Origin of the sequence: Microbacterium sp. (genome assembly GCF_003248605.1) — a bacterium.
Classification (GTDB): domain Bacteria; phylum Actinomycetota; class Actinomycetes; order Actinomycetales; family Microbacteriaceae; genus Microbacterium.
In genome coordinates this window covers 1-57469 of record NZ_QFPF01000001.1, presented here as the reverse complement: position 1 = coordinate 57469, position 57469 = coordinate 1, and the positions used below count along the sequence as shown (strand labels likewise).

Below are 57469 nucleotides of genomic sequence, written 5' to 3'. Positions count from 1 at the left end.
CCGGAGACGATGTCACGCTGCTCGTAGGTGATCTCGGTGACCGTCTCCGCTTCGGCACTGGCAGGCGCGGCCGCGGCATCCGCTGCGGCCGGCACGACGGCGTCTGCCGGCAGGGTGAGCACCCATCCCTCCTGCAGCCATCCCGACGCGGTCAGCGCTCCCCCATCGGCCTGCTGCACGCCGAGGTTGAGCGCGGAGATCTCCGCAGCGCGGCTGCGGTCGCCCAGCGTGCTCTCCGCGATCCGGGCGAGTGTGTCCGTGCCCGTCACCACGTACTGCGGGCCTGCCTCGACGACAGGGGCCTCCTCAGCTGCGGCCTCGGTGGTCGCGACCGAGACGACGGAGGCGCTCATGGACACCGAAGGCTGCGTGGGTACCTCTGACGCGAACGCGGCCGCAGGCGAGAACAGCGCGATGACTGCGGCGAGCAGACCGCCCATGACCTTCTGCTGGACGCCGAGGCCGGGGATCCGAGGCCGCGGCACACCGCGCAGCTGCGCGGGCAGCTCGGCGAGGAAGCCGACAGCGAAGGTCGCCCACGCGATCCACGCGACGATCGGCATGATCGTCCCGATCAGGAAGGATCCGGTGTAGTCGCGCATCGTGAACCCGGCCACGAGCTCGTCCCACGACGGCAGCGGGTTGCCGGCGAAGAACACGAGCCCGGCGGGGATACCGACCAGGAGCACGGCGAGCAGGATCAGCGACCCGAGGCCCTTTCCGATGCGGTTCATGATGCCTCCTTGGGGGTCAGGGGACGATGACCGTTTGCAGCTCGTTGACCTCGAGGTCGACTGCGCTGTTGGTGGTCAGGTTGATGGTGCCGCCGGGGCCGGCGAGAGAGGTCCACGTCACGGTCCAGTTCGTCGTGGCCGTGACCGTGAAGCGATCGCCGGGGTTCCGGCTCGATGTCGACGTGTACTGGTAACCGCAGGTCGGCGACGTCGTCATGCCGTAGCCGACGTTGTACGGAGTGCCAGTGTTGCCGCAGGTCGTCGACGCACCGTCGCCCATCTGCCAGCGAACGGACGTGGCCTGAGCTGTCGCCGTGATCGTCTGCCCACCCAGCGTCGCGGTCTCCGTGTAGGGGCCCCAGGTCAGCGGTTCGGGGTTGTTGACCCAGAGCCAGATCGGAACCCCGACGTAGCCGCGACGGTGACCCCATTCCGGGTTGACCTCGGGAGCCATGCCGATGTCGATGCCACGCAGCGCGAACGTGGAAATCAGCTTCTCGGCCGCGGCGCCAGGGGTGAGAACCTGCAGTCCCGGCGGAACAGTCTCGCTCCAGAAGGTTGATTCGCCGGGGAGATTAGGGGACCCGTTGGTGCCGGCCGCGAACATGATGCACCCGTAGTAGCCGGCCTCTTGCGAGTAGCCCGGCGGGCGAGCCGGCCAGACGCCGTCCTTCATGTAGACGTAGCACTGGCGTGTGTTCGACCAGTACGACGTCGAGCCGCCGCAGTCGATGATCGCGTAGAAGCGCTGGTAGGTGCCGCCGTCGAACACTCGAATGTCAGCCTCGGTCCACCCGAGCTGCAGAAGCGCCGACTGCGAGTTCTCATAGAAGCAAGTCGGAGCGCCAGCGGTCCACCCATTGCTGTCGGGGTTCGGTGCCGGGTCAGACGGGATGTTGGAAATCGTGAGGTAGCAGCGGCTCAGATCGTCGCAGTAGACGCCGTCCGCGGCCTGTGCAGGAGCGGGAGTAGACGCGACGAAGAGACCCGCTACCAGTGCAACGACTGCTACGAGTGCGGCTACCCCTCGCCTCAGCATGTGGTCCCCAGGCTGATGCGGTCGTTGACGAGCCAGCGCTGCGACTCGGCGTCGTAGATGACGTGGAACTCAACTTCATTGCGCGGCTCAGGGTTCGTCATGGCGGGCTTGCCATCGGCGGTCGTCGTGATCCGACCGGAACCATCGAGACATCCGGGGACGATGACGAGGCCGTTAGCGATTCCCTCGTACTCCTGCCCGTAGGCGGTCATGGGCTCGAAGACGAGCTTGCCCGTGACTGTGGCTTGTCCCTCGATGCTCTCCCCGTCCTCGTTGAGAATGGGGCCGTTTGCAGTGCGTGCGGCGTCGTTCTGGGCCTCCGTGAGTGCGCGACCAGTGGCGACGATGTCGAAGAGCTCGGGGTTGTTTCCACCTGTGGCGTCGACCTGCTCCCACACATCGAGGAGGAGCGTGATCGTCTGCTGTGCCTTGGTGATCGCCTCATCCTCGTCGGCGGGTGCTTCGCCGGTGATAGGCGTGACAGTCGGCGTGGGGGTCGGGGTGTTGGTGGGGCTGCCGGTGGGGGTCGGGTTGCCGGTGCCCGTGCATGCGGTCAGCGTCAGTGCGGCGGCGATGATGCCGGCGACGGCGAGGCGCTTGATGCTCATGGTGGGGGCTCCTATTGGGTGATCAGCTCTGCGGTGGCTGTGGCTTGGACGGGGAACGGCACGGGGAGGAAGGTGGCCGAGTAGTCGGTGTCGACGGTGACGGTGATGCGGTCGCCGCTGACGGCGACGCTTCCGCCGACGCCGGCGGCGGCGAGGTAGCCGTTGGCGGCGCTGACGGCTCGGCTGCTGTCGATCGCGGTGGTGCCGTCGATGATCGCTTGGCCGCTGACGGCGTTCGCTGCGGCGCGGGCGGCGCTGGCTGCGGTGGTGTAGGCCTGCTGGTTGGCTTGCACCTTGCCGGCGCCGTCGACGACGAGTCCGACGATCGCGAGGAACGCGACGGTCATGATGACGAAGTAGATCGTCGCGACGCCCTTGTCGTCGCGGAACTTGGCTCGGAGCCTCTGGACCATGGTGTTCATCGCCGCTCCCTGTAGGCGTCGACGGGAGAGGCGGCGGTGCCTGTGAGGACGCGGGTGCCGGGCAGGCCGATCATGGCGGCGTCGCTGAGTGCGACGGTGCAGGAGACGGTCGCGCTGACTCGGCCGGTGGTGCCGATCGGGGCGCTCAGGCCGGAGGCGTCGATGTTGACGGAGAGGGTCGTGCAGTTGACGCCGGACTGTTCCATCGAGATCCGCGCCATGTCTTCGGCTGCTTCCTGCGCCTGGGCCGTGGTGCGCGCGAGCGATGCTTCGCGGGCCGCGGCCGACGCTGCGGACTCGACGGCGTTGCCGGCCAGCGCGAGACGTCCGGAAGCTGCGAGCAGCACGAGCACCGCGGCGAGGGCCGGGGCGAGGATGGCGATCTCGAGGCCGGCGGAGCCGCGGTCGTCGCGGAGCTTGGCGATGAGGGTTCGGATGGCGCGCATGGTCAGTTCACCCACCTTTCGGTGGGGCCGGTCACGGTGACGTCGATGTTGGTGGTCAGTCCGGGGACGAAGGAGGGGGCGGTGCCGGTCACGGTCACGGTCACGGTGTTGGCGCCGCGGTCGACCGCGACGGATGCGCCGCTGATCGGTGAGCCGGACTGGTTGAGGACTGCGAGGCCGGCGGTGGAGCCGTCTGTGCCGCTGGCGTTGTAGGCGCGGGCGGCGTTGTAGGCGCTGGTGGCGGCGGCGTGGGCGAGGTTGTTGGCGTGGAGGATGATGCCCAGGTGCAGGAAGACCGCGAGGACGAGCAGCAGCACCGGGGCGATGATCGTGTTCTGCAGCGTGGCCGCACCCCGATCACCGGCGAGCGCTTCTCTGAGGCGCTGCCGGTGACCGGTGTTGGAGGTGCGGACCATCTGCGGGTGGCTCTTTCAGCCGGTGGGGATCTGGCCGGCGTAGGCGTTGATCGCGGTGACGATGATCGCCACGACGGCCACGGCGGCGAGCGCGATGCCGGCGGTCCAGATGACCTGCTCGAGGGTGATGGAGCCACGTTCGGGCTCTTCGGTGAAGCGAGCTGCCCGCCCGCGCATGCGGGACAGGAACTCTCGGCTCAGGGTCGACATAGGATCCTGGTTCCTTTCTCTCTCTGGGTGGGTGGTGCTTGGTCTATTAGGTATAGGCCTCGGTTTGGGGCCTTCGCGGACAATCGACTTCCAACGTCTCAGAAGAATGCGTTGAGCACGAAGGGAGTTCCGAGCAGAAGCATGAAGAGGACGCCGGTGAGGGTCATCGGGATGGTCATCTTGTTGGTCGCTTTGTTCGCCTCCGTCACTTCATCATTCAGAAGTCGGTCCCGGAGGTTCTGCCCCCGTGCCCTGAGTGTCTCATATACCGACGCTCCTTGCTCCCCCGAGAGCCTGATCACCTTGGCGATTTCACCCAGGTCGGGGACGTTGATCTCGAGGGAGAGCTGCTCGAGCGCGTCCCAGGGTGCGGTGCCGGCGTAGCGGGCTTCGGTGAGGGTTTGGCGGATTCGGACGAATGCCCAGTTGCGTCCGACCTGGGCGGCGGACTCGAGGGCTTTGCCGGGAGGGGCGCCGCTGATGCGTTCGGATCCGACGAGCTCCATGTAGACGGCGACCGAGCGGGAGAACTCCTTGCGGGCGGCTTCGGCCTGGTCGCGGACGAGCAGGTTGGGCAGGTACCAGCCGCCGATGGCGAGGGGGATGCCGAACAGCGCGGGGATGTAGAACGCGGTCAGGCCGAGGACTTGGAAGATCAGTCCGATCGCGATGGGGGCGATGAGGCCGAGGCCGGCGGAGAGCACCTTCTGGTACAGGAACCGGTTGACGCTCATGCCGATCAGGCGCAGATCGCGGGTGGGGATCTTGAGCGAGGGGCTGTCGCCGACGCGACGGAGGACGGCTGAGCCCACCCGGTTCTCGAGGGTGGCGGCGTAGGCGGGGTCGGCGGCGACGGTGGTGGTGCCGATCCGATCGAGCGCTGCGGAGAGGCTGGGCTGGGTGGGCACCAGTGCGGCGATGACCAGCGCGAAGCCGAGCCCCAGGACGAGGCCAGGGAGGACGATCAGTGCGAGGTTCACTTCTCACCAGCTTTCTCGGTGGCAACGAGCAGACGGGGTGCCGGCACGCCGCGGCTGATGCGTCGCATCCACAGCAGAACGAGGGCGTAGCTGACGAGATATGCGGCGAACAGGAGTTGACCGATCGGGGTGCCGTAGGGGGCGGAATACTGCTGGGCGAGGACCAGGAGTACGAGCAGCGCGACGGTGAAGTAGACGACGAACCGGGCCTCGTTGCGCGGGGTGGCGCGGTCGGCTTCGATCTGGCGGCGCATCTTGACCCGCTCGAAGATGCTCTTGGCGAGATCCTCGAGCGAGGCGGCGAGGCCGGATCCGCGGAGCTCGGCCTTGCGGAGAAGGTGCATCACGAGCACGTCCGCGGTCTCGTCGTTGAGGTCGTCGGCAAACGCCTGCAGCGCCGCGGTGGTGGTCCACCGGGCGTTGATGCGCGCGACGAGCTGCGTGACCTGCGGGCGGATCGCTTCGGGGCAGCTGCTCAGCGATGCGGCGATGGTGCGTTCGAGGCCGGCGCCGGAGACGGTGAGGCCGGCGAGGCTGCGGGTCCAGGACTCGAGGGCGTCGAGCTTGGCGATCGTGTTCTCCTCGGGGCCCTTCTGCAGCAGCCATGGCAGGCCGACAGCGGCGACGGGCACGGCGATCACGAGCAGCCACCATCCGGTGATCAGCGCGAACACCAGACCGACCGCGGCGCCGCCGACGAGCTGGATCTGCTGCGTGCGGGTGAAGTCGCGTGTCGCCTTCCCGCGAAGCGCGCTGCGCGTGGGCAGTCCGCTGGTGCTGGGCTTGTGGGCGGCGCCGAGGATGACCAGGATCGCGCCGGCGACCGCGACGATGATGCACAGGGCGAGGGTTGCGGTAGTCATCTCACACTCCCAGGTTCGCGGGATCGAAGCCGTAGAACTTGAGCTCCTCGAGGAGCCGCGGCGATGGCATGTCAGCGGTGATGAGGCTGCCGCTGGATCGGTCGAAGCGGAACACCTGAGAGGCCACGGGGCGGGAGTTGTTCTGCTCCTCGCCGGGCAGGATCTCGGCGATCTCGGTGACGACGCGGCGGGGCTTGCCGGTCGCGGGGTCGATGATCTTCGAGATCTGCACCACGATCTTGATGTTCTGCTCGATCATCCGGTAGGCGTACACGGGGGTCGTGTTGTTGCCGCGGGACAGCATCAGCGCCGACATGCGGTCGATCGAGTCGTCTGCGCTGGCGGCGTGCAGGGTGGACAGCGACCCGACACCGGACTGCATGGCCTGCATCATGGCGTAGATCTCAGGGCCACGGACCTCGCCGACGATGAAGCGCTGGGTGTCCAGTCGGAGGGTGTCGTAGACCAGGTCTTCGGGGGTGATCTCACCGGGCAGCCGACCATCGGCGCCACGCTCCCCCTCCCCCGGCTTCGCCTCGAGTGAGACCACTCGCGGGTGGCGGTCGTTGATCTTGTGAAGGTAGAGCTCACGCTCCATCTCGATCGTGACGATCTTCTCTTCGGCCGGGATGCAGTCGGCGAGTGCGCGCAGCAGTGTGGTCTTGCCTGCGCCGGGGAAGCCGCTGGTGACGACGGAGACCCCGGCGATGACGGCCGCGCGGAGGAAGGCTGCCGCCTGGCGGGTGATGGTGCCGCGCTCCACGAGCTGGTCGAGGGTGACGTCGACGAGGCGGTGGATACGGATGACGATCGTCGGTCGGGTGGCGACGGGTTCGGCGATCGCTGCCAGACGCGCCCCGCCGGGCAGGTCCATGTGCAGTCGCGGCCGGGCGCTCGTGAACGATCGGCCGCCCTCCCCCGAGCGGGCGGCGAGCAGGTTGATCTCTCGCTCGAGCTCACGGTCGTTCTCGGCGATCGGGTACTGGTACTTGACCACGCGGCCGTCCGCGTAGGAGATCCAGACGTCGTCGAACCCGTTGATGTGGATGTTCTCAACGTCGGGCTCGTCGACGAGCGGCTGCAGCCGACCCAGGCGGAACAGCTGGTCGAAGACGGCCTGCCGGATGGCGGTCTGCATCGGGGCCGGCCAGCGCCCCTCGCCGGGGCGGCGGATCTGGTCGTCAACGCGAGCTCGGACCCGGTCAACGATGTGGTCCTGCGCTGTCTGTTCGCGCTGCTCAGCGGTGATGTCCATGGACTCGCTGAACACTGCGGCGAGCTCACGGGAGACCTCGTCGCGAATGGCGGCGATGTCGGCCCAGGGCAGATCGCTGCGCGCGTCGAGGGTGGTTGGCGGGGTGACCTCGGGTGCCGGCCGCTCGGGGATGGTGGGCGGTGCCGGCACGATCGGAGCTGCGGGTGCCGTGGGGACTGCCTCGGCCGGGGCGTTCCGCTGTGCCGCGCGGGTCAGGTGCGCGGCGGCGTGGCCCAGGTTGCGCAGGCCCGTGTCGGCCGGTGCGGTCGTCGGCGCCTGCGGGGTGGCCGGTGCCGGCGCGGTGAAGAACGGGATGTTTCCCAGGTCTGCGGGGTCGGGCGTGGGGTCGCTCACTGCTGTCCCTCCCAGTCGGTGGTCGTGTAAGTGCGGGTGTTGAGGACATCGCTGTAGCTGTGCAGCAGCGCGCCGATGGCCCGCGCGTAGGGGGTGCGCTGGGCGCCGAGGGTGGGTGCGCCGACCGAGTAGATGGCGGCGCCCTTCGGATCCCAGGGGATGGTGCCCAGCAGGTTCATGCCGATCTGCTTGGTGACGGTCTTGAGAGGCCAGGTCTCCTGCGTGGTGGGGCGTTCGGTGACGAGGAGATCGACGTAGCTGGCGTGCCCGATCTCGTTGAGCGTGTTCAGCAGCCACTCGGGGACGGTGTTGCGGTTCTCGTCGAGGGAGCGCCAGTGTGCGAGCACGGCTGCCACGGAGGGCAGCGTGCGATCGGTGAACAGGGTGATGCTGTCCGCCTCGCGCAGCAGCGGGAGGCGAGGGTCGTTGACGTGGAGGCGCCCGCCGTCGACGAGGATGTCGTACCCGGCGGACTCGTAGGGGCGCAGCGCGTCGAGCAGTGCCCGCCAGAAGTGGGGGCCCGCGCCGGCGGCGCCCTGCAGACTCTTGAAGCCGGGGATGAGCACTGAGCGGGGGCTGAGCTCGACGGTCTGTTCCCAGAGCTTGTCAGGGGTCAGAGCGCCGTACTGGTCGGCGACGGCCGCTTCGGTCAGTCCGGTGCTGTGGTAGACCTGCCCGCGGATGAGTCCGGGGATGATGCTGCTGGTCTTGGTGGTGTCGGCCTCGACGAGGATCACGGGCTTGGACCAGTTGAGGGCCAGGGCGCCGGCGGCGGTGGTCACGCCGGGAGCGCCGGACGCGCTGGCAAGGAAGATGATCGCCATGCGGGGTCACTCCCCCGTCGAGTCGATGACCAGCGCGACGCGGCCGGTGGCGGCACGAGCGGCGATGTCGGGTGCTTCACGGTTCGGCACGACCAGGTCGACAACCCACACCTGGGTCTCAGTGTCGTAGGTGGCGGTGAACACCGTGGCGTTGAAGCTCTTGGGGGTCTCGACGGGCGGGTCTCCCTGAGTGACGGGGGTCTCAACGACACGGACCTTGTCGCCTGCTGCGAGCTGGTAGCCGGGCATCTGCGCCTGGGTGAGCGTGACGCCCACGATCGAGGAGCCGGCCGGCACCGCGAGGGTGTCGCCGGTGTTGGCCGACGTGATGAGGGTGCCGGCGGGCAGGTCGACCAGCGCGGTGGTTCCGACGAGGTCGGCGGCATCCGCGGCGGAGACCGCGTCGACCTGCTGCCCGCCGGCGAGCTGGATGGTCGTGAGGTCGTCCGTGGTGATCGTCTCCCCGCGCGAGACGTCGACGCTGGTCGCCATGACGCTGACGGTGCGGGTGAGGTTCGTGGTGACCCACCACACGCCGATTCCGCCGAGGAGGACAAGCGCGATGCCGAGGGCGATGATCGCGGGGCGCCGGCGAGACTTCGTCGGCTGCAGGACTGCAGGAGTGAGTCCTTGCTTCTGCTCGCCCGGCTCGGTGGTCTCTTTCGTGCGCTTGCTCTTGCGGTCAGTGGTGGTGGTCATTGGAGGTCAGTCCTTCATCGTGGGGCGGATGTGGGGTAGGTGTCTAAGCAGTCCGGTGAGTGTCTCATATACCGCTGTAGCGACAGCTGGTCTTCTGCTGTAGCTGGACACCGCACCGTCTAGTCGAGAGGCGGAAGGAATGCCTCGTAGGCGGTGATGATGACGAAGTTCCGGGAGGGAGCATCGAGTTCAGCGGTGACGCGATCGAGGATCGCGCGGTATGACGGGGCAACGCGCACGGTGTGCTTCACGCGGGGCCCCGCGTCGGAGACGGGGGCGGGACGCTTCTGCCTGTTGAACAGATCCGTCCAGTCCTCGTCAGTCTCTTCTCCGCCGGCGGTGGCCTGGCGGATCAGTTCAGGAAGACGCTTATAGGTAGCCGAGACGGCGTCCAGGAGGACCGTCTGGTGGCTCTTGCGCGTCTTGGCCATGTACGCCTGCAGGCGGTCGTTCAGCGGGACCGGAAGGTGGACGGGGACGCCCTTGGTCGCGGTCTCCCGCTCCTCCCCCTCTCCCCCGTCTTCGTCCTCCGTGCGGGTCGTGCGAGTCGGCTGCTTGCGCGGCGCCTGCTTCTTCGCAGGAGCGGCCGCGGGTTCGACCGCCGCTGCAGGGGCGGGCTCCGGGGGCGGAGCCTGGTCGACGGGGGGCTCCACGGGTTCTGCGGGAGCCGGCGTCGGCGCGGTGCGGCGGGTGAGTTTTCCGAGATCCTGACGAGCCATGTCAGGCCTCCTTCATCTGGTTGGCCCACAGCGACGTGAGCTCCAACGCGACACTGGTGTAGTCGGAGATCGCTGCTTGGTTCTTGCGGGAATCGGTGTACTGCGTGACGACCTTGCCGTCGAAGGGAGCGTCCTCGACGCTCGCGGACAGACGAATGTGACGCTGGAAACGCGGGAGTCCGATCTGCCCCTCGATGAACTCGACGGTGTCGAGCTGCTCTTCCCAGTCCTCGAGTCGCCGACCGCCGCGGCGGGTGTCGATCTTGTTCAGCAGGAGTCGGTAGGGCACCCCGGTCGGGATGATGTGCTCGACCAAGGTGTCCGCGACCGACTCGATCGCCATGGTGGCGGCTTCCAGCGGCAGGACGATGAAGTCGGCGACCTGCAGGACTGCGGTGAGGACGCCGGTGTTCTCATGGCTGCCAGGCGTGTCGACGAGGACGATGTCGTAGCCGTCGAGGTCACGCAATCCCATGATGTTGTTGGGATCGACGTCGGCTGCGAAGTCGAACGGAAGGTCATCCCCCGCTCGCTCGGCCCAGCGTGCTGCGGACTGCTGCGGGTCGACGTCGACCACGAGCACATTGTTGGCGCGGGACAGCGCGGCCGCGAGGTTCATGACGGTGGTGGTCTTGCCCACCCCGCCCTTCTGGTTGCAGACGCCGATGATTCTCACGATCGGCCTCCACGGATGAGGGTGTTGACAGCGGTCGCGCCAGTCGAGCGCGCGATGTGCGGATGTGTGGCGCGGGTATGGGGCAACTGTGGCGGGTTCATGGGCGCCAGTATAGCGTCACATTCACGCCTATATGCAACAACAATCGCGCGTGTCGTGCGCGACGCATGCGCTAGAGGTTGCGATTCAGTCGCGCTAGAGCCGTGCACTAGGTGCGCGCTAATGGAGCAATGACCGCGCATGCAGTGCGCACGTACTTGCGCTCTATCTGCGCGATGGCCCGCGCCAGAGTGGCGACGTACAGGCACAGGCCAAGCGCAATCAAAGGGCTGTACAGGCGACAGACTCGCGCTAGTAGTGCGCAGGTTAGAGCGCAACATCATGCGCGGGTAGGGCGATGTGCTAGCGCGAGTATTGCGTATGTTATTGCGGATGATTAGCGCGGGTGTGGCGCGGGGGTGGCCCAGCGTATCGCGCGAGTGATGCGGTGATCTGGCGGGGGAGTGGCGGAGGCTATCGCGACGTTGCTGCGAGGGTACAGCGCAGAGCATTGCGGCGGGGTAGCGCGTGTGTGGCGCCGCGCTGGCGATGGTGGAGTGCGCCATGTCGCGAGGGCTGGTAGGGGAGTCGTGGCGGGGCATCCAAACGATGGATGCGGGCGTAAGCGGGCCCGTGCGGCCTGCTGAGGCGATTTCGGCCATGAGGAGGGCTCCGAGTGAGGCGGAGGGGAAGACAGGGCCCCTGGGGGCCATCCAGAGGCCCTGTCTGTCTGGGGGGGCGGAGCGGTGAGTGTGCTCCGGCCTGTGGGGCGCGCTCGACTCGTCGACTGCGCTTCCCCCTGGATGGCGGGTTGGCTCAGCTGCGGCGCGGGGCGTAGGAGACCTTGGCCTCCATGTCGCCGCTGACGGCCTGCATGAGCTTGGTGCGGATTCGGCACACTCGGCGGTTGAGCGTCTCCCGGCTGACGCCGAGCTCGGCCGCTGCTTCCTCACGCGCCACACCGGGGTCACCCTCTGCGAGCTCGATGCGTGCAAGCAGCTGGACCTCGTCACGGCGGAGGGTGCCGGAGTCGATCGCCCAGGTGAGGATCGTCACCAGATCCCGGAAGACGTCGTCGCTCTCGTCGGGGCCTGCGATCTTCTCGAGCAGCTCGTCCTCGATCGGCATCGCGTCAACGCTGTGCTCGCTGCCGAACCAGACTCCGAGGTTCTTGATCGTCTCGAGACGGATGTTTCCGGAGACGGAGCGGGAGCGCTCGAGCGGGTAGGTGTGAATGACCTCCCAGAGCACGCCGATCGTCGCGGTGCGGGCGTCGGCGGGGGAGTGCTGCCACAGGCTGCGCATGCTGCTGCAGCTGCTCGGCAGCCGCAGCGCGAGAGGCATGAACGACTTGAGCAGGACGCGGCCGGCGAAGGTATCGCCGGCGTGCTCGCGGGTGAGCAGCTCGAGCAAGAGCGCGTCGCGCTGTTCGGGAGCTTGCGGCTGCCGGATGAGGTTCACGGCCTCATCGCCGGTCAGCTCGCCGAGCGTTCCGAAGTGGTGAGTGGTGTGGGAGTGGAAGCTGTTCCACTCGTCGAACAGCTGGTCGGCAAGAGGTGATGTCTTCGCCCAAGCAGTCATGAGAAATGGCCCTTCGTCGTGACGTCGGTTGACGAAGGGCCACGTTCCTCAGCACCCCTGGTTCAGATCCTGGAAAGTTCCGGCCGGGCCGCAGAGTGCCCGGCCGGCGGATGCTGGCTTCGGGGGGTCTGAGTCACGATCCGATGCTGTAAACGCTTGGTCAGGGGTGGTTTCCATGCCTCGCTGCATGGGCGCAATATCCACGCAAGATTTCTTCGATCCGCGATGTCCGCGAAGGGCCGAAAACCCGGCCTATACAGATATGCCCCCGTTGGTCGGGAGGCATCAGGACTCCGCGGAAGGGACAGAAACGTGAGCGAGAGCAGCACCGCAGACAGCGCCGACGACGCCATGTGGGAAGGATTCAAGCCCGACGCTGCACGCGCGATCCGTGCGCGCCAGGGGTTCGAGGAAGCGGTGGCGAGCACCCTCGACGCACCCTTCGACCCCTCCACGCATGGCCGCGTGGTGAAGGCGGTTGAGGAGCTCTCGGCAGCGGTGCCGGCAGCTCTGCGGGTGGCGCAGCTGCGAGTGGGAGGAGCTGCATAATGGCGCGCCGCGAGAAGACGTCGAAGCCAGCCAAGGAGACGAAGACCGTCCCGGCACAGGGGAGCAGCTGGACCCACGGTCGGCAGCTGGGCGGCAAGGTGCTGTCCGCACTCCTGTTCGCCGCGATCGCGTGTGGACCCATCGCGCTGTTCGCCGCGGCCGCACGTCCGGCGCCCGTCGTTGCCGCAGCGCCCGAGGCGCAGGCAGCGGGGCTGAGCACGCAGCAGCAGGCTGCCGGCGGTTACGCGGAGGGCTTCGTCTCCTCGTGGCTGAGCGCGACAAAGGACGCGCCGGGCGACCTGGCTACCTACGTCGACCTGGCGGCGCTGCGGCAGCTCTCGGTCACGGCCTGGGAGTACCGCGACCTGTCCGTGGTCTCCATCACGCCCGTCGACGGCTCGGACTTCGTCAACGTCGTCGTGGCGGCGAACATCAAGGAGCTGTCAGTGACGGACACCGACGACACCAGCACGACGAGCTGGCCGCGCCGCTACTTCCAGGTCGCGATCGCGGTCAACGGAGACACGGTGCGGGCAGTCGGTCTCCCGGCCCAGATCTCCGCTCCCGTCCAAGGCAAGACGACGTCGCTGGTCTACAAGCAGACCATCGGATCCTCTGACCCGTCCGCGGAGACGGTGTCAGCGTTCCTCGGCGCGTACCTTGCCGGCTCGGGCGACCTGTCCCGATACAGCGCCCCGGACACATCCTTCGTGGCGATCTCGCCCGCCCCCTACGTGATGGTCAACGTCGAGGAGCTGCGGTCAGACCTGACGCCCACGAAGAACCCGAGCGACGGCGACACCCTCAAGGTGCTCGCGACCGTCTCACTGCTGAGCCCGCTGGACCAGCAAGTGACCTCGACATACACACTCACCCTCACCGCGCGTGCCTCCCGCTGGGAGGTCAGCGCCATTGATCTTGCACCGCAAGCGGTCTCCGACAAGGGATCGACAACCCCCACGCCGACACCGTCCGGTAACGGCAACTAAGAAAGGAACACCAACCATGTTCGATTGGATCAACGGGATCACCGCTGATGCGACGACTGCTTTCCGGGCGGTCGTGTTTCTCGCAGCAGCAGTGATCTTCTTCGTCGTCGCCGCCAAGGTGCGGTTCGCCATGGCGACGACCATCATCACCGGCATCGCGTGCGGCCTGGCCATGTTCCTCGCCGCCGGCGGTGGCGAGTGGGTCATGGGCCTCATCCAGACCGAGACTGTCGACGCCATCGGAGTGACGATCCACCAGATCGCAGCTCCGGCGGACGTCCTGGTGCTCAACGAGACCACCACCGCGGCCGGCGACACGGTCTACCGGCTGGTCGCGTAAGGGGCGAACGTGGCCGATCGCGACGAAGAGAGAGAGGTTGCGCGCTTCTACACGCGCAGCCGCCGGTTCCCAAAGTTCATCGGCCGTCTCCACGACGGCACGAAGATCCCCGGGGGCCCCTACACGCTGACGCAGGGCGTCGTCCTGGCGATCGTCCTGGTCGTCGCGCTGATGACGCAGAGCGTGTGGGGGACTGGCTCTCCGATCGTCGACATTCCCGTCGCTGCCTTCGTGTCCTGGGGAGCAGCGTGGGGAGCCGGAAGGATCCCGGCCACACGCCGGAACCTGCTGAGCATCATCACCAGCGGCATGTCCGCGATGACCCGCCCCGCAGCCGGCCGCTACCGCGGAGTGACCATGCGGGTTCGCCCACCCCACTTCGCAGGCGGCGGAACAACGATCGCCGAGCCGGTCGGAGCCACGCTCGCCCGCCCTGACAGCGAGAACACCGCACCCGCACCGGAAGCGCCCGTCGTGGCGCAACCGGTCCTGCAGCCGCGCTCGACGCCGCTGCCGACGCACGCACCCGCACACGCGGTCAGCGGCGTCGAGCGCCTGCTGCAGCAAGCCCGAGGAGGCAACTGACCATGAGCTACTCAGCCCTCCTCCCCATCCTCGGCGGCACGCCGATCACGGCACCCCTCAGCGGCGGTCGCGATCTGCTGCTGGCCACGCCGACCGACTGAGAAACGAGACGACGATGCAGATTCCGGCAACAGCGATGACGAGCAACCTGATGTGGACCCGCTCGGGCGTGGTCTGGGCAACGTGGCGGCTGCAGCCGCTCCCGTATGCCTACGCCACCGCGGCCGCAAAGCAGCTCGTCAAGGCGCACCACCAGGCACTTTTCCAGGCCCACCGGGGCGAGGGGCTGCTGCTGGGGCTGTGCGCTGACCTGGACCCGGTGTCGATCGTGGAGCGGATGCTGGACGGGGTTCGCATCGACGAGTGCCCCGACTGGGCACGCGAGGTCGAGCTGACCCTGGACGCGCTCGAGCAGATCCCGCTCGGAACGCGCGCGTTCTGGTTCTCGGTCCCGCTCGCGGCCGGTTCGATGAAGGCGCGCGCGATGTCGGCACTGCGCGCCGCCGACACCAAGCTGCGAGACACGTTGGCTCTTCCCCGTCAGCTGCCTACCGACTCCGAGATCGCCGCGGCTGCGCGGATGGCCAAGGAGATCGAGGTCCGCATCCCCGCCGCGTTCCAGCCGACCTGCGCAACGCCCGCCGAGCAGATCTGGATCGCCCTTCACTCACAGCAGCGCGGCCTCTCCGCAGACCTCGCCGCCCCTGTCCCGCCCGCCGAGGGTACCGAGGACGGATTCGGCGCCGACGAGCTCGCGCACTTCCAGATGCCTTCCGCGATGCCGAACCCATGGCTCGACGAGGGCGGGCAGAGTGACATCGCCCCCAAGTCCGGGCAGCAGTTCCTCCCGTTCAAGCGCCGCTACCTCAAGGTGCACAGCCCCTACGCGGACGAAACGTCGTCCTACCAGGTGGTGCAGGCCATGGTCGCCGCGCCCAAGGCCGGCTGGGTCTCGCCCGGCGTCGAGTGGATCTCACACGTCGACCAGTTCCCCCTCGACGTCGACTGGGGGATCCGTTTCACCGTCACCGGCGCCGACGAGGTCAAGCGTCGCAACAAGAAGGCCGAAACCGCCCTCGAGGAGCAGTACAAGCATCAGGAGGGCACTGCCACGATCACCGGCGGCGGATCCGACCTCGGCGAGATCGCAGAGACCCTGGCGGCGTACCACGCCTCCCTCAACCGCTCCGACAAGGAGGTCGAGGTTCAGGCGACGGTGCTGTTCGCTGTGGGGGCGGATACCGCCGACCTCGCGAAGGCCAAGGGCCGATTCGTGGCAGACGAGTACAAGCGCGCCGACTTCCTCCTCGAGGCACCCCTGGGCGGTCAGGAGGAGCTCTGGTGGGCGATGATCCCCGGCACACCCACTGGGCGCATCGTCCGTGAGCTCACCCAAATCACGACCGGCCGGGAGTTCGCGACCGGAGTGCCGCTTTCCAGCAACGAGCTCGGAGACGAGAAGGGCGCCCGCTTCGGCGAGAACATCAGCACCGCACGCCACACCCCGATCCTCCGCGACGCGGACGGCAGTATCCAGGCCGACACCAGCGCCAGCTTCGGCGTGGTCGCCGAGCTCGGCGCCGGTAAGAGCGTGCTCCTCAAATGCGACATGGGCGACACGGTCGACCGCAACGGCCGCGTCGTCGCGATCGACCGCACAGAGACCATGGAGTATGCGGCCTTCGCCCGCAGTCTGCGCCCCGACTCGACGACCGTCGTTGACCTGATCGCCCCCGAGTACTCGCTGGACCCGCTGCGGGTCTTCGGACCTCGGGTCGGTGCCCGCATGGTGCAAAGCCTGTTCTCCACGATGCTCGGCATCCGCGCCCGCGACAGCCGCGGTGTCATGTTGGGTCGCCTCCTCGAGCCCGACTACGCCGCCGAGCACGGGCTGACCAGCCTCCGAGCACTGGAGAAGCATGTTGCCACCTTCAACTCGCCCGAGACCGATGAGCTTGCGGGTCTGATCAACCTGGTTTCCGCGAAGGATCTTGGCGAGGTCCTGTTCAACGACGGGCTCCGTGCCGTCGACCTGTCCTCGCGGGCATTCGTGTTCCTCACCCATGGCCTGGTCCTCCCGGACGCCGCCGAGCTCGAGCATCAGCACCTCTTCGACGAGATGCCCCTGGAAAAGATCGTCGGTCGGTCGATGTACGCGATGCTCATGGGCATTACCCGCGCCGTCTGTTTCATGAACACCGGAGAGCTCGCCGGAGCCTACTTCGACGAGACACACCACATCACCGCGTCACCCGAGGGCGCTCGCGAGCTCCTCATCGGACTTCGCGAAGGTCGACGCAACCGCGCGTTCTTCGGCTTGGGATCGCACGACCCCGCTGACTTCGGCGACACCAAGACTCGAGGTCTCATCAAGACCCGCTACGTGATGCGTCAGACCGACAAGGAGCTGGCGCGCCGCGCGATCGAGTGGTTGACCGGCGAGCCTGCAGACCCGGCGATGGTCCAGGTGGTCACCGAGGATCTGTCGCCGCTCGGCCCGGACGGCAAGGTCGCCCCTGAGCGGCGCGGTGAGGGCCTGGTTCGTGACCAGCGCGGCCGGATCGGAAAGTTCCGCAAGACCCTCCCCGAGCGCCCCGACCGACGCGAAGCGGTGCTGTCGACTCCGTCTCTGGTGACGCCATGATCGGGTTCTACCGGCACACCTTCGAGACCCTGGGCGGCGCGTTCTGGCGGGTCCGGTTCTGGGTACATGATCACCCCCGGTGGAGCAAGGTCTTCGCCGTGATCCTGATCGACCTGTTCCTGGTCCTTTTCGGCAACACGTACTGGGCCTTCGCCGCTGACGGTGGCGGCTCGTCCCCGTTCATGCTCGGCGGCGACATCACAGACAGCGACGGCGTGCCCCTGACCAACTACACGGTGCTCCCGCTTGACCGCGGCGACGTGTTCACGATGGGGAAGTTCTTCATCTCCATGTGGATCGACCCGATCTGGACCGGGCACCTGGGTCTGGTGTCGTGGATGATCTGGTTCTGCAACTGGCTGCTCTCCTTCGAGTGGGTCGACATCGTCGCGGCACCGTTCGGTGCGCTGGCCGACCTCCTGCAGGACTTCCTCGGCGAGATCGCGTGGATCCCGTTCGCGCTGACGATCGCCGGCGGAGTCGCAGGCCTGGCGATCATGCTCGGCCGGCACTCCACCGGATGGGCGGAGCTGTTCATCTCAGCCTGCTGCGCCGTCCTGGCCACCGGGCTGCTCGCCAACCCGATCGCCACACTCACCGCTGCTGGCGGCGCCTTCGACACGGCCCAGGAGTACGGCGGGCAGATCGCCGCCGTCGTCGTCACCGACGACATCAACAGCACGGAGCTCGACTCCGAGAACCTGCTGTCCGCTGCGGTCACATCGCAGCTGGTCGACATCTTCGTGAAGATCCCGGCGCAGACAATCGCTTTCGGCCACGCCCTCGAGGGCGCGTGCGCCACGACATTCACCGACACGATGACCAGCTCGTCGCCGGTCTTCACCGGCGGCAACGAGGTCCGCGACGCGGTCGGCGAGTGCGACGAAGCGGCGAAGACGTTCAACCAGAACCCCAACTTCGGACAGGTGCTCACCGCCGTCACGATGACCCCCGGCGCCCTGACCCTGTTCATCCTCCCGATGGCGTTCGGCGTGCTGTTCCTGGTCACCGTTCTCGGCTTCCTGATCTCCGCGCTCAAGACGATGTGGAACGTGTACATCGGGATCCTGCCCGTCAACCGGTACCCGCTGTGGAAGTCGCTCGCCGACACCTTCATGGGCCTGGTCGCGATCGTCTTCATGGCGGTGGTCATGGCTGCCGTCCTCAAGCTGACGGTCGCCACGATCACGGGCCTCAGCCAGCTCGGCATCCCTCTCGTCGCGCAGATGACCTTCGCATCGCTGGTGATGATCGTCCTGGTGTTCCTGATCATCCGGGCACGCCGGATCGCGAAGAAGACCGGCCGCTCCATCGCCGAGCAGCTCTCGAAGTACGGCATGGGAAAGGGCGGGCCCACGCAGCGGGACGGGGTCAAGACCGTCGCCGCGATGGGCGCGGTATCCACGATCGCGGCTGCAGCTCTCCGCCGCCCCGACAGAACGGTCGACGCCCGATCCATCAATGTCGGCGCCGGCGCCGCTCACGACATCGGCGAGATGGCCGCTACACGCCCGCCCGCGGCGCCTATGCCGCCTTCCAGGCCCTCCGGCGGCTCACCGGGCCGTCCGGCTCTCCCCTCGCCACAGAAGGGCTCCGGGGGCGGTTCTGCGGCCTCCGCTGCGGGGAAGGCGTCGAAGACGGCAGATCTCGTGTTCACGGCCGCGCGAATCGGGAAGGGTGCCGCTGCGGGCGGCGTGGCCGGTGCCGCCGGGGCCGCTGCGCTCGAGGTCGGTGGCCGGGTGGCGACCAAGGGCACGTCGAAGGCGATCGCCGCGGCCGCATCAAGCGGCGTCAGCAAGCAGCGTGCGGCGGGGGATCCGAAGGTGGTCCCGATGGTCGTAGACCCGACACCGGCACCACGCCGCGCCCCGGATGGTCCCCGTCGCATCGTCGTGGATTCCTCGGGCATGGGACACATCGAACGTCGCTCCGTGTCTTCCGGGGTGACTGACATCACGTCGCTGCCGCCGCGGGCGCCGCGGTCCCCGCGCAGCGGTGAGATGCGCGCCCGGCTGGCGATCGCGCAGAAGTAGGCGCGCATGTCCGCATCCGGAGTACTCGAGCGCTCGGCTGACGTCGCCGGCGCCGCCAGCGGGGGAGAAGACGGCGACGGGGGCGGCTCGCGCAAGGTCATCCTCTGGGTGATCGCGCTGGTCATGGTGCCGATCGTGCTCTTCGCCGGCTACACGATGTTCCTGATGATGGCGATCGCCGGCGCATCCGGTGGAGGGTCGTCGCAGTGCACGGCCGGTTCGCTGACCACCGACGAGCTCGAGGTCCAGACCACCGGCGGCGCGACCCGGACCCTGGGGTCGACCGAACTCGGTCACGCGGCCACGATCCTGTCGGTCGCGCGGTCCCTGGGTGTCTCCGCGCGCGGCCAGCAGATCGCGATGATGACTGCGCTGCAGGAGTCCGGCTTGAAGATGTACGCCAACTCCTCCGTGCCTGCATCCCTCGACTATCCGCACGACGCGGTCGGCAGCGACCACGACTCGGTCAACTACTTCCAGCAGCGAGTGTCGGGCTGGGGCACCGTCGAGGAGCTCATGGACCCCGTCTACGCCGCGAAGGCGTTCTTCGGCGGCGAGGACGGGCCGAACGGCGGATCTCCTCGAGGGTTGCTCGACATTCCCGGCTGGGAGGACATGGGCCTGGGAGAGGCGGCCCAGACAGTGCAGGTCTCGGCGTTCCCGAGCGCCTACGACAAGTGGGAGCCCGCGGCGCAGCAGATCATCACCGCGGTCGGCGGCTCTATCAGCTGTGACAGCGGCACGGTCGTCGGGCAGGCGGCATTCCCTCTCTCTCCGGGCTACCAGATGACCTCCGGCTACGGACCGCGCGACATCTCGGTCCCCGGCGCCTCCTCGTGGCATGTTGCGATCGACCTGCAGCACTGGCCGGGCCCGTGCGGAGACCCGGTTTACGCGGTCCTGCCCGGCACGGTCACCCTCAGCAGCTCGCTGTGGCTGTCGATCAAGCACCCCGATGGCTTCGTGGTCTCCTACCTGCACATGTACAAGAGCGAGCGGCTCGTCGACGTCGGCGACACCGTCGCAGCCGGTCAGCAGATCGGTGCGGTCGGGAACGTGCCGCCGAGCGGCGGCTGCCACCTGGACTTGCGCATCAACAAGAACGGGACGACCAACGCGGCCGTCGCCGCACTGCGGGAAGCACCCGCTCTGGGCGCTCCCGCCCAGTACGCCGGCTTCGTGGACCCCGAAGAGTTCCTCCGCCTGTACGGGATCGAGATCTGCCCCACAGACGGCACTTGCCGGCGGCTCTGACCCCCTGGAAACCCGCGCGAGATCACGGTTCGCGCCCTACTGACGACCTGGAAACCGGCCTGTAGTGTGGGGATCAGCCCCGGCCCGAAACGGGGCCGAAGCTTCCCCCATTCAGACGGTGACTCGTGCCCTCAACAGATGTCAGCGCCACTGGTGACGCCGACCGACCCGCAGGGTCGGTGTCAGCCACCGGCTACCGCTCGATCGCATACTTCCTGCCGGTGGCGTTGCACGCGCGACTCAAGGCGGCGTGGTGGTCGACGAGGGACGAGCCGGAGGGTGCGCCCTCGCTGGCGGGCCTGGTCGAGGTCGCGATCGGGAGAGAAGCCGACCGCCTCGAGCAGCTCTACAACTCCGGAGATCCATTCCCGCCGGCGCCAGCCAAGGCGCGAGGAATCAGCCGCACTGCGGCGCAGCGTCAAGGCGAGTGGCTGCGAGGCGAGTGGGAGCGGCGTCGGCAGGCGCAGACCCCACCGGCCGACGCCGACGACTGATCCTCGCGGCACCGGGCAGGGCGCAGCAACGGATATGCGCCGCAGTATGCCGCCGATGTGCGCCGCGATATTGCGCCATAACTGCGCGGGGGTGGCGGCTGGAAATATTTCCCAGGGGGAGGGGTTCAAGCCCGATTCGACAACCGTGCCTGCGGCAGAACGCCGATCGGGCTTGATCCTATCACCCGCGTCAAGCGCGGGTGTGGCGGAGGTATTGCGCTAATGCGCGCCGCGATGTGGCGCAATATCGCTTTCCAGCTGCCGCCGTGAGCTTCTCTGGGTCACTATCTCGCAGGGGACATCACGAGTGCGTCAGACGCGCAGAGAATCCGCAATGTCCGCGAAGGAGCCGATCGCCGGCCTATACCTCGCAAGAGGGTCGTGAAGTACTCGGCCCGCTCAGGAGGCTCCAATGGCAACTCGGGTGGCACAGCGTCCGCCAGCTCGGCCGACCGCCCCGGCGGCAGTGTCGCTGGGCGTCCTTCCTCGCCGCCAGCTGACCGGCATCATTCCCGCGCTGCTCTGCATCGCTTTCGCGACGGCAGTGACAGGACTCAACGCGGTGCGGCCGTTCACCGACCTGGTCCCGGTGGTGTGGATCGTGGCGGTGGCACTTGCTGTCGGCGCGATCGCATCGGGAGTGCGAGCCTTCCAACGGCAGGGCCGTATGGACCCGGCCATCGAGGCGGTGCTTCCTCATCTCGGCGCAGCCCAACCGACCCGCGCGCTCGTGGAGCCGGTGAAGTGGACGAAGGGCTGGGTGGGCTTGCCGGCGCGCATAAAGATCCGGTACGCCTCGCACGTTGTCGACGACGATCCGCGTTTCGTCGACCAGATCATCGCCGGCCTCACCCGACGCCTGGGTGCGGAGTACCGGGTGCGGAAGCACAACTCGAGGCGGTGCGTCCTCATCGTCGAGCTCGCACCCGCGAGCGATCCGGTCTCCCGCGAGCAGCAGCGCGCGATCGAGGTTGTCAAGCAGGTCATCGACCCGACCGCCAGTGTGTCGGTGACGTCGGCCGAGGATGCGTCGGTCTCGAAGATCGAGGTCAAGCACAACGTGGGCCCGAAGATGGCGATCGCCGCCCGTCGATCCCAGATCGAGAAGGTCGTCTCGTCGATGCTCCCCGGCCGGTGGAGGGCGCACTGGGATCTCGAGGGCGACAAGATCAGGTTCGAGGTCCGCCCGACCATGCCCGACATGGTCTTGCACGAAGTGGAGCCCGCGGCCGCGCTCACTCACTCGGCCTACAAGTCGTTCAGGATCCCGATCGGCCCCGACGAGGACGGGCAGATTCAGTCGTGGCATCCGGCGGTCTCCCCGCACTGCCTCGTCATCGGTGGCACAGGCTCGGGCAAGACCAGCTTCCAGCACACGGTGCTCACCCACCTGACGCACGCGCACTGGCGCGTATGGGTGCTCGACGGCAAGCGAATCGAGTTCGCCGGTTTCCGTGACTGGCCCAACGTCGAGCTGGTCGGTGCGCGCGTCGAGCACCAGGTGCGGATGCTGCACGCCGCACACGAGCTCATGGAAGAGCGCTACTCGCAGCTCGAGAACGGCACAGCCCGGCTCGAGGACTTCGACCCGCTCGCGCTGATCATCGACGAGTACGCCACCTTCAAGGCTCGCGTGCAACGGTGGTACAAGACCGTCAAGCCGAAGGGTGCGCCGGCGCAGGCTCCCGTCCTGGATCTGCTCTCCGATCTCGCCCGGCTGGCGCGATCGGCGAAGATCCACATTCTGCTGGGTCTGCAGCGTCCCGACGTGGAGTTCCTCGGCGGTGAGATGCGAGACAACTTCGGTGCGCGCGTCAGCTTCGGTCGCCTCTCCCCGCAGGGCGCCAACATGATGTGGGACAGCTTCGCGGTCGGCGTAGCGATCCCACGCAACAAGCGGGGCCGCGGCATCACCCTGAACGCCGAGTCGCTGCCTGTCGAGATCCAGGCCTTCTACACCCCGGACCCCGCGAAGCTCGACTCGTCCGACAAAGCGGACTGGGACCACCTGGCAGCGCTGCGCCCCGCGACGGCGGACTATGAGCGGATGATGGTGCGCGACCCGGAACCGGAGCTCACCGACGACGGCGAGGGCGAAGAGGTCGAGCCTGACTACTTCCAGTGGTCCACAGCCGAGATCGTCGAGTGGGATCCCGCGGCCGCGTCGAAGACCCAGCCCGGCACCCTCCGCCCCGCGAACGTCACCCCGCTGGACCCGCGCGAACGGGTCCGGTTCGTCCCCGACGTCGACGACGAGGCACCCGACGTCGACGCAGCTGCGGACGGCGACGGGTACAGCGAATCACTCGAGGGGCCGGCCGTCGAGCTCGAGGTCGGAGATCTCCTCCTCGTCGACGCCACGTTGGGCCTGTGGGGAGTGGTCGAAGGGGTCGAGCCCGACGTCGTCGACGACGAGTACCTCGCGATCGAGTACCGCGACATCGACAGCGGAGAAGACGGACTGCTGACGGTGTTCGACAACTCGGTCATCAGCTACCGACGTCCCGAGGCCGCGTGATCGTCGTGGCAGGGATGACACCGAGGGCCGACTGGCCCCGAGGGAAGGGATGAGCAACTCGTGTCGAATCAGAGCGTGTCGGAAGACGACTGGATCTCGCTGCTGCTGATTGCCGTGCTCGTCCTGGCGAGCGGTGCCGTGTCACTGGGGATGTTCCTCGATCCGCTGCGCACATGGATGGTGCAGTACCACTTGCTCGAGCAAGGTGACACCGTCGCGCTCGAGGTCGTCGACGGCGTTGGACTCGGGTGGGGACAGATCCTCGTCATTCTCGCGATCCTGATCGGTGCGATCGCGCTCATCGTGTGGCTCAAGCGCCGCGCGGCTGCCCGTGTCTGAGCTGCCCGGCATGCTCGGCCCGAGGAGAACAGGAAGGAGGAGATAACCACCCATGATCCGATTGCTATCAAAGAGCGGATGCGTCCAGTGCACCGCGACATCCAAAGCGATGGACGCGAAGGGGATCAACTATCAAGTGATCGACCTGGGCGAGGACGCCGAGGCGCTCGTCGAGGCCAAGGCGCTCGGCTATATGCAGGCGCCCGTCGTCATCACGGACGAGGACCACTGGTCGGGCTTCCGCCCCGACAAGATCGACGAGCTCGCGCAGCGTCTCGTGTGACCGACAGCAGAGGCCCCGCCGGCGGATTGCCACCGGCGGGGCCTCTGCTATGCCCGTCAGGGCCAGCGTGTCACTGGTGCGGCATGTGCGCCGCCGCCCACTGCTGCAGCAGCTCCTCGCGCATGCGGGTGTTGTGCTCGAGCAACCGTCGCACGCCGGCAGGCGTTGCGCCTACGGCCGCGCCGTCGTTGATCGTGCGCATGCCGAGATGCTCACAAGCCCACGCCGCGAGTTCGTCGAGCTCGACGGTGACGGTCGCAGTGAGGCTGACGTGTTGCTGCCACTGAACCCTGTAGGCAGGCATCGAACGCTCAACCGGGGTTGCGGAAGAAGTCGACCACGAGCGCGATGGTGAGCGGGACAAGGACCACCGCGGCCGCGGTGACGATGATGCGATCGAGGATCGGCGCGGCGAGGATCCCGAGCCAGCCGGCGGCGATCGCCGCCACGACGAACAGCGCAGCGCGTGTGACGTGGTGCAGCCGGCGCGCGGTGGGTGCCGGAATGGTTCGGGGTCGGGCGGCGAGGGTCATGAGCTTGCCTCGCTCTGGCCGACACGGTGTTCGCGGATGTGCGCGTAGGGCACGGTGCCGCGGTGGCCGTAGGCGTCCGTGATGCTGACGCTCTTCGGGTTGACGCGGGTGACGATGCACCAGCTGCCGAAGTACTTGATCTGGTCGCCGACGTTGATGGTGTCCTTGCTGTGGTCGGTGGCGGCGCCGGACGCGATTTGCTCGGCGCGAACCTCCTGCCAGTAGGAGAGCTGATCCTGAACTGCGGCCAGCTCACGCTCGAGCCGTTCGGCGTAGGCGCCTGTTGCCGCGGCTGTGACCTCGACGTACCCGCCTGCGAGGGTCCGGCTAGATCCGTCGAGACGTCGCCGCATGCCCGCGATGTCGGCGCGGAGCTTCTCTATCCGGTTCGCAACAGTGATAGGTGCGTAGCGGGCGTCGTTCGATGAGGCCGCGATGTCGGCGCGCACCTGGGCGCGGCGGGCCTCCGAGTCGGCGTCGATTGACCGGCGGATCGCGGCATCCGCTTTGGCGATCGCGCGACGGTGTCCGGCTTCCGAGTGGTGCCCGATCTTGATCGGCTCGCCACCTTCGGGCAAGCGGCGTAGCGCGCGTGCAGCCCGCTCCGCTTCCTCGGTCGCGTCATGGTGGCGCCGAGTGGCGCGGTCGGCCAGAGCGTCGGCGCGATCGCTCCGGCGCTCGGCGAGGTCCGCTTCGACGTCAGTGGTGGCGCGGCGGGCGTAGTCGATCGAGATCTCGACGGCGAATCCGGCCGCGGCGAGCTGCTCGGCGGTGCGGTTGATGATCGCGGTCTTCGGCTCCCGGTCGCGGGAGTGGGGGATGTACCAGGAGCCGATGGCCCTGCTCCATCGCCACCCGTTGGCTTTGAGCGCGTCGGACGTTCCGTCGCCCCGGCTGGTCCCGTCGATGAGGGTGCCTTCCGCGGCGGCGTGGGTGATCGTGAGAGTCATGGCCGGCTCCCTTCCCGCGCGGCTGCGTCGTGCGTGAGCGGGTGGCGGAATCCGATCTCTCGCTCCCAGACCTCGGCGGCGCGGTGCAGGCCCTCGTACTCTTTGACGCCCAGGTGGTCGGGGGAGTCCACGAGCGGCCGGTGGGAGAAGCGCCGCGCGATCGCGTCGCCGAGGCGCTCGACGAGATCACGGGCGGGGGACTGGTCCCATCCGGGGTGATGGCAGGAGACCTCCGCGAGCAGAAGACGGCTGCGTTCGATCTGCAACGCCTGCTCATCGTCGGCCAGGGGAACGATCTCGGCGACGGGCTGCCACTCGTAGTGGGGTGCGGCGATGTGCTGCTTGATCGCGTAGCTGACGCTGGCGTGGTTCTCGTCCCAGAGGCTCTGCCCCATCCGGTCGGCGTTCTCGGCGAGCTCGCGCGGGGTGCTGCTGCGATAGGCGGGGGTGGAGATGTAGGCGGCGGTGACCAGCAGGTCGATGGTGTCGCGGTTCACGGGGAACGCACGCATGATGAGACCTCCTCAAAGGTGGTGAATGTGACATTCACTACCCTAAAACCAGCTTGCTCCCGTGTCAAGGCGTGGTTGTAGGTTCCACGTGAAGATGGCATTTTCTATCGCAAGGTGGCCCACAGTTGGCCATTGGGCCAGGTCTCGTGGACGGATCGTGTGTGCGTTGGGTGATCTGGGGTAGCTGAATGGCGGGCGTGGCTGGGGGGGACGGGGCCGGAGTGGGCTTGGTACCGCTGATTCCGGTGCATGATCCGGTGCAGCACAAGCTCTACAGCGACGAGCTCGTGTCGCTCTTGGAGGACGACGAGCGCCGCAAGCGGGTCTGGAATATCGCGCTGACTGGTGGGTACGGGAGCGGCAAGAGCAGTGTCCTCGCAGGGGTTCGTGAGCGTCTCGCATCTCGGGTAGTTGAGATCTCGCTGTCGTCGTTGAGCGATGTCGGGGTGCAGCCGTTCGATCGGCAGAGCAGTGAGCTGACGAACTACATTCAGAAGGAGATCGTCAAGCAGCTGTTGTACCGGGAGCGTCCGATCGCCGTGCCGGGATCTCGGTTCCGGCGGATCAGCCGGCTGCCCGTGCGCCGTGCTCTTGTGACTTCGGTGCTTGTTGGGGTGCTGGTGGCCGCGGTGTTCTGGGTGACTGGCTGGGGCGCCCCTCTTCAGCTTGCCCCGGATGCGGAGTGGTGGCAGCGTCCGACGATTCTGACTGCGATCGGGCTGCTGGCCGCGGCCGGCGCGTTCGTGACGCGGGTGCTGTTGTCGAACCGGGTGCGGATCGACAAGCTGGGCACGTCGGCGACGTCGGTCAGTCTGACCGGAGACGCAGACGGGAGCTATTTCGACGAGTATCTGGATGAGATCGTCTACTTCTTCGAGATGACCGGGCGCGACGTTGTGATCATCGAGGATCTGGATCGCTTCGAGGACCCAACGATTTATGCATCGCTGAGGGAGCTGAACACGCTCTTGAACTCCTCGGGTCAGCTCCGTAAGCGCCCGGTTCACTTCATCTACGCGGTGCGAGACAGCATCTTCGAGGATCTGGAGGAGGCGCGACGCGACCGGAACGGCACGGCGCTCGACCAGACGGAGGATGCGGATCCTGGGGTGTGGCAGGCGCGTCCAGTGTTGTCGGAGCCGGCGACTCAGCGGACGAAGTTCTTCGAGCTTGTCATCCCGATCGTGCCGTTCATCACGCACCGCTCGTCTGCGGACTTGCTGTCCGGCATGATGCGGGAGATCGATCCAGAGGTTTCCTTCGATGTGATCCGTGTGGTCGCCAAGCATGTGACGGACATGCGGCTTCTGCGGAATATCGCGAACGAGTACCGGGTGTTCAGAGCGCGGATTCTCGCGCCGGGGCTGCTGCGCGGCCTCACGCCCAGCGGGTTGTTCGCTGTCGTGGCGTACAAGAACACGCATCTGCAGGACTTCGAGCAGATCCGGGTGGGCGCGAGCGTTCTCGACACGATGTACCGGCGGTCGCGCCGGATCATCGCGGCGGGGTTGGCGACGCTCGCGGAGTCGTTGGCTGAGCTGGAGGCGTCGCAGGTTCCGCACACGGCGACGGTCGATCGTGCCGAGCAGCTGGGCGCTGAGCTTCAGAAGTTGGTGGAGCGTTGGCTCTCCCGTATGGGCCGTCCCATTCATAACGCGTCGTTCGTGCTCGCCGGCCGCCAGTGGACTTCGAACGAGGTCATGACGGTCGAGTTCTGGGAGCAGGCGATCGACTCCGGTCACCCCATCGAGGTCCGCGACTCCTCTGATCTCGTGTTCACCCTCTCCGCGGCGACGCTGCGCGAAGACCTGGGCTCGATCGTCCCGGGGAGCTGGGTGGCGCGCGCGTCAGGCGACGTGCGGCTGGCGATAGAGAAGGCCCGCCAGGATCAGCAGGAGCTGCGCCGGGCGGACTTCGTCGACCTCGCCCGTCCGCCTATGCCGCTGGAACTGGACGGGGAGGATGCGGACTTCGCCGGCTGGGTGAAATCCACCGTGGACGGTGATCCGCTGCTGGTCGATCTGATCTGCGAGGGACTCCTCGACCGGAATTTTCCACTGTACGCGTCACAGTTCTACGGCGTCATCGCCTCCGCCAACGCGATGACCTATGTCGTGCAGCACTTGCAGACCGAGAGTCCGGACATCAACTACCCCCTTCTGCCAGACGAGGTTCCCACGGTGCTCACGCTGGGTGGCGAGCATGTCTTCGAGTCCGTCGGCATCTTCAACGCCGCGATCTATGACCAACTGCTGGCCGACGACGACCCGCGACTGGATACCCACTTGCAGATCATCGCCGCCGGGCAATCCGACGGGGTCGCATTTCTCAAGGCATACCTTCGTCAGGGTGCCCACCCCGACATCCTCGTGCGACGGCTCGCGCTCCACTGGACGGGCATCTTCGACTTCCTCGACGCTGAACTCACCGATCTCCCCGAGGCGAAGGACGCGCTGGCCCCGGAAGCGTTCCTCGGCGCGGACCCGGAGCGCGACTATCACGTCCCCGATCCGATGAAGGCCACGATCGCCGCGGCCCGCCTTGGGTATCCGGACCTGGTGGATGCGACTCGGTCTCCCGACCGGGCGGTCGCGGCGTTGCAGCGACTGGGCATCCGACTCCCTTCGCTGGACGGCCTGTCACGATCCGCGCAGCGCGCCGTCGTCGCAGCACGGCAGTATGACGTGACCGCTGAGAACTTGCAGGTCGCGGTCGGAGATGGGGAGAACGTCGCGCTGGATACGATCCTCGACCTGGGCGATCCGACGTTCCATCACGTCGTGCACTTCTTCGACGACTATCTCGCCGTGCTCGATGCGACGGGCCGGTCGAGCGTGACGCACGCAGATGGGATCGTCGAGGTAATGGCGGCCGTCGAGAGATCCGCCCCGGGCCGATCGGCCGACGTCGAGCCGCGCATGCCCGAGATGCTGCAGGTCGAGGACGTCCAGGGCGTTCCCGAGGAGGTGCTCGCAACACTCGCCCTCGGCCGGCGCTTCCCGCTCACCTTTGAGAACGTCACGAGCTACATCAACGACCGGTCACTGGACGAGCAGCTGATCGGGTATCTGCGAGCGTCTCCGGAGCTCGATGTGCCTGCCGCGGCCGATACCGGTCAGCGCCAGTCACTGGCCGTCGCGATCGTGAACGTCACGGAGCTGCCGGTCGAGGTTCGGGTTCGGCTGGCAGCCCAGCTCATCGACACGCTGCCGATCGGTCGGGATACCTCGAAGGAGCCGGAGCTGATCGCGGAGCTCCTGCGAAGCGAGCTGATCTCCGACACAGCCGACACGTTCAACGCGCTGAGCCGCTCGGCGGCAGCGCAGGAGGCGTTCGTGGCCACGTCACCGACGGTGTCCGAGTTCTTCTTGTCGCTGTCGGTGACCGAACCGCTGCTGATCCGTCTGCTGCGCAACCCTGACGTGGCCGACGAGATCAAGGTGGCGATCGCCGTCAACCTGCCGCGCAACCCCGCATGGCAGACCGTGGACATCATCGAAGCCTTGGGCGACTGGGTGCAGGGTCGCCCGTTCGTGTTTCCCGCAGACAGTGTGCAGGTGATCCAGAACGCGGCTGTCGCGACGTCGACGAAAGCGGCGGTGCTCAACGCGAGCGCACAAACCCTCGGCTTCGACGCGGTGGCGGGGTACACGTCCCAGCTTCCCGGCGACTACGCCCGACTGGTGGCCCGCAGTTACAGCCCTGTCGACGTCCCCGCCTCCCCGGACTTCGCCGGCGCGCTGACCGTGCTCGAAGGCGCAGGCAGCGGACCCGTGTCGTCCTGGACACCGGAGACCTATCCGACTCGGGTATGGATGCGCCACCCGCCGGCCGATGACTAGCTCGCGACTCGGTGCTGCGGGGTGTCCGTGGCGGCCTGCGCGTACTCGCGCGCGGCGCGCATGTAAGGGTTGTCGCGCACCTGGTACAGCGTGGTCTTCTCGCCGGGCACGCGGCCGAGGTACTCGATGAAGTGGCGGGACTTCAGCCTCTTGATGAGCGGGTGGACGATCCCGCCGGGAAGCCCTGTGGCGTCGATGATCTGCTTCGGGGAGAACGGCTCATCGCCGTGCCGGGTGATCTCGACCAGCACGGTGTGCATGTAGCTGTTCCCGAAGAGCGCCTTGGAGTCTTCGGGGGCAATCGGGTGGATCGCCGTCATGTTCCGAGTGTCTCATATGCGTCCGACGCCGCCGACGGCGCGGCGCAGGTTTGTTGTGTATCTGACAGGCACAACACCGGCTATGGTAGTGAATGTGACATTTAGTAGTGATTAGCTTTTTAGTGTTTTAGTACAAAGTTGATCGCTGCTTTTTGTTGCGCCGGTGAGTTCCGCTCCGACGGGGCTGGGCAACAGCATGTGTACATGCGCGCGCAGCACCGTCAGGCTCCGATCGGGGACACGGGCGATGGCGGCTGGCTGTGGGTCGGGGAGCCGGGTCGGGGATGAGCTCGGCGGCGTCGATGATCCGGATCCGCTCGGTGCAGGGTCATGTCGACGTCGTCGCGTTGGCGGATGCCCGGTTGGGGGTGTTCGCGGCGGCGGTGCCGTGGCGTGAGTTCCGCTGGTACCGCAGGCAGCGGCATTTCTCGGGCTCGTATTGGTCGGCGACGATGCGGGCGCCGGTGGGGTACGAGTCGCGGCTGGAGTACGCGAATCTGCTGCTGTGCGACTTTGACCCGCGGGTGGAGTGGATCCTGTCGCAGCCGTTCCTGATGGAGGGCGACGATCACGGCACGACCCGCAAGCACATCCCGGACTATCTGCTCTCGCGCCCAGACGGGTCGGTGTGCGTTGTCGATGTGAAGCCGGCGGCGAAGCTGCAGATCCCGGCGGTGCTGGATTCGCTGGATTGGACGCGGCGGGAGGTCGAGGCGCATGGCTGGGAGTACCGAGTGTGCTCCGAGCCCGATCCGGTGCCGCTTGCGAATGTGCAGTTCCTCGCCGGCTATCGGCGCGGCTTCCAGTTCGATCCCGGGCAGGTCGACGCCGCGGCGGATGTGCTGGGAGCCCCTGTGACGTTCGGGGAAGCGGTGCGCGCCGTGACCCCGATCGCGGGTGAGCCACCGTTCGCCCGTTCCCTCGTGCTGCACCTGCTGTGGACCCAGCGTCTGCGCACGAACCTGTCCCACCTGTTGAGCACGACGAGCGTATTGGAGCCGACATGAGCGCACGAGACGACCTTCGACCTGGCACCACCTTCCTTCCTTTCGAGGATCCCGCCGGCAATGGCCGGCCGGTGAGGTCGGAGCGCGACCGCGAAGCCGACACGGCACGGGCATGCGAAGTGCTGGGCATCCCCGCGGCGTTGCCGGTGCCCCCGCAGTCACTCGCGGAGGACAAGGAAGCGGTAGCCCAGCTGTTTCACGACGTTGAGGAGTACCTGCGGGAGGTGTTCGGCATGCGCATCGTGCGGCCGGCGGCGCGGCATCGTCGAGCGACGGCGGAGAGCGGTTCGTCCCTCCGTGACGCGGCCTGAGCGACGGCACCCGATCACCGACCATTCACTTGAGAGGAACCATGACGATGGACAGTTGGATGCTGCGACCTGGGATGGATTTCGTCTATGACGGGGAGGCGTGCACGGTTGTGGAGATCGCTGACGGGGCGGTGATCATCCGCGACCGCACCGGCCGGCACCGCCGACTGCGGATGATCGACGTGCTGCGTCCTGCCGCCGAGGGCGGGAAGGCCCACATCCCCGGCCACACAAGGGAAGGGGATGCTACTCCGCTGGGGGTGCTGTGGGCGGACGCGACCGACTCCGCGAAGGCGCGCACCATGGAGCGCGCCGACCATGTCCGGGAGGTGCTCACCGGATACAAGTCCGGCACGGCGCAGATCCCGCGGGAGGGTGAGCCGCGCCTGGAGTACCACCCGCAGCACAGTCTGCGACAGCGGACCGCGGCGAAGGCTGCCGAACTGGGGAAGGGTGAACGGACCGTGCGCCGCTGGGTGGCGCAGTACCGGGAGTCCGGGGAGGCGGGTCTGATGGACTACCGGTCCTCCCAAGCCGGGAACGCGCTGACCGGGTTCGACCCGCGGTGGATCGCCACCGCACAGACGGTCCTGGACGAGCAGACCCCCGAAGCGAAGGTGTCCAAGAAGATCATCATCGACCGGATCAACGCGCGCACCGAGCGCGTCCACGGCCCGGGGGCGGTGAAGCGTCCGTCGCGTGCGAGCGCGTACAACGCGTTGGCTGAGCTGGATCGAGGGCGCGGCACGTTCACCGGTCCCACCAAACGCAAACGGTCCACCGCGAACCGACCCCCGGCGCCGTACGGACGACTGTCGGCGGTCCGGCCGGGCGAGTACGTGCTGATGGACACCACCCCGCTGAATGTGTTCGCCGTGGCCCCGGTGACCGGGAAGTGGGTGTCGGCGGATCTCACGATCGCGATGGACTTGTATTCGCGGTGCATCCTCGGGCTGCGGCTCACACCGGGGTCGACGAAATCGATCGACGTCGCCGGGGTGCTGATGGAGGCGCTGCAACCGTTCGACACGCCCACGGATTGGGCCACATCCGCCCGCTGGCCGTACCACGGACTGCCCGACACGCTGCTGGTGGACCCGACCCGCACAAAAGTGTCCCGCTTCACCCGCGCCGGCATCCTGCCGGAGACCGTGGTCGTCGACCACGGCTCCGCCTACCTGTCGGAGCATGTCACGAGCGGGTGCGCCCGGTTGGGGATCTCCATCCAACCCGCACGGGTGTATCAACCCACCGACAAGAGCCCCGTGGAACGGTTCTTCCGAACCCTCGACGACCTGCTGCAGGAGTTACCCGGCTACAAGGGCGCCGACGTCGCCGGCCGCGGAGAGGACCCCGAAGCAGAGGCCGTCTACACGGTGCCGCAGCTGGAGCAGATCATCCGGGAATGGGTAGCCACCGTCTACCACCTTCGCCCGCATAATTCGTTGGAGGACCCGCACCTGCCCGGGGTCAAGCTCAGCCCCGCGCAACGCTACGACCAGGGCCTCGCCGTGGCGGGGCAGCTGCGCCTGCCGACTGACCGGAGCGTGCTGTTGGAGCTGCTGCCGGTGGTGAAGCGGCAGTTCAACCACTACGGGGTGGAGATCCACAAGCTCCGTTACACGGGCGAGTCGGTGGCGAAGTACCGCAACCGGGCCCGGTCGATCCACCGCGACAAGGGCACCGAGTGGCCGTTCTTCGTCAACCCGGACGACCTCACCCGGATCTACTTCCACGACCCGGAGGACCATACTTGGCACACCCTCGAGTGGGAGCACAAGGGCAGCTTCGACGTTCCGTTCAGTCTGGACGCGCTCGAGTACGCGAAGAAGATCGCGATCCGTCAGGGCCGCCCCGCCCAGGTCGATGACGTCGCCGCGCAGCTGCTCGAGGACTGGGGCGCCGGTCGCGGGTTGACCCCGTCGGAGCGGCGGATGAGTGCCCGGATGGCCGCGCAGCTGAACGATAAGGAGCCGGACCCGGACGGGGTGTGGTCGCTGCGCACCGTGCAGCGGATGCTCGACGCGGAACTGACCGCCTCGTCGGATCTCGCCACCGAGCTGACCGGTTCCGTCCGCGACCCGCGCCGACGCGTCGACTCGCCCGAGACGGGGGATGACGACGATGAAGACGAAATCGACGAGCCCACCATCCGCGGCGACTATCACTTCGAACCGATGGAGATGCTCCGATGACCACCCCCACCAGCGAATCGCAGCTGTCGACGCGCCAACGAAGCCTGTCCACCTACGAGGGCTGGACGGACTTCGCCGAACGACCCGCGCGCGGCCGCCCCGAACCGCTCACCCGCGACCAGCTCGACGGCATGTCGCGGCAGGACCGAGCCGTCTACGACCTGGAGAGGCGGGTGTGGCACGCGAACATCCTGCTGCGCACCCGGCAGGTCGAGGACATCGAACTGCAACTGGCGGACATCCTCGATTCGAACCTGCAGGACTCCGACCGGGTCAAGTCCGCTGCGGCGATCGACGCCCCACCAGCGCTCGGGAAGTCGACCGTCGTGAACAACTTCGGCCGAGTCTTCCACCAGCAGCGAATCGCCGAGACCGGGGAATGGCTCGATCAGGACCGGGACGTCAGGCACCTCCCGGTATGCCACGTCACCTTGACGGGGCGGCTGACGATCAAGGGGCTGCACATGATGATCCTCGGGTTCTACGCCCACCCCGCCACCGCCGGGATCCTGCACCGCTCCATGGCCGGTCGGGATCTGGCGCGGGCGGCGGCGGAATGCATCGAACGCCACGACACCCGGCTGGTGATCGTCGACGACTTGCACTTCCTGAACATGCGCACCCGCGACGGGGTCGAGGTCGCCAACCAGTTGAAGTGGCTCGCGAACGAGTACAACGCCACCTTCCTGTTCGCCGGCGTCGCCCTCCGCGCCCGCGGCCTGGTCGGCGAAGGACACACCGGGCAGGAAGCGGCGATGGCGCAGACCTTCCGCCGATGGACCGTCCTCGGGCTCAGCCCATTCACCCTCACCCACAAGAGGGCCAGGGAGGAATGGGACCGGCTGTTGTTCGGCATCGAACAGGCCCTCGTCCTCACCGACGCCCGCCCCGGGATGCTGGTTGACCTGTCCCGGTACTTGTTCGCGCGCTCGACCGGCAATATCGGCTCTCTGATGGACCTGATCCGGCGCGGGGCATCCCGCGCAATCCGCACCGGCCGGGAGGTCATCGACCGGGAACTGCTCGACGACATCCGCATCGACGAAGGCGCCGAGACCGAACGTCGTGAGCTCGAGGCGAAGCTCGAACAGCAGGTGCGGAACCAGAAAGCACGACGCCGCCGCCAGAACAAGGACGACGAGGCGGCCGCCGCATGACAACGAACAACGTATTGCGCTCGGACGATGTGCGGGTGCTGCCGTTTCGGGTGCGGCCGCTTCCGGATGAGCCGTTTGATTCGTGGGTGGAGGCGTTGGCGGCCGCGAACCGGGCGACGATCGCGGAGGTTGGGTGCGCGCTGGGTCTGATCGAGCAGCGTCATGGGACGGCGGTGTCGGCGACGTGGTGGATGGCGAATGCGTGGGCGACCGAACTGACCGATGCGCAGGCGGGTCGGGTGGAGCAGGCGACGGGTATCCCGGCGGCGCAGTTTCAGGAGATGACGAGGATGCAGTTCGCACGCCACGCGATCCGCCGCACCCGCAATGGGAGGATCAGCGTCCGGTGCGCTGCCGCGGGTACGGCAGGCCGATACTGCCCGGAGTGTCTGGCTGACTCGGGTGGGCGGTGGCGGATGTCCTGGCAGTTCCCGTTCGCGTTCGCATGCGCCCGGCATCGTCGGATCCTCGTCGACTCCTGCCCCGCATGCGGTCGGCATCCACGCCAGGTGGGGCATCCGCTCGCGGTGATCCCCGTGCCCGGCCAGTGCCACAACCGGGTGCGCGGTGCGGCGGTCGGGCCGATCGCGAGCCGTTGCCGCGCCGATCTCACCGTCGACACAGATCGGATCCCCGCGTCGGATGCGGTGCTGCATGCCCAGCGGACGATGATGCGGATCGTGTTCACGGGGGAAGGCAGGTTCGGGATCTACGCCGACGCCCCGCAGCCCGCGGTGCGTGTCCTCGAGGACGTCCGCCTGCTCGCCCGCGCGGCCCGCGCCGCACTGAGCAACGACCAGGTTGACGGCACGGTGTTGGGCGCGGAGCTCCTCGATCATCTGCGCAGGGGAGGCATTGACACATCCTGGTCTTCGTCGTCGACCTCGGCCGCCTCGGCCGCGGGGACGGCGATCGCCATCGCGGCATTGGGCGACTCCGGTCGCACGATCGAGTTGCTGCGGGGTCGCGTCGCTGCCAGCACGTCCTACACGTTGAGCACTCCGCAAGTGCAGTCGCTGATCGCGGCGTCGTTCGGTCGCACGCGCCGCCCCAGCGGGTTCCTCCAGTCCGCTGGCCTGGTCGATGTCGACGCGAGGGAGAGGGCACGGAAGGTGCCCGCGCAGTTGTGGGACGAGTGGACGGCGGTGCTCGCTCCGGGTCGCATGGATAGGGAGATCGCTGCGTCCGCTCTCGCCGCGGCCGTGGTGTTCGCCGGCACCCGGCTGACCCACGCCGCCGCCCTCGCCCTGCTGGACGCGGAAGCGCCGGTGCGGCAGGTCACGAATGTGATGCGCGAGTTCGGTCGCGGAGAACATGAACATCTCGCGCTGGGCGTGATTCTCCGCCTCGTCGCCTATCTCGACACTCACGGGTCACCGATCGACTACGCACGTCGCCGAAACCTCGACTGCGGCGCACTGCTGCCCGACACGCAGTGGCGCGACCTATGCAGCAGACACAATGTGCACCCAGGAGCGGGGCGCCGACACCGGCACGCTCGTGCGCACCTGTACCGTCTGATCACCGGGAACCCGCTGCGAGCAGTGCCAAGAGGCTGGGACGCCGGCGACGTCACGATCGCATCAGAGACGAGGTTCGTGGGCCGCATCCCCGAGAAACTGCGCGCGGACCTCAACCGGATTGGCGACGAGTTCCTCGCCGCCCACGGCATTGACGAACCGCTCACTTGGACGCCACCGCTCGCCCAGTTCGACATCGGCCCGGCCGTGGACGTCCCCGGCGAGCCGTCGTGGCCTCCCGCCCGGCCTTCCAGCAGTCGGATCGATGCGAGCGTCGGCGCGGACGGCATCGCTGATCGCTACCAGGCTGGTTCCAGCACCTACGAGCTCGCCGAGCTGGCCGGGGTGTCCCGACAGACCGTCTCCCGGCTGCTCGCTGACCGATCCACGACGACGCGCCGTGGCCGACCGCCCATGCATGTGATCGATGAGCGGTGGCTCCGCCACCAGTACCTCGACCAACGGCTCACCATCGGCCAGATCGCCGCCCTCGTTGGATGCACCACCCCGACGATCAGTCGCCGACTGCGAGATGCGGGGGTCCCGATCCGCTCCGCTGGGAGCGCGAGCGAAGCCGCGACCCTGCACCCGCATCCCTTCGCGGGAGCATCGCCACTCCTGCGCCGCACCCTCATCGGCCGGCACACGATCGAGCGTGCCCGCCGGTTCCTGATCGCCGCCCGACACAACAGCATCCGGGCCGCGGCTGCCGAAATCGGGACAACCCAAAGCACCCTCAGCAAGCAGCTCGCACGGCTCAGCCGCGACGCCGGGGGTCCCCTTCTGACCGCAGGCGCCCGCGGCCGCCCCATGACTCTCACACCCCTCGGCGCCCGCCTGACCCGCGAACTCCAAAGAGTACTGCCTGACGGGAGCGTCTGCCTCGAACCGGGAAGGACGTCAGCATGACCGGCGAGAACACAACCACGGGCGAGAGCCCGCTGTTCGGCGACGATGCCGCGCGGCTCGGACGCGACATCGTCGAGCAGAGCATCGCGCACGACATCGCCGCCGTTCGGGCAAGGCTGCGCGAGCTCTGGACCGATCCCGCCATCGATGTCTGGCTGACCAGCCCCAACTCGCACCTCGATGGAGCCCGCCCCATCGACGTCCTCGCCCTGACCGGCGTGGAGACCGTGATGGAAGCTATCGACGTGGAAATAGCCGGCGGATCACGCTGAGGTGACGCATGGGAGGTGTGGAGGTCACCGTCGGGCCGAAGGTGACGACGGTGCGATGGCGGCGCAACGCGCGGATCCGCTTCCGAACAATCCAAGGAGCTCATCATTACTGAGAAGAAGCGAACCTCGCGTCGACTGCAACATGCCGCCCGGGAACGCATGAAGGCGACCGGAGAGAAGTACACCACGGCACTGCAAGCAGTCATCGGTGCGGCGCCGTTGCCGAGCACCGCCTCGCCCGCCGATTTGCGCGAGAACCTGACATCTTCCCCTGGCGAGGATCATGCTTCCGACGGCGCCCGTGCTCATGACTGAGCTCGGCGGTGATAGGTCTGAGATGACCGCTGAGGGGAGCTGCAGGGTGGTGTCGAACGACGCTGAAGTGTACGAGAAGCCGTGGTCGGCACCGCATCTCGCGCCCCTGTTCACGCAGCTCACCGCTGATGAGACGGCGCCGGTGTGGGCGCGTCGCGCCGTCAAGTTCATCCACCGTCACACACGCGAACGGGGTCAGCCGCCGACGTTCCGAGAGGTGTTCGTCGAGCTCGCCGCCCACGACCACGATGCCGCGGAGCATCAGGAGGCGTGGTCGTCGGCGTCGGTGCGGTATCTGACGATGGTGCACTGGCGGCGCCGCGGTTGGATCCGCTTCCGCCGCGCGCCGCGCACCCTCCGATCCGGTCCCGCCGCAGCGCGCGGCACTCGGCACGGGGTTCGCTGTCGGCGGACCGACGATCGATCGGCTCATGAGCGGCGGTACCGAGACCGTCAACGGGTGGTCGCAGACGGTGCATGTCTTCGACTACAACCTGGACTTCTTCGGCCCGGGCACGATCGACGACCCGGCGTGGAAGATCGAAGACCCGCGCGTGCGCGTCGGCGACCGTGCCGTCGCCGCGAAAGCCGGGCTCTGGGGCAACCATGGTTACGAGGCGGCGTACAAGATGACGTTCGTGGACGGAGATGGCGCGCAGCTGACCGGTGACCACGACTATGAGCTGACACTCTCGCCGCCGCCTCCGGTCGACGCGTTCTGGTCGATCACGATGTACGACCTGCCCAACTTCTTCATGGTGGCTAACGAGATCGACCGCTACTCGATCGGCGACCGCACACCGGGCATCGTGTCGGACGCCGACGGGGGAATCACGATCCGGCTCAGCCGCACCCAGCCGGGCGATGCGGAGTCGGCCGCCAACTGGCTGCCGACTCCGCCCGGCCCGTTCCGGCCAATCCTCCGCATGTACATGCCTGCCGCGGCGGCGCTGGACGGCAGCTACGCACCGCCGCCGATCACCCGGCTCGCGAGGGATTGAGCGCTCGACACGCCGTCAACTGGGTTGAGGTGCGGTTGCCCGCAGAAGTGTCGGGATCCGCCATTTCTTGTGGCGTCGAGGTGGTGCTTGTTCGATGTAGTGACGCATGCTCGCCAGCTCGTTACAACCAATCGCCGTCCCCCTTTTGACCAGTGGTGTCGACGGCGGTTGAAGAACCAGCCAACAACGACGGTGCGATCGCCGTGCGGCATCCATCGCCGTGATCGTGATCCCGGCATAAGGGTGTGCGACCCCGATAGCGAGCTTGACTGTCGCCACGGAGAGTGGACTAGGCGACCGACCTACCGACCCCGTGGGCTTCTAGAGTTCGGCGCCGACCTTTTGGAAGGCGCTTTCGTGGCCTCGTGTGGGTCACCGGCCGCCTGCACCGTCAGCCAGTGACCCACCGATCGTCATCGGGGCGTGCGGTGCTGTGCCATCGGGAGGGGGGGGAAGGCGGCGTTGATCGTGGTCTGGTACCAGTAGGCGGTTGTGGAGATGTCGTCGGATCGTTCGAAGAGACCGTGCTCCCAGGTTCCGATCTGCTGGACGGTCACGCGCAGTCGCTCCTGGAAGTAGATCGGGTCGGGCAGGTGCCATCGGTAGAGGCCGTGCATGGGCATCATGGCGGTGGAGAATTCGGACGCCTTGGTGGTGTCGGTGGCGCTCGTGAACGGGTATCCGAAGTAGGGGGCGCTGAAGGTGAGAATGTTGGGTTCGGGGTCTGCGCGGAGGGCGTCCTGGAAGGCCCATGCGCCGCCGGCGTAGTCCTCGAGGCCGGTGCTGCAGAGGCTGGGAAGGTCGGTGTCGTCGTCGATGTAGAACTTCACTTCGCCTTCTCCCCACCAGTATCGGTGAAGCGAGGCGAGAGCGACGTAGGTGCCGACGTATGTGCCGGAGCCTTCGATCCCATCGACGATGAGGTGGTCTTCGCCGGGCGCGGTGGTGCCGTTGCTGCGACGCCACTGGGCGTGGAAGTAGCCGGGCCACTGGTTGAAGTCGTCGCCGGTGGTGTAGTCGATCTGGAAGAACACGTGGCTGAGGTCGCCGCCGTGCTCACTCGCGAGTTCCAGGCGCGCCCCGGTGCGGAACGGCATGGGGAAGTAGGAGTTCATGCCGCCCGTGGGTGCGACGACGATCGGCTCAGAGGTGACCAAAGTCCGCTCCCCGAACCCGTTGCAGAAGAAGTCGCCGAGGGGGACTTCGACGGAGGGGTGGGGGGAGCCGTCCCAGTAAGCGCGGAGGACCAGGTCCCGTAGGACGAAGGGGCCGGCGGGTGTCTTGTCGGTGACGGTGATCCAGATGTGACGGATGACACCGGGCCCGTCAATGTCGGCGAGGGTGAGGGTGTCGCCGGCGGGAAGTTCGTACCAGGCGCTCCCCTTGCGGCCGGGGCCGAGGTGTGAGCTGGCGGAGCCGGCGGATCCGGGTGCTCCGGTGGGGTTTTCAGCGTTGATGGCGCGGCTGCGAAGGTTTCCGGTATTGCGGAGGGCGTTCCACTGCGTGGGCATTGCACTTCTTTCGATTCTTGAGGAGGGGTCACTTGACGGCGCCGGCGGTGACGCCGCGACTGATGGTGCGTTGGAAGATGAGGAAGAACACCAGCGTCGGGATCAGCGAGAGCAGAGAGCCGGCGTTGATGACCGTGATGTCGATGGAGTGCTGCCCTCGCAGGGTCGAGAGGGCGATCGGGACGGTCTGCGATGAGGGGTCGCCGAGCAGGATGAGCGGGATGTAGAACTCGTTCCACGACCAGATGAAGATGAAGACGACCAGGACGGACAGGGTGGGGCGGACGATGGGGTACACCACCTGCCACAGGATGCGCCATCGTCCGGCTCCGTCGATCGCGGCGGCTTCGAGCACTTCTCGCGGAAAGGTGGACATCACGCTGGAGAGGATGTATGTGCCGTAGGCGGCCCAGAGGATGGTGAACACGATGATGATCGACCAGATCGAGTTCAGCAGGCCCGTGGCCTGGGCTCCGTAGAAGAGCGGGTAGATCAACGCTTCATGGGGAACCATGGTGGCGATCAGCAGAAGCGCGGTGATTGCGGTATTGGCCCGGATCCTGCCGATTCCAATGGCGTACGAGGCGAGCAGTGCGAGGGCGGTCCCGGCGAACGCGATGATGGTGGAGCTGAGGACGGAGTTCCACAACGCGCGGGGGAAGTCGACGCGGTTGAGGTAGCTCACGAACGCGTCGAGTGTGAAGGTTGTGGGCCAGGCGAGGGGTCCGTTGGTGGAGTAGTCCGCACCGGTCTTGAAGGCGTTGAGCACGAGCAGCAGGAACGGTGCGGCCATCACGACGGCGACGAGAATGGCCAGCCCAAGCATGAGCCAGTTCAGCGGGGTGCGACGGGTCTTATTGAGTGGCAGCGTGTGGGTGAGCGTTGCGGTCATCAGCGGTGCTCCTTCCGGGTTTCGCGGTGCTGCCAGGCGAGCATCACGGCGGCGACGATGAAGATGACAATTGACATCACGGTCGCGATGGTTGAGCCGTAGCCGACACGGGACAGCTCGAAGAAGTTGCGGTACGCGTAGTACGACGGCACCACGGTCGAGTTCTCGGGTCCGCCGCCAGTGAGGATCAGGATCGGGGCGAACACCTTCAGCGCAGCGATTGTTGCGGTGAGGACGACGACGAAGATTTCGGGTCGGATCTGGGGAATGGTGATCGCCTGGAATCGGCGCCACCATCCCGCGCCATCGAGCTCCGCCGCCTCGTACAGCTCCGGATCGACCCTTTGCAGTGCGGACATGAAGATCACGACCGGGTAGCCGATCTGGAGCCACACCAGCATGAGCATGACCGAGTAGATGGCGATGTTCGGATCACCCAGCCAGTCAGGTGGGGACTGGATCCCGATGCTCTTGAGCATCAGGGTGAGCGAGCCCTGCTGGGTGTTCAGGATGGTGGACCAGATGAACCCCGCCACCGCGATCGGCAGGATCTGCGGCAGGTAGTACGTCGCCCGGAGGGTGGCGATCGCTTTGTCGCCGTAGCGGCGGCCGAGATAGTCGAACAGGAGCGCGGCGAGAAGGATGCCGATGATGGTGGGGATGACGGTGATCGCGACGATCATCGCGATGCTGTTCTGGAAGGACCGCCAGAAGGTCTCGTCGGTGAACAGGGTGGTGTAGTTCTCCAGACCTGCCCACCGCATCGGCGCTTGCCCGCCTTTCCAGTGGAACAGGCTGGTGTAGACGTTCATCGCGAACGGTGCGGCGACCACGACAGCGAATCCTGCGGCGAGGGGGATCAGGTACAGCCAGTAGGCGCCGCGGCGTTCGAGGCTGCGGCGGCGATTTCTCAGGGGAGTTGCCATGATGTTTTTTCTCCGGTGGAGTGGGGGCCCGCCGAGCGGAGGGCCCCCACAGGTTCAGCCGGCTAGGGCGACTTCGCGGCCTTCGTCGTAGAACTCTTGAAGGTCGGCGGTCCACTCTTCGGCGGTCATGTTGCCGTTGGACATGGCCTGCATGCCGGACTGGATGAAGTCCAGGAATCCAGGGACGGGATAGTCGGGGTAGAAGCTCAGCGTGTCCGCCTCGAGGAGCTCGTTGAACCGTTCCGTGTACTCCCGGGTGAGATCGTCTTCGATGGTCGACGCGTCGCCGGCGAGCGGCAGGCCGCCGAGCTGGCCGATCTTGTTCTGCACCTCTTCGCTCAACGTGATGTCGATCCAGTCGTACGCGAGTTCCTTGTTGGTCGCGTTGGCGGGCACGCCCCACAGGTGGCCGCTGGAGCCCATCTGCATGTTGGCGCCGGGAAGGGTGAAGTAGCCCCATTCGAAGGGTGCCTGCTCGCGGATGCGAGCGAACTCGCCCTGGTTCCAGATGAGCATCGCCTTTTCGCCGCTGAGGAAGTTCACGGTGGCCTGCTCGAAGTTCAGGCCGCCCAGCTCGGTGCCGACGTAGCCCTTGTCGATCCACTCCTGGAACCTCTCGGCGCCGTCTCCCCAGGGGCTGGCGGAGAAGTCCACCGGCTCGCGCAGGAACATGAAGTCGTCGATCGATTCGCGGTCGGCGCCGGCGGATACCAGGGAGTACCACACCCACATCTGGTTGAAGCCCTGGCTGGTCGCCGCGGATGAGGAGATCGGGGTGATACCGGCGGCGAGGAGCTTGTCCATCGCCGCTTCGAACTCGGCCAGGTCGGTGGGTTCCTCGGTGATGCCCGCCTGCGCGAACAGCTCCTTGTTGTAGTAGAACATCACGTACTCGCCGATGTTCGGAATGCCGTACCAGTCGCCGGAGCCTGCCAGGCCCTGCTCGTCGTACTTCGCGAAGGCCTGCATGCCGCCGGTGATCTTCTCGTCCCACCCGTACTCGTCGACGGCGTCGGTGAGCGGGGCGAGCAGGCCCTGCGCGGCGAGCTGACCGCCGTCGGCGTTGCCCTTGTTGAACTCGATCACGTCTGGCACGTCGTTGCCGGTGAGGGTGATCTTGGCGTTCTGTCGCATCGCGTCGAAGCTCGTCGTCTGGAAGTCGACTTCGACGTCCGGGTGCTTCTCCTTGAAGATCTCCAGCGCCAGCTGCCAACCCTGGCCCTGCGCGGTTTCGGGGTTCTCGTACTGCAGGATCGTGAAAGTGTTGTCTCCTTCTGCGTCGCCGCCGGAGCCGGCGCAGCCGGCCAGGGAGATCGCTACGGTGGCCACGGCAGCGGTGCCGATGGCCGTGCGCATAAGGCTGCGCTTGGTCGCTCTCATTTCTTCTCCTCGGTGGATAGGTGGCGCAGGGGCGCGCCAGGTGCCGGTCTCTCGTGCTGTGAGACCGGACGGCTAGGTGTGGTCTTGTGGTGGGTCAGCCACCGGGTGGTGGCGCGACCGATGCGCGAACCACCAACGGGCAGCGGGTTCTCTGTATCTGCGGCGGGCCGGTCACCTCGCCGTGGATGCGGTCGATGATTCGTTTCGCGGCCCACGCGCCCATGTCGTGGTGCGGCAGACGCACCGTTGTAAGCCCCGGCCGAAGAGCGTCTGCGATGAAGCGTTGATCATCGAATCCGACAACGGACAGATCTTCGGGGACGCGCAGCCCGAGGTCGCTCGCGGCCTGGTAGATGGCGAACGCGATCTGATCGGAGAAGCAGAACACCGCGGTGGGCCGGTCCGGGGTGTCCAGCAAAGCGCGCATCGGCCCGTAGGCCTCAGCGGTGGCGGTGTCGTCCAGGAACGTATGCAAGCGAGGGTCGGGCTCAACGCCATGGTCGCGGAGCGCGGCCGTGTAGCCGGCGTGGCGCAGTGCGGATGCCACGTACACATCGCCGCCGATGTTGCAGAACGCGATCCGACGGTGCCCAGCCTGTGCGAGGTGACGTGTCGCTTCGTACGCTCCGCCCTGCTCGTCAGGAACCACACCGTCCGCGATGGCGTCGCCGTGGGGGAATCCGTCCAGAACCAGGACGGGGATGGTCGGGGGAACAACGGGGAGCTGAACAGCGCGGTGATACTCCGCTGCGATGATGAGCGCGTCGATATCACGTTGCAGGAGGGACCGAGAGGACTGCTCCAGGAGCTCCGTACGGTTCGTGGTGTCGATGATCATCGCGAGGTAGCCGGACTCCCACGCCACACTCTGCAGGCCCTCGAGCATGCGACCCGCGAACGGGACGCTGGCGACCCGGTCGGTGAGCACCCCGATGGTGTGAGTGCGCTTCGTCTTGAGTCCCCTCGCGAGCTGATTGGGGATGTACCCCATGTCGTCGGCCGCGTGACGAATGCGCTCCGCGGTCTTCGCGTTGACACGACCTTGATGCCGGTCATTGAGGACCAGGGAAACCGCAGAGGGGGAAACCCCCACGGCGGCTGCGAGATCCTTCAGGGTGATCACACTGGCTCCTTCACCATCAATCGTTTGACTCGACGCTGATACGACTGTCGTCAAACGTTTGATGCGAAGGTAAGAACGTCAAACGCGTTGACGCAAAGCCCGTTACCGAACCGTTACCCTTGACCGCGGCGGGGACGCACCAGCACCCGCGGGGAGGGGTCGCGGGGCGCACCCGTTTCGGGTCAGGTCAAGGCAGACGACACAGGAATGTCAGTTCACTGGTGGGTTCGACGATCAGCGGTGTGAGCTCGCTGTTGAATGCTCGGCCGGCCGGGTGGCTGAGGTGGGCTTGGAATGCCGCCTCGTCGCGATACTCCTCGTAGACGAAGAAGTGGTCAGGGGCGCCTCGAAGATGGCTGGCTTCGAATAGCACGTTGCCAGGCTCCTGGCGAACGACCTCGGAGTAGTCAGCGAGGAGTCGCGTCACGCGATCCTCCTCGCCCGCACGAGCGGTGAAGGTCGCGTGCAAGATGACCGGTTCGTTCATTACAGTTCCTCCTCGGCGATCACTTCTGAGATTGGACAAGCGCAGCGTGAACCTCAGTCGAGGTCGGCAGATCAGCTCCTGACCGTTGCACGGTTATTGACGCGGCGACAGCTGCGAAATGCACGGCCTGCGCGAGTTCAGACTCGGTGGGGTTGTTCAGGAGGCTTGGCTGGATGATCAGGCGGTGGATGAACGCCGCCATGAATGTGTCTCCTGCGCCCACCGTATCAACGACCCTCACCGTCGGCGCCGGCACGTGAACTCGATTCTCCTTGGTTGCCGCGATCGATCCGTCGCCGCCGAGGGTGAGAGCAGCGATCGTCGCTCCGCGCTCAAGCAGATGATCGAGCACCTCGTCCGTCGAAGCGCCGGGCCACAGCCATCTGGCATCCTCGTCGCTGAGCTTGAGAACGTCTGCGCGGGTGGCAAGGTGTTCGACCCGGGCCAGTGCGGACGCATGCGACCCCACCAGCGCGGGACGGATGTTGGGATCGAACGTGACCAGCGCCTGCCCTTGGATCGTTTCCAGGAACGCCGTGATGGCGTCGGTGCCGGGACCAAGGAAAGCGGCGATCGAACCGACATGGGCCACTCGTGCAGCGTGCAGCTGAATCGGCTCCCGCAGCACCCATTCGATGTCGAACTCGTACGAAGCACCGCCTGCCGGGTCAATGCGCGCGGCAGCAGTCGAGGTGCGCGAGAGCGACCAGGATGCCGGATCGATGGTGACGCCGGATGACTCGAGCTGGGCGGCGATCCTGCGGCCGCGGTCGTCGCTCCCCAGCGCCGTCAGCAGGCGTGGCGAACTTCCGAGGCGCCCAAGCCCAAGTGCAACGTTCGCCGGTGAACCTCCGACGACTTCGATGGAGTGCTCGCCCTTGTGGACGATGTCGATGAGGCTTTCACCAATAACGAGCACGTGCTCGGAGCGATGTGCAGGTGGGTGAGAATTTGTGCTCATGTCGGCGGTCCAATGTGTGGTGTGGATGTGCATTCGCTGCCAGGTGGCTACCGGATGACCAGGTGCGTGGGCAGCTCAGTGACTGTTGCAGGTTCGTTCAGTCCGTCGAGCCGATCGAATAGTCGGTGGGCGGCGGTCTCGCCAATCACGGCGGGGTCTTGCGCAACCACGGTCATCGGGTGCGCCAGCAGGTCGAACAGCTCGTGGTCATCGAAAGCCACATGCTCGAGCCCGCTGCTGGGGAAGTTTGCCGCGCGGAGTGTGGCGATGGTGTTGAGGCTGTTGCCTGTGAACAGCGCTGTTGCCGGATCTGCGAGAGCCAGTACGGATGAGATGGCCGCTTCGGAGCGAGACGATCCCGGCTCACCAAGGTGCACAAGGTGCTCGTCGTACGGGATGCGCGCCTGCGCGAGCGCATCCCTGTATCCCGCAAGTCTTTGACCGCCAGTGTGCACGCTCTCCTCATTGCCGATGAAGGCGATGCGGCGATGGCCCCGGCCGATGAGGTGCTCGACGCCCATCCGGGCGCCTTCGCGGTTCGCGCTGAGAACCGTGTCCGCAACCAACCCCTGCGGGGGGCGGTCGGCGAAGACGATCGGCAGGCCGCCGACGAGCTCGGACTGAAGGTAGCCATGGTCGGCGGGGGAAGGAACGATGATCAGGCCGTCGACGCGCCGCGCCACGAACGATTCGCTCAGGTCGCGCTCGCGTCGGGCATCCCCAGAGGATGACGCAGTGAAGAGGAGCGATCCCCGCTGCCGTGCCACATTTTCCACGGCGTGCGCGATCCTTCCCTGGATCGGTTCCGAGATGTCCTCCAGGATCAACGCGATCGTGGACGACGACCCGTTCCGCAGGCTCGCGGCGCTGTCGTTGCGCTGAAACCGGAGCTGCGCGATCGCGCGCTCCACCACCTCTCGTGTGTCGTCACTGACGTGCTTTTCGCCGTTGACGACCCGTGAGACGGTCTTGAGGCTCACGCCGGCGAGGGCAGCGACGTCTTTCATCGTCGGCCGCGCCGCCCGTCCGGCGATTGCGTGTTCGCTCATCCCGTACCCTCACCTTCTTTGACAACGTTATCGGATTTTGTTTGCGAAAGTCTCCATGACTATGCAATCATCGCTCCGACAACGTTGTCGGTCGTGCGGAAGCGGCCATCGACACAGGAGAGGCACATCAATGAAGAGTGGAAGAATCGTCGCGTTCGGCGCGACTACGGCGGTTGGCGCGCTGCTACTCGCCGGTTGCGCGGGCGGCAGCGGGGAGGCAGCCAGTGATGGCAACGTCGAGCTCCGCTGGATCATGTCGGCCGACTCGCAGAAGGAAGTCGACGTCTGGAACCACCTCGCGGACATGGTTCACGAGGAATACCCGAACATCACGGTGAAGTTCGAGAGCACGCCGTTCAAGGACTACTACAACAAGCTCACCGCCCAGGCTGCCAGCAATGACCTGGCCTGCATCGCAGGTCTGCAGGCGCAGCGCGTTCCGGACGTGGGCTCGCTGTTCACAGACTTGACGCCGTCGTTCGAGTCCACCGATTTCGACATCGACGACTACGCGCCCTCGATCGTGGAGGGTCTTCAGGACGACGGCAAGCAGCTCGCGGTCCCTTATGACCTGGGCCCCTACGTCTTGTATTACAACAAGGACATGTTCGAGGCCGCAGGGGTTGCGCTGCCGACACCGGGTTGGTCAGAGGAGGAGTTCCTTGCCGCGGCGAAGGCGCTCACTAAGGACGACAAGTACGGCTTCGTTGCGGACGGCACGCCGGACATGTGGCTGCCGTACGTGCTCAGCATCGGCGGCACCTACATCGAGGACGGCAAACCCGACCTGACCAACGACAAGGTCGTGCAGGGATTCACCTGGGTGACCGACCTGGCCACCCAGGAAAAGGTTGCACCCGCACCGCCCGCGAGCGGTGCATCGAACTGGCCCGCGGACCAATGGCGCAGCGGCAACGCCGCGATGTACGTGGACGGCCCCTGGCAGCTGATCAACGCCAAGGAGAATGTGCCGTTCACCATCGGGCTTGCCACCACGCCCGCGTTCGACGGAACGTCGATCACCACGATGTCGGGTACCGGCTTCGGTGTGACCACGAGCTGCGAGAACCCGGAAGAGGCCTGGAAGGCGATCTCGGTCATCATCGGACCCGAGGCGCAAAAGTACATCGCGGACGCCGGTCGCGGCTTCCCGGCATACCTGGACGCTCAGGCGAACTGGTACGAGGTGGCCGGTGTCGACGGCGCAAAGGAGGCGATCGACACGGCGCTGGCGACGGTCGACCCGTACAAGACCACCCCGAAGTGGAACGAGACGTCGGCGCTGCTCCAGCAGTACGGCGTCCAGGCGTTCAACGGCAGCGAGTCACCCGAGGACGTGCTGCAGCAGGTTCAGGCGCAGGTCGCCCCCTAATCACCTCAATCGTGTGCCGGGAGCCCTGGACCAGGGCTCCCGGCACACAGAGGAGCACCCCCATGACTACAACCGTTTCTCCGCCACGGGCCGTCCCGAAGGTCGCCCCGCCCGCGCGTCGACGCCGGCGCAACTCAGATGTTCGCGCAGCGCTTGGCTTCCTGTCTCCCAACCTGCTCGGCTTTCTCGCCTTCACGATCATCCCCATCGGGGCGTCGCTCGTCCTGAGCTTTTACGAGTGGCCCATGATCGGCGACGCCATATTCGTCGGTCTGGACAACTTCATCCGACTGTTCACGAGGGACCCCGTGTTCTGGCAGGTCGTGGGCAACACCCTCTACTTTGTCGTCGGATATGTCGTCCTCAACCTGTTCGTCTCGCTCACGCTGGCGGTGTGGCTGACCTCCAAGCTCAGGGCGAAGGGATTCCTGCGATTCGTCTTCTTCCTTCCGGTGGTCAGCCCGATGGTGGCCAACGCGGTCGTGTGGCGGCTGCTGTACGCGCCCGAAGACGGGCTCATCGCCTGGTTCTTCCAGACCTTCACGGGCACCAGCGGACCGAACTGGCTCGGTAGCGCCGAATGGGCGATGCCAGCCGTCATCATCATGTCGGTGTGGGCCGGCTTCGGCTACAACATGATCATCTTCGTCGCCGGCATAGAAGGGATCCCGCAGTCACTGTATGAGGCTGCTGCGATCGACGGTGCCGGATGGTGGCGCCGGCTGTGGAGCATCACCATCCCGATGCTGACACCCAGCATCTTCTTCGCGACGGTCATGACGATCATCTCGTCGCTGCAGGTCTTCGCACAGCCCTTCGTGCTGACCGGCGGCGGGCCCGGCTCCTCCACAACAACCCTCGTGTTCTACCTGTACCAGAAGGGCTTCCAGTCCTACGAGATGGGGTACGCCTCATCGATCGCCTGGTCGTTGTTCGTTCTGATCATGGTCATCACGTTCATTCAGTTCCGCAGTCAGAAGAAATGGGTGCACTACTCATGAGCGTCATGCCCGTCTCCGGACACGTCCTGCGCCGTCGGCTCGGTCAGGGAGTCTCTCAGATCCTGGTCATCATCGCCGCGGTGATCACGCTGATTCCGTTCATCTGGATGGTCTCCACCGCGCTGAAACCGTCCGCGGAGGTGTTCACCAACCCACCGGCGCTCATCGGTTCCTCCGTCGAATGGGGCAACTTCGAGAAGGCCTGGAACTACCTGCCATTCGGGCGCTTCATGCTCAACGGCCTGATCGTCTCAGGCATCGGCACGATCATCGTCGTCTTCACCTCTGCGATGGCTGCCTACGCGTTCTCCCGACTGAAGTGGCGCGGTCGTGACGGCATCTTCCTCATCTACCTGGGGACCCTGATGGTGCCGCAGGAAGTGCTGATCGTGCCGATGTTCATCATCATGCGCAACCTCGGCTGGGTGAATTCCTACCAGGCGCTGATCATCCCGTGGGCGTTCACCGCATTCGGCACGTTCCTGCTTCGACAGTTCTTCCTCACTCTTCCCGAAGAACTCGAGGAAGCGAGCCGCATCGATGGTGCGAGCCGGTGGACGTCGTTCACACGGATCATCCTGCCGCTGGCGACGCCTGCGCTCGGAACGCTCGCGGTGTTCACGTTCATCGGGTACTGGAACAGCTTCCTGTGGCCCCTGCTGATCGTGAGCGACGTCAACATGGCCACGGTCCCGCTCGGACTCAACATGTTCCTCGGCCAAACCGGCAATCAATGGAACCTGCTCATGGCCTCGTCCACTATCTCCGTGATCCCCAGCGCCATCATCGTGATCGCCCTCCAGCGTTACCTCGTCTCTGGCATCGCGCTCAGCGGCATGGGTGGTCGCTGAGACCAGCTCCGACTCCCATCACAATCGAAAGGAAATCCGTGCACCGCATTTACTACCAGCCCGAAGGGGTGTGGTTCGGCGACTGCATGCCGTTCTTCGCGAACGGCGAGTTCTACCTCTATCACCAGCGCGACACGCGCAAGCCGGGGCCGTTCGGTGAGCCCTTCGGATGGGCGCTGGCAACGACAACCGACTTCGTGTCGTACAAGGATCACGGCGAGTCCCTGCACAAGGGCGCTGACGAGGACCAGGACCAGTTCATCTTCGCCGGCAGCGTGTTCGAAGCCGACGGCACCTACTACGCGATGTACACCGGCTACAACCGGGACTATCCCGAGCAGGGTAAGGCATCGCAGGTCCTCATGATCGCCGAGAGCGACGACCTCGTGACCTGGCGGAAGTCGGACCGGAAGCTGGTCCCGCCGCAGCCCGGATACGACCCGAACGACTGGCGCGACCCGTTCGTGCTTTGGGACGAGGACGCCGCCAACTACTTGATGATCCTCGGCGCCCGCAAGGCGGGCGAGAAGGTGCTCACCGGGTCGACGGTCTCGTTCCGCTCGGATGATCTTCAGGACTGGCGGTTCGAGGGGGACTTCTGGGCTCCTGGGCTGTACAGCATGCACGAGATGCCCGACCTGTTCCGGATCGGCGAATGGTGGTACCTGCTGACGACCGAATACAGCGACAAGTCGAAGACCGTCTACCGGATGTCGCAGTCGCTGGAAGGCCCGTGGGTTGCGCCGGTCGACGACGCTTTCGACGGCCGTGCATACTACGCGGCGCGCTCGGCCACCGATGGCGAACGCCGCTACCTGTTCGGATGGGTGCCCACAAGGACCGAGGGTCAGCCGCGCGGTGATTGGGAATGGGGCGGAACCCTCGTGGTGCACGAGGTGTACCAGCGTCCCGACGGATCGCTCGGCGTGGCACCGCCGGCCGGCGTTCGTGCCGCGTTCGGCGACAGCGTCAGCCTCGAGGCGGTTCAGACCAGCAGCGCGGATGGTGTCGCCGAGCAGGAAGTCGCTACCGACTCGACCGACCTGTTCCGCCTCAGCGGAAAGCTGAAGTTCACCGCTGGCACGCGCTCCGCGTCGATCCGGCTGTTCGAAGACGCAGCCACCGGACAGGCATACGAGTTCCAGCTGCTGTTCGGTGAGAACCGGCTCCTGTTCGATCGCCGACCGAACTACCCTTGGTACCGCTACGACAACCGCGGTCTTGACCGTCCCATCACCTGGGAAGCCGACCGCGACTACTGGTTCGAGGTAATCGTGGACGGGGACATCGCCACGCTCTATGTCGATGGCGTCGCGCTCAACGCCCGCACAACCGATGCCCCGGGCGGATCGATCGTGCTGAGCGCGGTCGAAGGATCTGTCCAGTTCGACGAACTAGAGATCGCGCGAGGCTTGCGCTGAACTGTCGAGCGTGTCGGACGGTGTCGAAACGGTCCGTCCGACACGCTCACGCTCGTTCAATCCCCAATCAGGAGGACCGGTGCGGCCCCGATTCCACTTCACCGCTGAGGCTGGCTGGATCAACGACCCACATGGCATCACATACCGCGAGGGCCGCTACCACCTCTTCTTCCAGTATTGTCCCGGGAGAACGACCTGGAACATCGGCTGCCATTGGGGGCACGCGGCCGGTGACGATCTACTGTCGCTTGCCGAGTTGAAAATTGCGTTGCGCCCCGGCGACGGCGACGACGGGGTGTGGACCGGGGCGCTGGTGGATGATGGTGACCGCGCGAGGATCTTCTACACATCGGTTCAGGAGGCTGACCCAGATGTTGGACGCATCCGGGTCGCCGATGCTGTCTCTGCGGACTGGATCGAGTGGAAGAAGGGGGTAATCGTTGCGACCGCGCCCGCCGAGCTGGATCTCACCGCGTTTCGGGACCCGTTCATTCGCCGGGAAGGGCGAGAGTGGCGGATGTTCGTGGGTTCGAGCATTCGTGGCGAAACAGCCGTCGCACTGACCTTCACATCGCCGGACCTGGATCGATGGACGTTCGACGGGATCGCGCTCGAGAGAGCAAGCGACAGGTCGGCGCCGGTCTGGACGGGCACCCTATGGGAGTGTCCCCAGATCTTCGAGACCGAGGATGGCGCAGCAATGGTGATGTCCGTCTGGGATGCGGGGACCCCATTCAATGCCGCCTACGCCATCGGGCGATACGCCAACGGGCGGTTTCAGGCTTCGAAATGGGCGCAGCTCTCCTATGGCGCGTGTCATTACGCCCCGACGCTGTTCTTCGACTCCCAGGGGCAACCATGCCTGTCCTTCTGGATGAGGGACATAGCCGACGAGGGGCAAGGCTGGGCTGGGGCGCTAAGCATCCCCTACCGCCTCTCGTTCGTGGCCGGTGCGCTGCTAGCCGTTCCACATCCGGATGTCACTCGCCATCGCGGTGCGCAAGCCCTCAGCGGCCGCGTCGCCGGCGTCGCCGCCGACATTGAGTGGGACGCGGCTGAAGGGACACTGACCGCAGCGTCGGCCGGCGTCCCGTTTGCGAATCTACGAACGGCCGACCGTCACGTCGTGATCGAGGTTGGCGGCGTGGAAACCTCGATGCCGTTGGACGGGTGCATCCGCATGATTGTCGACGGAACGACTCTTGAGGTCTCGTCCGGCGTGGGCATCTTCGGAGCACGCATCACGCTCTGGGGTGAATCCGTCGAGGTGACTGCGTCCGCGGGCTTACTGAGCGTCTACGTTCTGGGATGAGAGAGCCGGTGATACCTGTTCACCGTCGCATCGGCAGCGGATTTCCTTCGTAAGGCCCGCGGCCGCCTGTCGGCGATCTACGCGCGGAACGCGGGAGCCTGAACTGAACCTCGCCGCCGCAGTTCCGGGGCCAGCCGGACGACGCGGTGCTCAACCGACGGGTCCGCGAGGCGTCGCAGCAACAGTTCAACCGCCTGCCGCCCGATTTCGGTCGTTGGCTGGGCGAGGCAGGTCAGTGGCGCATCGAGCAGGTCCGCCCACTCGATGTCGTCGAAGGCAGTGAACGTGATGTCACCGGGAATGGTGAGGCCGGCCGCCTTGATCGCGCGGAGCGCTCCGAGACTTTCGACGTTGGAGGTCGAGAAGATTGCTGTCGGCCGGTCCACGCGGTCCAGCAGGCCGGCTGTTCCCGCGCGGGCACGCTCCGAGTCCGTCGCGCCCACAGCGATCAGCGATTCGTCAACCGGAATCCCCCTTTGCTCGTGGGCGAGCCGCCATCCGGCCAGTCGTTCCGTCGTCGTGCTGTGGTCGCTTCTGCCCGCGATGATGCCGACGCGCGAATGGCCCGCATCGAGCATGTCCCCAACCAGAGACGCCACAGAGCCGATGTTCTCGACGAGGACCTGGTCGAGGGGGAGCGGGACCGCCCGGTCGATCAGAACGACGGGAACACCACTGCCCTCGATTTGCTCGAAGGTGACGGCATCGACCGCGGTGGTCGGGGCGATGATGAGACCGTCCACCCTCCGGTGCACCAAGGCATCGATTGCGTCTCGCTCCAGGCTGGGGTCATCGTTCGCGTCTGCGACGAGCATGGTGTGGCTTGCGTCTCGCAGCGCTGCCGCAATGCCCCGCATGACCGCGGTGGAGTACGGGTTTGAGATGTCGGAGGCAACGAAACCGACGGATTCGGTGCTCGCTGTCCGCAACGCCCGCGCGTACGGGTTGGGCCGGTAGCCGGTGCGCGCTATCGCCTCCTGGACCTTCTCAATGGTCGTCGGACTGACGTATCGCGTGCTGTTGATGACATGCGACACCGTGGCGGTGGACACTCCGGCCGCGGCAGCAACCTCGGTGAGCGTGGTCATTCGTTTCTCTCCGATCGCGGCTTGCGGCTGGGGTCATTCTAGGTCGCGTCCCGTGGCCCGTACGTGGGCCACGGGACGCGCGGGTCAGAGTGTCATTTCGTACACGGCGACATCGGTTGCCGTGACAGTCGCGCTTTCGGCGATGAGAACCAGACGCCCCGTAGGAGGTTCCGGCAACGTGAACGCCTGCACGAAAGCGTCGTCGATGTAGTACTCCACGAGGGTGTCCTTGATCAGGACACGCCAGCGCTGTGATGAGCTCGCCGGCACGGCCTTGGAGTCAGCCGCACGGAACGCATAGCTGTTGTACGCGCCGATCGAGAAGCGCCCGCTATTGTCAGCGATCGCGAGCGATCCCGACCACGCGCGGACGGTTTCGATCATCAGGCCAGCACTCGACAGGGGAGCATCGTGCGCCGCGACGGCGAGTGTCGCTTCAAACACGATGCCTTTGGCGAGGTCGTAGGAGATGGGAAGCTCGAGCTGCCCTCCTCCTGCCGCGTCGAAGGTGGCCGAGTCTGCGGTCGTGGTCGGAGCCTGCGTGAGCCCTCGACCGGCGGCGTACTCCAGCCCGGTGGGCAGGGCGCGGCCCTTGAGCGCCTCGTTGCCCGGCCACCACCGGTAGGAGAGGATGCCGTCGTCGATCTGAACCTTCTTCAACGGCGCCAGGTAGCTGCCGGCCTTGGGGTAGACGTTGACGATGTCGCGCACCGGAGTGATGGAGTGATGGCACGAGAGCATCTCGTCACCGCACCGGTAGAACCGTGAGAAGTAGGTGTAGTGCTCGGGGGCGCTCACCAGGACCGGGGGCTGACGTGGATCCAGCTCGAACGGTCCTTCCTTCGCGTCGGAGCGAAGCACGTAGACGCCGCCCGCCGCCTGGGCATGGTGGGCGCTCCAGCGAAGGCCCAGCGGGATCTCGGCCTGCGCCGCGAACATGAAGTACTGGTCGCCGATCTTCTCCACCCCGCCGATCTCGAGCTTGTCGCCCCACACGCCGGGATCGATCACCGGCGCACCGGTGGTGAACACGCGGCCGTCAGGGGAGGTGACGGACGCACAGGTGCCGCGGAGCCCGATCGGACCCTCCTTGGCAACGGCGGTGACGTACCCGTAGTAGCCGCCTTCTTCGTCGTCGATGACCCAGATGTTGTCCCAGCGCTGCGCAGAGAACTCGGTGCCTTCGGCATACCAGTTCGGGTCGAGCCGGCTGATGCTCTCCTCGTCCGGAATGCGTCGCCAGTTCAGCAGGTCGTCCGACTCGGCGAAGAAGATCTCCAGGGTGCCGTTGCGGTCCTCGGAGAAGTTGAAGTAGTACTTGTCACCGGCCTTCCACGTGTGCCCAGCACCGAGATAGGTCGCGTCGTCAGCCTTGAAGATGACCTTGCCGCGGTCCTCGAAGTGGACACCGTCGGCCGATGTCGCCATCCCGATGGAGTCCCATGGCCGATCCAGCCGCGTGCTTGCCAGGTAGAAGAGGTAGTGCACGCCGTCTTCGTAGAACAGCCAGGTGTCCCACAGTGAGGACGCGGTCGGCGGGTTGAGCAGCACGGTTTTCCTTTCGGTTATTTGATGGAACCCTGGGCGATGCCCTGGATGAATTGGCGCTGCAGGAGCACGTAGATCAAGATGCTCGGCAGTGCCGCCAGCGCGGTAGAGGCCGCGATGAGCACGATGTCTGAAGTGAACGAGGTCTTTAGGAACGCCAGTCCGAGCGGGACGGTACGAAGGCTCTCGGTGTTGATGAGGACGAGCGGGATCAGGTAGTCGTTCCATACGGTCAGGAAGGTGAGAACGACCGTCGCCGACACAGCGGGGCGCGCGAGCGGGAACATGACACGCAGGAATGCCGTGAGTTCCGATCCGCCGTCAATGAAGACTGCTTCCCGCAGCTCGTGCGGAAGGTCTCGGAAGGCGGCCCGCATGATGAACACGGCCAAGGGGATGCACATCGCGGCTTCGGCGAGGATGAGACCGGGAAGCGTGTCGTAGAGTCCCAGATTCTGCTGAACGAAAGAGAGTGCGATGACGATGCTCACTGCCGGCAGCATCAGCCCGATGAGGAAGACAGTGAACAGGGCTTCCCGTCCTCGGAAGCGCATCATCGCGAATGCGTAGCCGGCGAGGCTTGCGACGACGACCACGATGATGAGCGTGGGCACGGCGACGAGGATGCTGTTGAGGATGTAGCGACCGATGCCGGCCTCGTTCCAGGCCTCCGCGAAGTTCGAGAACAACCACTGCTGAGGCAGGCCGAGCGGGTTCGTGGCCAGCTCGGTATTGGTCTTCAGCGAGATCGACAGAATGACTGCGATTGGAGCGAGCGAGACGAACACCATGATCAGCAGTGCGACCTGGAGGCCGACCCGCCGGGCGGGACGCGCGATGGTGACGGTCATGCGCGGCGCTCCCGGGTGCGCAGGTAGACGACGGTCATCACGAGGATGACGAAGACCATGAACATCGCGATTGCTGAGCCGTAGCCGATGTCGAGGTTCTGATAGGTCTCTCGGTAGATCTTCGTGCCGAGTACTTCGGTCGATCCGGCAGGACCGCCCGCGGTGAGCACGAAGACGATGTCGAACACGCGAACGGTGTTGATGAAGACGATGAGGACGACGATGTTGGTCGTGTTGGCGATCGACGGCAGTGTGACGTAGCGAAATCGCTGCCACGCGGAGGCGCCGTCCACTTTGGCGGCATCGTAGAGCGATGGATCGACAGCATTGAGTCCTGCGAGAAAGAGGGTCATGCAGAACCCGTAGCCGGCCCAGTTGGCGGCGGTGGCGAGGGCCAACAACGCGATGTTGGGATCACCGAGCCAGTTCTGAGTGAGGTCGCCCAGCCCGATTGCCCTCAGCGTCGAGTTCAAGGTGCCGAAAGTGGGGTGGTAGATCCAGCCCCATGCGAGCGCGATGACAACGGTGGGCAAGACGTACGGGAGGAAATAGATCGCCCTATATGCGGTTCGTCCTGTCGGTCTCGCTTGCTGGAGTGCGACCGCAAGCGCGAGTCCGATGATGATGGGGAACACGGCCAGGACGACCCACTTGGCGTTGTTCAGTGCGGCTGACCAGACCGACTCGTCGCCCAGCATGCGGACGTAGTTGTCGAGTCCGACCCACTGGTAGTCCGGCGTCAAGCCGTCCCATTTCCAGAAGCTCATGACCGCGGTCTGCCCCAACGGCAGCAGGAGGAATACTCCGTAGATCGCCGCCGCCGGCAGGATGAACAAGTACGGTGTGAGTCGCCCTGACCGTGTCATCACTTCGCCTCTGCCCAGGCGGCCTGGTCTTTCTCCAGCTGTGCCTGGAGGTTGGAGATCAGCTGCTCGGGGCTGGAGGTGCCGGCGAGAATG

56 protein-coding genes (1 of these 56 cut by a window edge) are annotated in these 57469 nt (G+C 66.4%); 24 read left to right on the top strand and 32 right to left on the bottom strand.

All coding sequences use genetic code 11. The annotated features are described in order from the left end of the window. The 15 genes from DI573_RS00280 to DI573_RS00210 form a co-directional block, all read right to left on the bottom strand. Positions 1–734, bottom strand: partial view of a LysM peptidoglycan-binding domain-containing protein gene (locus DI573_RS00280; RefSeq protein ID WP_292809439.1) — the start only. It extends 2590 nt beyond the left edge of the window; only the first 734 of its 3324 coding nucleotides appear in the window; the start codon lies at positions 732–734; its stop codon lies off the left edge, out of view. A gap of 16 nt (positions 735–750) precedes the next feature. Further along, positions 751–1506 (bottom strand): hypothetical protein, encoded by a 756-nt coding sequence (locus tag DI573_RS00275; protein WP_292809436.1) that lies wholly within the window; start codon positions 1504–1506, stop codon positions 751–753. 260 nt (positions 1507–1766) lie between these two features. Beyond that, complete coding sequence (locus DI573_RS00270; RefSeq protein WP_292809433.1) at positions 1767–2381, bottom strand: hypothetical protein; 615 nt, start codon at positions 2379–2381, stop codon at positions 1767–1769. 11 nt (positions 2382–2392) lie between these two features. Continuing rightward, positions 2393–2803 carry a pilus assembly protein TadG-related protein gene (locus tag DI573_RS00265; protein ID WP_292809430.1) on the bottom strand — a complete coding sequence of 137 codons (411 nt, stop codon included), beginning with the start codon at positions 2801–2803 and terminating at the stop codon, positions 2393–2395. After that, the gene (locus DI573_RS00260) at positions 2800–3249 is read right to left on the bottom strand and encodes a pilus assembly protein (RefSeq protein WP_292809427.1); all 450 of its coding nucleotides are present in this window, start codon (positions 3247–3249) and stop codon (positions 2800–2802) included. The genes DI573_RS00265 and DI573_RS00260 overlap by 4 nt, the downstream gene beginning before the upstream one ends. Before the next feature lie 2 nt (positions 3250–3251). Continuing rightward, positions 3252–3665, bottom strand: coding sequence for a TadE/TadG family type IV pilus assembly protein (locus tag DI573_RS00255; protein ID WP_062635298.1), 414 nt, complete (start codon positions 3663–3665; stop codon positions 3252–3254). Positions 3666–3680: 15 nt separating this feature from the next. Then, positions 3681–3875, bottom strand: coding sequence for a hypothetical protein (locus DI573_RS00250; RefSeq protein WP_005052697.1), 195 nt, complete (start codon positions 3873–3875; stop codon positions 3681–3683). Positions 3876–3973: 98 nt separating this feature from the next. After that, positions 3974–4855, bottom strand: a complete 882-nt coding sequence (locus DI573_RS00245; RefSeq protein ID WP_062635296.1) for a type II secretion system F family protein — start codon at positions 4853–4855, stop codon at positions 3974–3976. Continuing rightward, positions 4852–5718: a type II secretion system F family protein gene (locus DI573_RS00240; RefSeq protein ID WP_062635294.1), complete on the bottom strand. Its 867-nt coding sequence runs from the start codon at positions 5716–5718 to the stop codon at positions 4852–4854. Before DI573_RS00240 ends, DI573_RS00245 begins: the two co-directional genes overlap by 4 nt. A gap of 1 nt (position 5719) precedes the next feature. After that, positions 5720–7327, bottom strand: coding sequence for an ATPase, T2SS/T4P/T4SS family (locus tag DI573_RS00235; RefSeq protein ID WP_292809418.1), 1608 nt, complete (start codon positions 7325–7327; stop codon positions 5720–5722). After that, positions 7324–8151 (bottom strand): hypothetical protein, encoded by an 828-nt coding sequence (locus DI573_RS00230; protein ID WP_193599383.1) that lies wholly within the window; start codon positions 8149–8151, stop codon positions 7324–7326. Before DI573_RS00230 ends, DI573_RS00235 begins: the two co-directional genes overlap by 4 nt. Before the next feature lie 6 nt (positions 8152–8157). Continuing rightward, positions 8158–8850: an SAF domain-containing protein gene (locus DI573_RS00225; protein WP_062635282.1), complete on the bottom strand. Its 693-nt coding sequence runs from the start codon at positions 8848–8850 to the stop codon at positions 8158–8160. Between the two features lie 119 nt (positions 8851–8969). Continuing rightward, on the bottom strand, positions 8970–9569 hold the full coding sequence (locus DI573_RS00220; RefSeq protein WP_292809410.1) for a hypothetical protein: 600 nt from the start codon (positions 9567–9569) through the stop codon (positions 8970–8972). 1 nt (position 9570) lies between these two features. Further along, the gene (locus DI573_RS00215; protein ID WP_062635277.1) at positions 9571–10245 is read right to left on the bottom strand and encodes a ParA family protein; all 675 of its coding nucleotides are present in this window, start codon (positions 10243–10245) and stop codon (positions 9571–9573) included. Between the two features lie 855 nt (positions 10246–11100). Continuing rightward, positions 11101–11865 (bottom strand): hypothetical protein, encoded by a 765-nt coding sequence (locus DI573_RS00210; protein ID WP_292809405.1) that lies wholly within the window; start codon positions 11863–11865, stop codon positions 11101–11103. A 312-nt stretch (positions 11866–12177) separates the two neighbouring features. Here DI573_RS00210 and DI573_RS00205 point away from each other — a divergent pair, with 312 nt between their 5' ends. From DI573_RS00205 to nrdH, 11 genes are all read left to right on the top strand, one after another. Beyond that, positions 12178–12414 (top strand): hypothetical protein, encoded by a 237-nt coding sequence (locus DI573_RS00205; protein WP_005052720.1) that lies wholly within the window; start codon positions 12178–12180, stop codon positions 12412–12414. Then, a complete protein-coding gene (locus DI573_RS00200) occupies positions 12414–13403 on the top strand; it encodes a conjugal transfer protein (protein ID WP_292809400.1) in 990 nt (329 codons plus the stop codon). The genes DI573_RS00205 and DI573_RS00200 overlap by 1 nt, the downstream gene beginning before the upstream one ends. 16 nt (positions 13404–13419) lie before the next feature. Then, positions 13420–13743 (top strand): hypothetical protein, encoded by a 324-nt coding sequence (locus tag DI573_RS00195; RefSeq protein WP_062635271.1) that lies wholly within the window; start codon positions 13420–13422, stop codon positions 13741–13743. 9 nt (positions 13744–13752) lie between these two features. After that, positions 13753–14328, top strand: coding sequence for a hypothetical protein (locus DI573_RS00190; RefSeq protein WP_292809397.1), 576 nt, complete (start codon positions 13753–13755; stop codon positions 14326–14328). Positions 14329–14443: 115 nt separating this feature from the next. Continuing rightward, positions 14444–16972: an ATP-binding protein gene (locus tag DI573_RS00185; protein ID WP_292809395.1), complete on the top strand. Its 2529-nt coding sequence runs from the start codon at positions 14444–14446 to the stop codon at positions 16970–16972. Next, entirely contained in the window at positions 16969–19005 is a 2037-nt protein-coding gene (locus DI573_RS00180; protein WP_292809393.1) for a hypothetical protein, read from the top strand. Before DI573_RS00185 ends, DI573_RS00180 begins: the two co-directional genes overlap by 4 nt. 6 nt (positions 19006–19011) lie before the next feature. Then, on the top strand, positions 19012–20259 hold the full coding sequence (locus tag DI573_RS00175) for a M23 family metallopeptidase (RefSeq protein ID WP_292809390.1): 1248 nt from the start codon (positions 19012–19014) through the stop codon (positions 20257–20259). 179 nt (positions 20260–20438) lie between these two features. Further along, entirely contained in the window at positions 20439–20753 is a 315-nt protein-coding gene (locus tag DI573_RS00170; protein ID WP_292809387.1) for a hypothetical protein, read from the top strand. 412 nt (positions 20754–21165) lie between these two features. Continuing rightward, entirely contained in the window at positions 21166–23271 is a 2106-nt protein-coding gene (locus DI573_RS00165; RefSeq protein WP_292809385.1) for an FtsK/SpoIIIE domain-containing protein, read from the top strand. A gap of 75 nt (positions 23272–23346) precedes the next feature. Then, entirely contained in the window at positions 23347–23610 is a 264-nt protein-coding gene (locus tag DI573_RS00160; protein WP_292809384.1) for a hypothetical protein, read from the top strand. Between the two features lie 52 nt (positions 23611–23662). After that, a complete protein-coding gene (gene nrdH / locus DI573_RS00155) occupies positions 23663–23893 on the top strand; it encodes a glutaredoxin-like protein NrdH (RefSeq protein ID WP_292809382.1) in 231 nt (76 codons plus the stop codon). A 70-nt stretch (positions 23894–23963) separates the two neighbouring features. Here nrdH and DI573_RS00150 read toward each other — a convergent pair whose 3' ends face one another. The 4 genes from DI573_RS00150 to DI573_RS00135 are packed head-to-tail and all read right to left on the bottom strand — an operon-like array spanning position 23964 to position 25888. Then, entirely contained in the window at positions 23964–24197 is a 234-nt protein-coding gene (locus DI573_RS00150; protein ID WP_234001631.1) for a hypothetical protein, read from the bottom strand. Positions 24198–24204: 7 nt separating this feature from the next. Continuing rightward, a complete protein-coding gene (locus DI573_RS00145) occupies positions 24205–24426 on the bottom strand; it encodes a hypothetical protein (protein ID WP_292809379.1) in 222 nt (73 codons plus the stop codon). Then, positions 24423–25376, bottom strand: a complete 954-nt coding sequence (locus DI573_RS00140) for a DUF3560 domain-containing protein (RefSeq protein WP_292809376.1) — start codon at positions 25374–25376, stop codon at positions 24423–24425. The genes DI573_RS00145 and DI573_RS00140 overlap by 4 nt, the downstream gene beginning before the upstream one ends. Continuing rightward, a complete protein-coding gene (locus tag DI573_RS00135; protein ID WP_234001628.1) occupies positions 25373–25888 on the bottom strand; it encodes a hypothetical protein in 516 nt (171 codons plus the stop codon). The genes DI573_RS00140 and DI573_RS00135 overlap by 4 nt, the downstream gene beginning before the upstream one ends. A gap of 257 nt (positions 25889–26145) precedes the next feature. On the opposite strand from DI573_RS00135, the gene DI573_RS00130 reads away from it, so the two are divergent. Beyond that, complete coding sequence (locus DI573_RS00130; protein WP_292809373.1) at positions 26146–29730, top strand: P-loop NTPase fold protein; 3585 nt, start codon at positions 26146–26148, stop codon at positions 29728–29730. On the opposite strand, the gene DI573_RS00125 is transcribed toward DI573_RS00130, so the two are convergent. Then, entirely contained in the window at positions 29727–30050 is a 324-nt protein-coding gene (locus tag DI573_RS00125; RefSeq protein WP_292809371.1) for a hypothetical protein, read from the bottom strand. The two genes, DI573_RS00130 and DI573_RS00125, sit on opposite strands and share 4 nt — an antisense overlap. Positions 30051–30352: 302 nt before the next feature. Between DI573_RS00125 and DI573_RS00120 the strand changes: the two genes are divergently transcribed. From DI573_RS00120 to DI573_RS00090, 7 genes are all read left to right on the top strand, one after another. Beyond that, complete coding sequence (locus DI573_RS00120; RefSeq protein ID WP_292809369.1) at positions 30353–31057, top strand: TnsA-like heteromeric transposase endonuclease subunit; 705 nt, start codon at positions 30353–30355, stop codon at positions 31055–31057. Continuing rightward, a complete protein-coding gene (locus DI573_RS00115) occupies positions 31054–31368 on the top strand; it encodes a hypothetical protein (protein WP_292809366.1) in 315 nt (104 codons plus the stop codon). Before DI573_RS00120 ends, DI573_RS00115 begins: the two co-directional genes overlap by 4 nt. Positions 31369–31409: 41 nt before the next feature. After that, positions 31410–33563, top strand: a complete 2154-nt coding sequence (locus DI573_RS00110; RefSeq protein WP_292809363.1) for a DDE-type integrase/transposase/recombinase — start codon at positions 31410–31412, stop codon at positions 33561–33563. Next, positions 33560–34720 (top strand): TniB family NTP-binding protein, encoded by a 1161-nt coding sequence (locus tag DI573_RS00105; RefSeq protein ID WP_292809361.1) that lies wholly within the window; start codon positions 33560–33562, stop codon positions 34718–34720. The genes DI573_RS00110 and DI573_RS00105 overlap by 4 nt, the downstream gene beginning before the upstream one ends. Then, on the top strand, positions 34717–37149 hold the full coding sequence (locus DI573_RS00100; protein WP_292809359.1) for a TniQ family protein: 2433 nt from the start codon (positions 34717–34719) through the stop codon (positions 37147–37149). Before DI573_RS00105 ends, DI573_RS00100 begins: the two co-directional genes overlap by 4 nt. Then, on the top strand, positions 37146–37421 hold the full coding sequence (locus DI573_RS00095) for an MbcA/ParS/Xre antitoxin family protein (RefSeq protein WP_292809357.1): 276 nt from the start codon (positions 37146–37148) through the stop codon (positions 37419–37421). Before DI573_RS00100 ends, DI573_RS00095 begins: the two co-directional genes overlap by 4 nt. 746 nt (positions 37422–38167) lie before the next feature. Then, positions 38168–38737: a DUF1214 domain-containing protein gene (locus DI573_RS00090; protein WP_292809355.1), complete on the top strand. Its 570-nt coding sequence runs from the start codon at positions 38168–38170 to the stop codon at positions 38735–38737. 413 nt (positions 38738–39150) lie between these two features. On the opposite strand, the gene DI573_RS00085 is transcribed toward DI573_RS00090, so the two are convergent. The 8 genes from DI573_RS00085 to DI573_RS00050 all read right to left on the bottom strand — a co-directional run bounded on the left by DI573_RS00085 (position 39151) and on the right by DI573_RS00050 (position 47066). Continuing rightward, positions 39151–40248, bottom strand: coding sequence for a glycoside hydrolase family 172 protein (locus DI573_RS00085; RefSeq protein WP_292809352.1), 1098 nt, complete (start codon positions 40246–40248; stop codon positions 39151–39153). A gap of 28 nt (positions 40249–40276) precedes the next feature. After that, complete coding sequence (locus DI573_RS00080) at positions 40277–41140, bottom strand: carbohydrate ABC transporter permease (RefSeq protein ID WP_292809349.1); 864 nt, start codon at positions 41138–41140, stop codon at positions 40277–40279. Further along, positions 41140–42066 carry a sugar ABC transporter permease gene (locus DI573_RS00075; protein WP_292809346.1) on the bottom strand — a complete coding sequence of 309 codons (927 nt, stop codon included), beginning with the start codon at positions 42064–42066 and terminating at the stop codon, positions 41140–41142. The genes DI573_RS00080 and DI573_RS00075 overlap by 1 nt, the downstream gene beginning before the upstream one ends. A 54-nt stretch (positions 42067–42120) precedes the next feature. Beyond that, positions 42121–43446: an extracellular solute-binding protein gene (locus DI573_RS00070; protein WP_292809344.1), complete on the bottom strand. Its 1326-nt coding sequence runs from the start codon at positions 43444–43446 to the stop codon at positions 42121–42123. A gap of 94 nt (positions 43447–43540) precedes the next feature. After that, positions 43541–44623, bottom strand: a complete 1083-nt coding sequence (locus DI573_RS00065) for a LacI family DNA-binding transcriptional regulator (protein ID WP_292809342.1) — start codon at positions 44621–44623, stop codon at positions 43541–43543. Between the two features lie 133 nt (positions 44624–44756). After that, the gene (locus DI573_RS00060) at positions 44757–45056 is read right to left on the bottom strand and encodes a putative quinol monooxygenase (RefSeq protein WP_292809340.1); all 300 of its coding nucleotides are present in this window, start codon (positions 45054–45056) and stop codon (positions 44757–44759) included. Positions 45057–45075: 19 nt separating this feature from the next. Continuing rightward, positions 45076–46017 (bottom strand): carbohydrate kinase, encoded by a 942-nt coding sequence (locus tag DI573_RS00055; RefSeq protein WP_292809338.1) that lies wholly within the window; start codon positions 46015–46017, stop codon positions 45076–45078. A gap of 47 nt (positions 46018–46064) precedes the next feature. Continuing rightward, positions 46065–47066, bottom strand: a complete 1002-nt coding sequence (locus tag DI573_RS00050) for a LacI family DNA-binding transcriptional regulator (RefSeq protein WP_292809336.1) — start codon at positions 47064–47066, stop codon at positions 46065–46067. 130 nt (positions 47067–47196) lie between these two features. Between DI573_RS00050 and DI573_RS00045 the strand changes: the two genes are divergently transcribed. The 5 genes from DI573_RS00045 to DI573_RS00025 all read left to right on the top strand — a co-directional run bounded on the left by DI573_RS00045 (position 47197) and on the right by DI573_RS00025 (position 53023). Continuing rightward, the gene (locus DI573_RS00045; RefSeq protein ID WP_292809334.1) at positions 47197–48438 is read left to right on the top strand and encodes a sugar ABC transporter substrate-binding protein; all 1242 of its coding nucleotides are present in this window, start codon (positions 47197–47199) and stop codon (positions 48436–48438) included. Positions 48439–48500: 62 nt separating this feature from the next. Then, positions 48501–49439: a sugar ABC transporter permease gene (locus tag DI573_RS00040; protein ID WP_292809332.1), complete on the top strand. Its 939-nt coding sequence runs from the start codon at positions 48501–48503 to the stop codon at positions 49437–49439. After that, positions 49436–50290, top strand: coding sequence for a carbohydrate ABC transporter permease (locus DI573_RS00035; protein WP_292809330.1), 855 nt, complete (start codon positions 49436–49438; stop codon positions 50288–50290). Before DI573_RS00040 ends, DI573_RS00035 begins: the two co-directional genes overlap by 4 nt. A 38-nt stretch (positions 50291–50328) precedes the next feature. Then, the gene (locus tag DI573_RS00030) at positions 50329–51711 is read left to right on the top strand and encodes a family 43 glycosylhydrolase (RefSeq protein ID WP_292809328.1); all 1383 of its coding nucleotides are present in this window, start codon (positions 50329–50331) and stop codon (positions 51709–51711) included. Between the two features lie 79 nt (positions 51712–51790). Further along, positions 51791–53023 carry a glycoside hydrolase family 32 protein gene (locus tag DI573_RS00025; RefSeq protein WP_292809326.1) on the top strand — a complete coding sequence of 411 codons (1233 nt, stop codon included), beginning with the start codon at positions 51791–51793 and terminating at the stop codon, positions 53021–53023. A gap of 77 nt (positions 53024–53100) precedes the next feature. Here DI573_RS00025 and DI573_RS00020 read toward each other — a convergent pair whose 3' ends face one another. The 4 genes from DI573_RS00020 to DI573_RS00005 all read right to left on the bottom strand — a co-directional run bounded on the left by DI573_RS00020 (position 53101) and on the right by DI573_RS00005 (position 57376). Beyond that, positions 53101–54111 carry a LacI family DNA-binding transcriptional regulator gene (locus tag DI573_RS00020; protein ID WP_292809324.1) on the bottom strand — a complete coding sequence of 337 codons (1011 nt, stop codon included), beginning with the start codon at positions 54109–54111 and terminating at the stop codon, positions 53101–53103. An 84-nt stretch (positions 54112–54195) separates the two neighbouring features. Next, positions 54196–55662: a hypothetical protein gene (locus DI573_RS00015; protein ID WP_292809322.1), complete on the bottom strand. Its 1467-nt coding sequence runs from the start codon at positions 55660–55662 to the stop codon at positions 54196–54198. A gap of 14 nt (positions 55663–55676) precedes the next feature. Further along, positions 55677–56510: a carbohydrate ABC transporter permease gene (locus DI573_RS00010; RefSeq protein ID WP_292809320.1), complete on the bottom strand. Its 834-nt coding sequence runs from the start codon at positions 56508–56510 to the stop codon at positions 55677–55679. After that, positions 56507–57376: a sugar ABC transporter permease gene (locus tag DI573_RS00005; protein WP_292809310.1), complete on the bottom strand. Its 870-nt coding sequence runs from the start codon at positions 57374–57376 to the stop codon at positions 56507–56509. The genes DI573_RS00010 and DI573_RS00005 overlap by 4 nt, the downstream gene beginning before the upstream one ends. Positions 57377–57469 lie beyond the last annotated feature (93 nt).

Coding starts and splice junctions, on each gene's coding strand:
- DI573_RS00270 (WP_292809433.1), bottom strand. CDS start 2,381: ATGAGCATCAAGCGCCTCGCCGTCGCCGGCATCATCGCCGCCGCACTG.
- DI573_RS00265 (WP_292809430.1), bottom strand. CDS start 2,803: ATGAACACCATGGTCCAGAGGCTCCGAGCCAAGTTCCGCGACGACAAG.
- DI573_RS00260 (WP_292809427.1), bottom strand. CDS start 3,249: ATGCGCGCCATCCGAACCCTCATCGCCAAGCTCCGCGACGACCGCGGC.
- DI573_RS00255 (WP_062635298.1), bottom strand. CDS start 3,665: ATGGTCCGCACCTCCAACACCGGTCACCGGCAGCGCCTCAGAGAAGCG.
- DI573_RS00250 (WP_005052697.1), bottom strand. CDS start 3,875: ATGTCGACCCTGAGCCGAGAGTTCCTGTCCCGCATGCGCGGGCGGGCA.
- DI573_RS00240 (WP_062635294.1), bottom strand. CDS start 5,718: ATGACTACCGCAACCCTCGCCCTGTGCATCATCGTCGCGGTCGCCGGC.
- DI573_RS00230 (WP_193599383.1), bottom strand. CDS start 8,151: ATGGCGATCATCTTCCTTGCCAGCGCGTCCGGCGCTCCCGGCGTGACC.
- DI573_RS00225 (WP_062635282.1), bottom strand. CDS start 8,850: ATGACCACCACCACTGACCGCAAGAGCAAGCGCACGAAAGAGACCACC.
- DI573_RS00220 (WP_292809410.1), bottom strand. CDS start 9,569: ATGGCTCGTCAGGATCTCGGAAAACTCACCCGCCGCACCGCGCCGACG.
- DI573_RS00210 (WP_292809405.1), bottom strand. CDS start 11,865: ATGACTGCTTGGGCGAAGACATCACCTCTTGCCGACCAGCTGTTCGAC.
- DI573_RS00200 (WP_292809400.1), top strand. CDS start 12,414: ATGGCGCGCCGCGAGAAGACGTCGAAGCCAGCCAAGGAGACGAAGACC.
- DI573_RS00195 (WP_062635271.1), top strand. CDS start 13,420: ATGTTCGATTGGATCAACGGGATCACCGCTGATGCGACGACTGCTTTC.
- DI573_RS00185 (WP_292809395.1), top strand. CDS start 14,444: ATGCAGATTCCGGCAACAGCGATGACGAGCAACCTGATGTGGACCCGC.
- DI573_RS00180 (WP_292809393.1), top strand. CDS start 16,969: ATGATCGGGTTCTACCGGCACACCTTCGAGACCCTGGGCGGCGCGTTC.
- DI573_RS00175 (WP_292809390.1), top strand. CDS start 19,012: ATGTCCGCATCCGGAGTACTCGAGCGCTCGGCTGACGTCGCCGGCGCC.
- DI573_RS00165 (WP_292809385.1), top strand. CDS start 21,166: ATGGCAACTCGGGTGGCACAGCGTCCGCCAGCTCGGCCGACCGCCCCG.
- nrdH (WP_292809382.1), top strand. CDS start 23,663: ATGATCCGATTGCTATCAAAGAGCGGATGCGTCCAGTGCACCGCGACA.
- DI573_RS00150 (WP_234001631.1), bottom strand. CDS start 24,197: ATGCCTGCCTACAGGGTTCAGTGGCAGCAACACGTCAGCCTCACTGCG.
- DI573_RS00145 (WP_292809379.1), bottom strand. CDS start 24,426: ATGACCCTCGCCGCCCGACCCCGAACCATTCCGGCACCCACCGCGCGC.
- DI573_RS00140 (WP_292809376.1), bottom strand. CDS start 25,376: ATGACTCTCACGATCACCCACGCCGCCGCGGAAGGCACCCTCATCGAC.
- DI573_RS00135 (WP_234001628.1), bottom strand. CDS start 25,888: ATGCGTGCGTTCCCCGTGAACCGCGACACCATCGACCTGCTGGTCACC.
- DI573_RS00125 (WP_292809371.1), bottom strand. CDS start 30,050: ATGACGGCGATCCACCCGATTGCCCCCGAAGACTCCAAGGCGCTCTTC.
- DI573_RS00120 (WP_292809369.1), top strand. CDS start 30,353: ATGATCCGGATCCGCTCGGTGCAGGGTCATGTCGACGTCGTCGCGTTG.
- DI573_RS00115 (WP_292809366.1), top strand. CDS start 31,054: ATGAGCGCACGAGACGACCTTCGACCTGGCACCACCTTCCTTCCTTTC.
- DI573_RS00110 (WP_292809363.1), top strand. CDS start 31,410: ATGACGATGGACAGTTGGATGCTGCGACCTGGGATGGATTTCGTCTAT.
- DI573_RS00105 (WP_292809361.1), top strand. CDS start 33,560: ATGACCACCCCCACCAGCGAATCGCAGCTGTCGACGCGCCAACGAAGC.
- DI573_RS00100 (WP_292809359.1), top strand. CDS start 34,717: ATGACAACGAACAACGTATTGCGCTCGGACGATGTGCGGGTGCTGCCG.
- DI573_RS00095 (WP_292809357.1), top strand. CDS start 37,146: ATGACCGGCGAGAACACAACCACGGGCGAGAGCCCGCTGTTCGGCGAC.
- DI573_RS00090 (WP_292809355.1), top strand. CDS start 38,168: ATGAGCGGCGGTACCGAGACCGTCAACGGGTGGTCGCAGACGGTGCAT.
- DI573_RS00085 (WP_292809352.1), bottom strand. CDS start 40,248: ATGCCCACGCAGTGGAACGCCCTCCGCAATACCGGAAACCTTCGCAGC.
- DI573_RS00080 (WP_292809349.1), bottom strand. CDS start 41,140: ATGACCGCAACGCTCACCCACACGCTGCCACTCAATAAGACCCGTCGC.
- DI573_RS00075 (WP_292809346.1), bottom strand. CDS start 42,066: ATGGCAACTCCCCTGAGAAATCGCCGCCGCAGCCTCGAACGCCGCGGC.
- DI573_RS00070 (WP_292809344.1), bottom strand. CDS start 43,446: ATGAGAGCGACCAAGCGCAGCCTTATGCGCACGGCCATCGGCACCGCT.
- DI573_RS00060 (WP_292809340.1), bottom strand. CDS start 45,056: ATGAACGAACCGGTCATCTTGCACGCGACCTTCACCGCTCGTGCGGGC.
- DI573_RS00055 (WP_292809338.1), bottom strand. CDS start 46,017: ATGAGCACAAATTCTCACCCACCTGCACATCGCTCCGAGCACGTGCTC.
- DI573_RS00050 (WP_292809336.1), bottom strand. CDS start 47,066: ATGAGCGAACACGCAATCGCCGGACGGGCGGCGCGGCCGACGATGAAA.
- DI573_RS00045 (WP_292809334.1), top strand. CDS start 47,197: ATGAAGAGTGGAAGAATCGTCGCGTTCGGCGCGACTACGGCGGTTGGC.
- DI573_RS00040 (WP_292809332.1), top strand. CDS start 48,501: ATGACTACAACCGTTTCTCCGCCACGGGCCGTCCCGAAGGTCGCCCCG.
- DI573_RS00035 (WP_292809330.1), top strand. CDS start 49,436: ATGAGCGTCATGCCCGTCTCCGGACACGTCCTGCGCCGTCGGCTCGGT.
- DI573_RS00020 (WP_292809324.1), bottom strand. CDS start 54,111: ATGACCACGCTCACCGAGGTTGCTGCCGCGGCCGGAGTGTCCACCGCC.
- DI573_RS00010 (WP_292809320.1), bottom strand. CDS start 56,510: ATGACCGTCACCATCGCGCGTCCCGCCCGGCGGGTCGGCCTCCAGGTC.
- DI573_RS00005 (WP_292809310.1), bottom strand. CDS start 57,376: ATGACACGGTCAGGGCGACTCACACCGTACTTGTTCATCCTGCCGGCG.